Genomic DNA, 49,799 nt, shown 5'->3' on the forward strand with positions numbered 1-49,799 from the left:
GAGCCCACACTGTACGTAATTGGCGTGAATTCCTCCTTGTTTAAGGGCGTAAAAAAAGTGCGTTGCAAGCGATGGGATTCTACTTTTTGTGATTATTAGGCGTACAAAAAAGCCCACGCTAGGTGGGCTCCATTATTCAAAGTATCGTGATGTTGGTTCAGGGATTAACTGGTCAGTAGTTTCTGAAGTTTATCTCTTAGCACCTCAATATGGGTTCTTTCTGGCGTCTGTTCTTTACAGTGTTCCAGTATGAATTCGATTGAGCTCAGTACCGTTCGCCAGCGAGGGGTTTTCGGTAGGGTTTCTACGCGTAGGTATTTGTCTAGCGTTCGAGTTTGCAGCGTACTGCGGTCTAAGTAGACGCGCCACAAGCCACTCTTCTCGGCGAAAGCGAACTTGGTTTCACCAGTCACCGATTCCCAGTAGATGATGGCATTAGTCATCGCATCGACCAGTACCTCGCGCATTAACTCTTGCTTGTTTTTACCTTCACCGGTTGCCTTGTCAGCAAGACGAGTAAATTCTCCGCCAAGCTCCTTCAACTGTTGCAACTTATCTTTGTCGCCTTCAAAGGCATAACTAGAGAGAGCTTCAACCGCCGTTTCAAGGTTATTGATTCGGTTTGAGTTAACACCACCACCTACATTGAAGATATACATGGTGTCGAGCCCTGAGCCTTCAGGCAGCTTAAGGATGTCACTTGGTATGCGCTGACGTGTATCGTCTATATAGATATCAATATCACCGCAGTAGTGGGCTTGTTCTACCTTAAGGTATTTAGGCGCAATGATCTCGTCGACCATTGAGCGTTTAAGTTGTTCTTGTCCGCGTCTGAATAGCTTCGCCGCAGCTTCGTTAGCAAAGCGAATACGTTGGTCGTCACGAATACAGATGATGGCTTCAGGTGCCGATTCTAGTTGCTCTAATAAGCGGCCTTGAGTTTCTAACAAGTTAGCCTCAACCATCGCTCTATGTTTGAGCTCGAGTTGCAGTTGGTCGTTTTCAAGGCGTCTCTGTTCAGCTTTGCTTGCTGATAGATGTGCTGTAATTCGAGCCGCTAGTTCTTGTTTGTTGAACGGTTTAGACAAGTAGTCATTGGCGCCAGCTTCGAAACCTCGAACACGGTCTTCTGCTTGGTTGAGTGCCGTTAGCATGATGATTGGCAACTGAGCATGATCGTATTGCTTACGCAGTGCTTCACAAACCTGATAGCCGCTCATTCCTGGCATCATGATGTCGAGTAGAAGCAGCTCTGGCTTCTCTTTCTCAATCAGTTCAATGGTTTCAGGGCCATCACATGCAGTACGTACTCGATAACCTTCTAACTTCAAGAAGCTGTCTAATACTCGCAGGTTAACCGGCTCATCATCGGCGATAACCAATAACGGGCCATCTGGGTTTTCACTGATAACACTATTTTCTTGTTGGCTGTTATCAATTAAATCAGGCGCTTGGAAGTGCGAGTAGTGACCTGATTCGTTGTAACTGTCTAACTCATCTTGAGTAGCTAGGGGCAGGGTAAAGCTAAACGTAGTGCCGAGCATTGGTTGGCTACTAACGTACAGTGAACCGCCCATTAGCTCGATCAACTGACGACTGATCGATAATCCAAGCCCTGCACCTTGGCGGTAGTTACTCGCATCTTGGCCTGCTTGAATCAATGGCTCAAAGATGTGCTCAAGGTACTCGGCCGGTATACCTTGGCCAGTATCGACAACTTGTACACGAATGTTGTCATCGATAACGCTGGCAGAGATAACAATTTTACCTTCTGAGGTGTACTTGATGGCATTGCCGACCAAGTTATACATCACTTGCTCAAGTCGTTGAGGATCCGATGAAACCAGACCTAAATCACTTGGGACTTGGTTAATAATACGGATTGGCTTATTGCCCAATAGGTGATGAGACAACTCTAGGACCAAGCTGGTGGCTGCCGACAAATCAACGGCTGATTTCTTAATATCTAAGCTGCCATAGCGCATCTTGTGATAATCAAGCAGATCATCAACCAAGGTCGCCAATCTCTGACCGCTATTGATGATGATATCTAACTGATACTTCTGGTTTGCTGGAATAGGGCCGTTCGCTCCAGATATCAACGCTTCAGCGATACCCACCATGCCATGCAGTGGTGTTCTCAATTCATGTGAAGTAGTCGCTAAGAACTCATCTTTGAGTTTATTGGCCAGTTGTAACTCTTCGTTTTGCTTTTGAATGGTCTTAAGGTTGTCCTCAAGCTCATCGTTTTGGCTTTTGATGAGCTGCATTTTTTCACGAATAGATCGCTGCATTCTTTCGAAGCTCACCGCGAGTCGGCCTATCTCATCTTTGCGCTCGGTATTGATCATGGTTTCATCGAGATCACCCGCCGATACTTTTTCGGCAGCCCACGTCAGTTTAAGCAGTGGGGATGTGATGAAGTTAGACAGATAGTGCGATGCAACGACTACCAGAATGATCGCCGTTAGCATCACGATCACGAAGATCTTTTCTAACTGATGAATACGGGCAAACGCCTCTTTCTCTGGCAGCTCTACGACAAGAGCCCATGTTGCGTATTTCAGCTCAATTGGCGTATATGCCGCGATGATCGCTTGATCTAGGGTGTTGTCGAAGGTGCCAACCGCTGTTTCGCCAGCCAATGCTTTATCGACAACATCTAGGCTCAAGTTGATAGATTCTTGTGAATGAGCAAGGCTACGCGGCAGGTGATCATCACCTACAAGCAGCGTTTGAATATTCGAACTCTTGTTGAGATCCGCAATCAACTTAGTAATGCCGTTGATTGGTAGCCTAAACATCGCGTAACTGTGTAGGTAGCCTTGTTGAACGATAGGTGCGCCTAGCCATGCGGTCTGTTTGCCATTCTCGTCTTTAAAGTCAGAAACGATAACCGGCGTGTAATCTTCGTTAGATTTGCGTCGGTCGGTTACGTCTTTGGCTAGTCGTTGAAAGGTAATACCTAGGTTGGAGTCCTTGTATTTTCCTGTCAGCAGATTGGTGCCGTAATCGTCATTTTTAAAGACGGAATAAGCGACGTTACCGTTGATATCAACTAAGAGAATATCGTCAAAATCAGAGCGTTTAAGCAGTTCTAGGTAAGCATTATGGTAGCGCTTGTGGAGCAGGCGATAACGCTCGCTGCCAATAAAGCTGCTGGATTCAGGGAGGATCGACGTTTTGATTTGATCGCCAGAGCCTTGAATATAGCGCTGCTGTGCATTACTGCGTGCCTCGTCAATATCTAACCCCAATCGTTGAAATGCATTGATCAAACCATAAAATCGCCCGCCACTGGCATTGGCCAATTCTGAGCGAACAAAGCCCATCACTTGGGATTCTTGAGCTTGTAGGTAATCGACAATTTGCTGCTGCTTAGTATCACGAACCGAAACAAGGTGTGAGGTGCTTTGTTCCTGGAGATCCTGACTGTGCGATTGGAGGAAAAATATCGCGATAAGTGTCACAGGGGTAATACTGAGGACAAGAAATGCCAGCATTAGGGTATTTTGAAGGCGCTTAAACTTCTGCTTACGATAGAATCTAAACATAAATTGGGTACTACTTTCCTTTGATGTACTGCTAAAAGGGGCGAAAACAAGTACAGAGAATAGAATTAACGGGTTCCAATTTAACGAAATTAACGAGTTTTTTTACTTTGACAAGTAAGTGGTATTTAAAGCGTGTGCAAAAGCTCATTTTTATAGAGTTTTGACAAAAATATGAACAGACAGCGCAGATAATGACCCTGCGCTGTACTAGAGAGGTTATTTGTTTGCGTGATAGATCGCGAATTTAGTGGTCTTATTTAGAGTCGCGCATTTTCCAAACGCTTGTTCAATAATTGGAATGTATTTTAAGAAACTATTCGCAACAATAATCATCTCACCAGAACGCTTCAAATGCTTAGGAGCCTGAGAAAGTAAGGTCTCAGTCGCGCTGTAGCTAGTGTCTAAACCTGAATGGAATGGTGGGTTACTGATGATGAACTGATAGTCTTCTGCAGTATCAGAATAGACATCGGATGCGAAGACTTTACCCGTTAAACCATTCGCTTCTAGCGTTGCTTGGCTTGATGCCACGGCAAATGCACTGATGTCGCACATTTCTAGCTCGATATCTGGGTTACGAGATGCCATCACCGCGCCCAATACGCCTGCACCACAGCCAAAATCCAGTACCTTGCCTTTTAGTTTTGGCAGAGTATCCAACAGAAGTTGGCTACCGACATCGAATTGACCGTGACTGAAGACGCCAGGAAGGCTTTTTACCGTAAGTGATTGCTCACCAATGTTAACCGTGTAGGTCTTAAACCAGTCTTGCAGGTTGAACGCTTGTGGTTGCTCGAAGCATTGACCCCAGTAGAAAGAGCAACGACGCGCTGAATCGTATTTAACAACTTTGCCGTAAGGAGCAAACATCTTCTCGATGCTTTTCACGCCTGAACGGTTTTCACCAACCACGACGATCTCGGTATCTTTGCCTAGCTTGGCAAATAGCATCGCCAACAAAAATTCCGCTTCCGCTTTGGCTTTTGGCCAGTACAACATCACTAAGTCGGCTTTGGTCTCTTCGGTAAACTCCGCACCATAAAAACGTTGGATGGTGTTGTAGCCTTCTAATTGACGGTAGTAGCTGTAATTAGAAGTAAACACAGAGACAGATTCACAATGCTTCGCTAACTCAACAGGGAACAAGTCTTCTGCCTCACCGGCAACTAAAACATGTTTGCCTTCAAAGTAGGCGAGTTGGCGTTGAGCAATCTGGCTTGGTGCAATATAAGCTGACATAGGACACTCTGTTGAATCGTTAGCAAAAAATGAGGGCGGATTTTCGCATAATCCGCCCAAAGCTTGAAGTGTTTAATACGGGTTCGCCAATCAAGTTGACGTCAAGTTCGTTAACTCTTGTCTTGCTGGTTTAAAAAGTCCTTAAACTCTTCATCGTAGATGTTGAATAGGACAATGGTAATCGCAAAAATCAATGGTCCGTAGATAAGACCAATTAGGCCAAACAGTTGAATACCACCCAATAGTGAGAAGAAGATCATCAGGGTATTCATGCCTGCACTGCCTTGCATTAGCAGCGGACGCAGAAGGTTATCAATTGAACCAACAATCGCTACACAGTAAACCGTTAGGAAAATCGCCCACGTGGTATCACCAGTTAGGAACAAGTAGGTTGCTGCTGGAATCCAGATTAATGCGGTACCCACAACTGGGATGAAAGAGGCAAAGCCCATCATAGTACCCCAGAATAGACCTGGGAAACCGGCAATCCACATACCTAAACCGCCGGCAAAACCTTGCGCGATTGCGGTTAAGAATGAGCCCATTACTGCTGATTTAGATACTTGTTCTATCTCTGTTAGAAGTTTGTCTTCTTGGCTACGAGACAGCGGCAGAATATGACGAACCACACTGATGATTTTGTCGTGATCTCTTAATAAGAAGAACAAAACGAACAGCATCAAGAAGAAATCCATCAAGAAATTGGTCGCGTCACCTAAGATTTTGGCACTGATACCAACTAGCTTAGAACCAAAGCTTGTCGCAAACTCACCGACTTTTTGTGCGATGGCTTGGGGCTCAATATTGTCGAAAGGCAGGTAGTTATTCACAAATGACAGCGCTTTGACCACTAACGGATGAGCAAACAGAGTCTGAATGCCGCCGTGTGTTACCCATTGGTAGGTGTTCTGAGAGAACAGAGAACCTTGCTGAACAATTGCTGCGAATACTGCCAATAAAGGGATAACAATAATGAAGGTCAGTATGATACAAGACAGCAGAGAGACGATGTTTTCTTTATTCGGGAGCTTTTTTTCAAGCCACTCATGGATTGGGAACATCAATAGTGAAATGATAAAGGCCATCACGATAGAGTTAACGTATGGCTCGATAAGCAAGTAACAAGCATAAGCCGCCGCGAGTAGGGCAATGATGATCACCCAGTGGCTGGAATTGATTTTGAGTTTTTCTGACACGGTAATGGTCTCTATATTTGCGTTCTGAGTTTATAATGGCTGCAAAACAGAGAGTTAGCAATGAGGAGTTTTGATAATGGGATGCTGTAATAAAGATAAGAAATGCCAAGACGAAGAACAGCAAACAAAAAAAGAGATCCCTTGGTTCAGAATGTTCCTCGGTACCTTGATGTTGTTGGTTTTTCTTTTCTGGGAACGTTAATCGCTTTTGGTTCAGCTTTAGCCTTAGTCGACGGCTAAATAAGCTGTCATATTTTTTGGCTGGTGAGCGCGATATATAAAAAGGGCTGCATTTAATGCAGCCCTAAATTCAATCGGTTAGCGACTTATAAAGTGCTTTCGATTATTTGCTTTCAGCAGCAATGATCGCAAGAGAGCGGTCGGCAGCTTCTAGTGTTGCATCAAGTTCTTTTGAACCATGAGCAAGAGAAGTAAAGCTTGCTTCGAATGCTGAAGGTGCAAGGTAAACACCGTGATCTAACATTAGGTGGAAGAAGCGCTTGAAGCGTTCTACATCACACTTAGTTACATCTTCGTAGCACGTCACAGTTTCTTGATCTGTGAAGAAGAAACCAAACATACCGCCAACTTGATGAACTAGCATCGGGATGCCGTGCTTGTCAGCAAGTTGCTTGAAGCCTTTTGCCAACTGCTTAGTTTTTGAAGCTAGACGCTTTTCGTTGCCTTCTTCTCGTAGAAGGTTCAAACATGCGTAGCCAGCAGCCATTGCAACAGGGTTACCTGAAAGCGTACCCGCTTGGTAAACAGGGCCAGTTGGTGCGATGTATTGCATCACGTCTTTACGACCACCGAAAGCACCGACAGGCATGCCGCCGCCAATCACTTTACCAAGACACGTTAGGTCTGGCTTGATGTTGTAGTAAGCCTGAGCACAACCTTCAGCAACGCGGAAACCTGTCATTACTTCATCAAAGATTAGCAATGCACCTTCTTGATCACAGATTTCACGTAGACCTTCGTGGAAGCCTTCTACAGGAGGGATACAGTTCATGTTACCCGCTACTGGCTCAACGATGATACAAGCGATCTCGCCTTTGTTTGCTGCGAAGATTTCACGTACTGAATCTAGATTGTTGAAGGTTGCTGTTAGCGTTAGTTTCGCAAAATCAGCCGGTACGCCTGGAGAGCTTGGTTGACCTAAAGTCAGTGCGCCAGAACCAGCTTTTACAAGTAGGCTGTCTGCGTGGCCGTGGTAGCAGCCTTCAAACTTAAGAATTTTGTCACGACCAGTGAAGCCACGAGCTAGACGAATCGCGCTCATTGTTGCTTCTGTACCTGAGCTCACCATACGTAGCTGTTCCATTGATGGAACCATCTCAGATACCAGTTCAGCCATTTTGATTTCAGTTTCGGTTGGAGCACCGAAGCTAAGGCCGCGTTGAGCTGCTGCAATAACTGCGTCACGAATAACCGCGTGGTTGTGACCAAGGATCATTGGACCCCAAGAGCCAACGTAATCGATATACGCTTTACCATCAGCATCAAAAATAAGTGGGCCATCAGCGCGTTCAACGAAGATTGGAGAACCACCTACGCCATTGAATGCACGAACTGGAGAGTTTACGCCACCAGGAATGGTTTGCTGTGCTTTTTCGTACAGCTCTGCTGATTTGGTCATTGATATATCCTCTTTTGACTGTCGGACCAATTGGCACGCATTGTACCTATCCCTAATCCAACTAGGAATGCTTTCGCCCAGATAATCACCCGAATCTGGTTGTTTTGTGTGGTTACACGTTTTAATTGTTAGATATTGGCGAGTTTACAGCAGTAAAAGGACCGATCCTGTGGTGAATACTTGAACGTTTCAGTCAGGTATTAGATAATCACCGGAATATAAGAAAATACTCAACAACTATGGTCTCGAATTAGATTTGTATCATGTTGTTTTTGACACAGGTAAGAGAGGTTGTCGTGAGCGAAGTAAATATCCCATTGTCTTTTTCTGATGCAGCAGCTACCCGCGTACAAACGCTAATTGCTGAAGAAGAAAACCCAGAACTAAAACTGCGTGTATACATTACAGGTGGTGGTTGTAGCGGTTTCCAATACGGCTTCACATTTGATGAAAAAGTAAATGATGGCGACACTACAATTGTAAACAGCGGTGTAACGCTGGTTGTTGATCCAATGAGCCTACAATACCTAATGGGCGGCATGGTTGATTACACTGAAGGCCTAGAAGGCGCACGCTTCTTTGTGAACAACCCGAACGCTACAACAACATGTGGTTGTGGCGCATCATTCAGCGTATAGCATGAGTTGAAAATAGCTTGAGCTCAAAGCTGTATTAGATACATTTCAAACGCCGAACTTATGTTCGGCGTTTTTGTTTTTACTTAGTAACTTATTACTTTTCAAAGCATTCCTCTCATTTTTAGTACACGGCATATTTTTTAAACTGTCGATAGCGTCCAACTTCGTTGAGGATTGGTCTGTTAAGGTTACCTTTGTGCATAAGGAAGTTGCACATCACGCTATTAAGCCAACTAGCGCGCCTGAATGACATCGGACAAAAGGATTTGTTATGCCCACTCTATTTTCTCACTCACCACTTTTTCAGAAATTGAAGCAGCCGTGGCTGGTTTCTCTGACTCTAGTCGTGTTGTTGTCGATCTGGCTTGGTTTAGGCGTAGGGCAAGCAGAAGAGTCACCTGAAAAAAAGGCAACAGAAATTCCGCTGGCTAAGGTTTCCTTTCAAACCTTCACCTCATCACCGACCTTTAAAACGATTGATCTCTATGGAAGAACGGCGCCCGATAGGCATGCTCGTCTAGGTGCAGAAGTCGCGGGTAAGATTGTCAGATTGAATGTTGTTAAGGGGGGGATGGTTAAAGCAGGACAAGCCATTGCCCAGATAGATAAGGGTGATTTAGAGATTCAACTAGAGCGAGCATCTGCGTTATATCGCTTGAAGCAGAAAGAGTTCAAAGCGGCGCAGTCACTGAAGAAAAGAGGACTGCAAGGTGAAATCGCCTACACCACAGCTGAGGCTTCATTAACAGAAGCAAAAGCCATGATGCGCAATGCGGAATTGGCTTTAAAGAATACTGTGATTACTTCGCCTTTTTCGGGTGTGGTTCAAGATTTGATGGTGGAGCTCGGTGATTTCGTTAGTGTTGGCGATCCTGTTGCTGGCGTGATTGACCTCGATCCTTTGGTTATTGAGGCGGATGTCAGTGAGCGTCATATCCAACATTTGCTAGTCAATCAATCTGCTTTGGTTCGTTTGTTAGGGCGAGAAGAAGCGGAAGGCCGTTTACGCTATGTTTCTCGTATCTCTTCTGTTGCTACTAATACCTTCCCAATCGAGATAGAAATCGATAACTCTAAAGGCCTATTACCAGCAGGTGTCAGTGCCGAAGTTAAACTCAACCTAGAAACAAGAGATGCAATAAAGATAACACCGGCGATGCTAGCATTGGATGAGGCGGGTAACCTAGGGGTCAAAACCTTGGTTTCAGTCGATGACTCACCAACGGTGAAGTTTGTAGGCATTCAGCTAGTAAAGGCCGAACAAGATGGAGTGTGGCTCACGGGGCTAGGTCAACGCGTCGATATCATCACAGTAGGCCAAGGGTTTGTGCGTGATGGTGATTCGGTGATTGCTGTTGAGCAAGTCGCTGAACTCTCTAACGTAACCGCAGAGTAGGAGATAACCGATGTATTCAATTATTGATGCAGCCTTGTCTCGTGCTCGAACAATGCTCTCCCTTTTAGCGTTAATCCTTGTAGCCGGTGTCGTCACCTATATCACGATACCTAAGGAATCGAGCCCAGACATTACCATCCCAATTATCTATGTTTCGGTCGGGCACCAAGGGATCTCGCCAACGGATGCAGAACGTTTATTGGTTCGACCTATTGAGCAAGAGCTGAGGTCGATTGAAGGCGTAAAAGAGATGACAGCAACCGCAGCAGAAGGGCATGCCTCTGTTGTGTTGGAGTTTAATGTTGGCGTCGATCTCACCAAAGCAATGGCCGATGTGCGTGACGCGGTTGATCTGGCTAAACCAAAACTACCAGAAGACAGTGACGAACCGACCGTAAATGAGGTGACGCTGGCTTCTGAGCAACCTGTTTTGTCTGTTGTGCTATTCGGTACCGTTCCTGAGCGCACCATAGTGCAAATTGCCCGAGAGCTTGGAGACAAATTAGAAAGCTATCGCCAAATCCTTGAAGTCGATATTGCGGGCGATCGCGCTGACATCGTCGAGATCATTGTCGATCCGTTATTGATGGAGAGCTACAGCTTAGATCAAGCGGATATCTATAATCTGATCGCTCTGAACAATCGAGTGGTGGCCGCAGGTTTTGTTGATACTGGCTACGGACGTTTTTCTGTCAAAGTCCCTTCGGTATTTAACTCCTTAAAAGACGTGCTTGAGTTGCCTATTAAAGTGGATGGCAAGCAGGTGGTCACTTTTGGCGATGTCGCTACGGTTCGTCGAGCGTTTCGAGATCCTGAAAGTTTTGCTCGTTTAGATGGCAAATCTGCGGTGGTGTTGGATATCAAGAAGCGTGCAGGTGAGAACATCATCGAAACCGTTGAGCTAGTCAAAGCGGTAATGGCTGGTGCTCAGCAGCAAGCGGAATGGCCAAATAACCTGTTGGTCAAATACACCTGGGATGAATCTAAAGATGTGAAGATCATGCTTAATGATCTGCAAAACAATATCTTATCCGCCATTATTCTGGTGGTGATCGTTATCATCGCGATTCTTGGTGTGCGTACCGCTTTGTTAGTGGGTATTTCCATTCCAGGCTCATTCCTAACCGGGTTATTGGTTCTTTCGGTGTTTGGCTTAACCGTCAACATCGTAGTGCTGTTCTCTCTGATTATGGCGGTGGGGATGCTAGTAGACGGTGCGATTGTGGTGACCGAATTTGCAGACAGGCGAATGCAAGAGGGTGAAGGGCGCAAAGCCGCTTACCGAGATGCAGCGAAACGGATGGCGTGGCCGATAACCGCATCGACTGCCACAACCTTAGCCGCATTTGCTCCGTTACTGTTTTGGCCTGATGTGACGGGCGAATTTATGAAGTTCTTACCACTAACTCTGATCGCGACTTTAACTGCATCATTGATCATGGCGTTGTTGTTTGTGCCCGTGCTGGGCGGTTTGATTGGCAAACCTCAATACGTATCGTCTAAAAGCCAAGCTCGAATGGTCGCACTGCATAATGGTGACTTTTCACAGGCTACTGGTTTAACCAAGGCTTACTACCACACGCTTTCTTTAGCGATTAAACACCCCTTTAAGATTTTGTTCAGTGCGGCACTGCTCGCGGTTGCAGTTGGTTTTACTTATTCAAAAGCGGGTCTAGGTGCAGAGTTCTTCCCAGAAGTTGATCCGCCATTCTTTAATGTCAAAGTTCGCTCGCATGGGGATCTGTCTATCCAAGAAAAGGATGACATCATGCGTGATATTGAACTGATGATGCTCAATCATGATGAGTTCGATACCGTTTACACGCGTACTGGTGGTGACGACCAGATTGGTTTGATCTCAATTACGCCTGTTGACTGGCAATATCGACGCAGCGTTAAGGCGATTATTGATGAGTTGAAGGTACAAACCGATCAATACGCTGGTGTTGAGATTGAATATAAGTTCCCTGATGCTGGGCCTCCGGTTGAAAATGACTTAGTGATTGAGCTGTCGGCAAGAACTCCAGAGCAGCTCAATCAGGCTGCAAAAATTGTGAGAGGTTGGGCTGATGGAAATAAAGCACTGACCAATATCAGCGATACTGCGAGTAAAGATGGCATCGATTGGAAGGTGGATATTCGCCGCGACGATGCTGCGCGCTTTGCAGCTGATGCGACCTTAGTGGGTAATACCGTTCAATTCGTGACTAATGGTCTCAAGATTGGTGATTATCTGCCCGATGACTCTTCAGAAGAGGTCGATATCTTGGTGCGCTACCCTAATGATAAGCGTGATATCGGGCGCTTCGACCAGCTTAGGGTGAAAACGCCAGCAGGTTTAGTACCTATTACTAATTTCGCTCAGATCGTTCCCGACCATAAGCAAGACACCATTAAACGCCTTGATGGCAAGCGTGTGGTGAACATCATGGCGGATATGGAAGAAGGGTATAACCTTGCTCTCGAACTACCAAAGATCGAACAAGCATTGAGTGAGCTAGGGCTGCCGAGTAGCGTGGAATTTCGCATCCGTGGTCAAAACGAAGAACAAGAAAACTCGTCAGCCTTTTTACAAAGTGCTTTCTTGGTTGCTTTGGCGGTAATGGCTTTGATTCTGATTACTCAGTTCAATAGCTTCTATCAAGCGTTTTTGATTCTGAGTGCTGTATTGTTTTCGACCGTTGGCGTGTTCGTTGGCTTACTGATCTTCCAACGTCCGTTTGGCATTGTGATGTCGGGAATTGGGGTAATAGCGCTCGCCGGCATAGTCGTGAACAACAACATCGTGTTGATTGATACTTATAATCAGCTCATCAAAAGAGGCTTGGACAAGCGAGATGCGATTCTAAGAACCGGTGTTCAGCGTTTAAGGCCAGTAATGCTCACGACGGTTACGACTATCTTAGGTTTAATGCCGATGGTGTTAGAGATGAACATCGACCTGATTAATCAAAAGATAGAGTTTGGCGCGCCAAGTACACAATGGTGGTCACAGCTTGCGACCGCTATTGCTGGTGGTTTGGCGTTTGCCACGGTGCTGACTTTAGTATTAACCCCTTGTTTGTTAATGCTTGGACGGAACAACAAACCTGAAAAACAGTAGCTAGTTGTGGTATGTGAGCATAAAAAAGAGCGCCTTGATGGGCGCTCTTTGCATTTTTCTATTTTGCAGTGAAGCTACAAACGCCTAGTTAGTCGCTAGTAACTGACCGTATCGCTCAAGGTTTCTTAATCGAATCTCTGAGTTGGCAATAAAGGTTGCTTTTGCTTTACCAGTTAACGACTTGGATTGAGGCAATTTCACGGTACGCGCATTTTTATGTACGCCATTAACCAAGAATTCATAATGTAAGTGCGGGCCAGTCACACGGCCTGTACCGCCCAAAGTACCAATGGTTTGGCCTTGTTTTACGCGCTGACCGGTTTTCACCATACGTCGCTTCATGTGCAGGTACTTGGTGATGTAGGTGTTGCTGTGGCGGATGAACACGTAGTTACCATTGAATTGGTTGTAACCTGACTTCTGAACAATACCGTCACCGGCTGCCCAGATAGGCGTGCCAACAGGGGCTGCGTAGTCAGTACCGCGGTGAGCTCGAATCTTACCGGTTACTGGGTGTCTCCTGGTAGGGTTAAAGTTCGATGTTACGCGACGAAAATCAATTGGTGAGCGCAAGAACGCCTTCTTCATCGCACGACCATTTTCATCGAAGTAGTTGCCGCTTTTATCATCCAATACCGCGGTAAATGAATCGCCTTGGTTTTTGAACACGGCTGCCATGATCTTACCGCGACCAACTACTTCACCTTCAACCACTTTCTCTTGGTATAAGATTTTGAAGCTGTCGTTCTTACGAATATCTAACGCAAAGTCGATATCCCAACCGAAGATGCCGGCCAGTTCCATAATTTGGTTTGCGGTTAAACCTGCGCTGACGCCAGCGTTCCAGAAGTTAGAGGTGATGTTGGCTTCGGCATAATTGTATTGGTATACCACTTCTTTTTTGTCGAAACTTGATGAGAAAGAATCGCCAGATTTAGTGATCTTGAAGCTTTCAAACGCACTAAGTTGTCGTTTTAACTGAATAAGGTCGTTGTTTTCATCAAAGCCGAACTGCAAGACATCACCAGGTCTTAGGTTAGACAGCTGCTTCTTAATATCATTATTGGTATTGAGTAGCGTGATCAGCAGACGGTATGAGAGGCCAATACGTTCAAATAAAACAGAGGTGCTTTCGCCAGAGCGAACGGTGTATTTCTCCCAATTGAGCACTGCCGTCGGTGGAGCGTCACTTGAGCTAATAAGTGCAGAGGCATTGATAGTCAGTGGGTAATGTTTTCCCACAACTAAAGCGCCCGAATCGTCACGCAAACTGTTGACGTCGGGGAGTAAGAAAATCGCGACGAAAATTATGGCACTAAAAAATGCGATAAAAGCCCGGTGCAAAATAGGAAGGCGTGCAAAAATAGACAACATGTTCCGGTTCGTTCTGTAAATATTATGAAAATCGACGACGGAATAGTGTAACTGGTTTCAAAATACATCGCTATTCAAGTAAGATGTCTAATTAATGTATTTTTGCCAAATCTGTGGGAGTGAACAAGAATGGCGAGTATTGAAGCTGCACTAGCCGAGATCAAACGTGGCGTAGAAGAACTGATTCCAGAAGACGAACTGATTGCAAAACTAAAAGAAGGTCGTCCTTTACGCATTAAGCTGGGTGCCGATCCAACAGCTCCAGATATCCACCTAGGCCATACGGTTATCTTTAACAAGCTTCGTGCTTTCCAAGAGCTTGGTCATGAAGTGACATTCCTTATCGGTGATTTCACTGCAATGGTTGGTGACCCATCAGGTAAAAACTCAACACGTCCACCGCTAAGCCGCGAAGACGTATTGAAGAATGCTGAAACTTACAAAGAGCAAGTATTCAAGATTCTAGATCCTGCGAAGACGCAAATTCGTTTCAACTCTGAATGGCTATCTGAGCTTGGCGCTGAAGGCATGATTCGTCTTGCTTCTAACCAAACTGTTGCTCGTATGCTTGAGCGTGATGACTTCAAAAAGCGTTACGCTGGTGGTCAACCGATCGCAATCCACGAATTCATGTACCCACTTCTACAAGGTCACGACTCTGTTGCACTAGAGAGCGACGTTGAGCTTGGCGGTACTGACCAGAAGTTTAACCTTCTAATGGGTCGTGAACTGCAAAAAGCAGCAGGTCAAAAACCACAAGCGGTACTAATGATGCCACTACTTGTTGGTCTAGACGGTGTTAAGAAGATGTCTAAGTCTGCGCATAACTACATCGGTATTAGCGAAGCACCAAGCGAGATGTTTGGTAAGATCATGTCTATCTCTGACGATCTAATGTGGAGCTACTACGAGCTGCTATCTTTCCGTCCTCTTGAAGAAGTTGCGGAACTGAAAGCTGGCGTTGATGCAGGTAAGAACCCGCGTGACGTTAAAGTGCTTCTTGCTAAAGAGATCATCGCTCGTTTCCACAGTGAAGCAGATGCTGAAGCCGCTGAGCAAGAGTTCGTTAACCGTTTTGCTAAGAACCAAGTTCCTGATGAAATGCCGGAGTTTGAATTCGAAGCAGGCCTGCCAATTGCGAACGTTCTAAAAGAAGCGGGTCTTGTAAACTCGACTTCTGATGCGATGCGTATGATCAAGCAAGGCGCTGCTAAGCTTGAAGGCGAGAAGATTGAAGACAGCAAATTCGTGCCTGAAGCAGGTACTGCCGTTTACCAAGTAGGTAAGCGTAAGTTTGCTCGTATTACTATTAAGTAATAATGCACATCAATAATTGAACCAAAGGCATCCACGGATGCCTTTTTTATTGACTTAAAATTGACGAAACTTTGAAACGCCTATTGCTACACTATGCGCGCTGTCAAATTGACAGTAATTCTGGAGATTTTTATGAACAATACCGACCATCCTCCTAGTTTGAATGGAGAAGAATAACCTGTCTCGGTATTGATCTATTGTCCTGCCGTTCAGGTAGGGTATCTTTGTTTTCCCCCGCATTCTTTTCCACACACTAGATTCTAACAAGTAGACACATCAGTAGCTTTCAGCTCTTGGTGCGCTTAGCTGTACGCTCTTGGTGTATTAGCTATAGGCTATTTGTTTTGATGGTCGTTACCTTTGCCAATCGGGAGATTCGCCATGACGGTAATGAACAACACTTTTTTATCTATTGAAGCTCTGTACTCAGAGCAAGACATCCAAGCTGTATCGAATGCATTTCAACAGTACGGACGTGAACAACAAATTAATCTTTTGAATCGAATGCCGCTCGAAGATGCGGTGCTAGTGCTGGGGCAATGCTCTTTGAGTACGATTCAGACTTTACTTAGTGAGCTAGAAGAGCAGGGCTTGGAGAAGCGCTCTCGACATCTAGCTCACCAACTAGGGCTGATCTACTCTGAGGTAGAACCTCAACAGGGTTACCTTTCGACTGGCGTCATGAGCCACGTCAGGCAGCGTATCGGTTGGATTATTTCGTTAGCACTATTGGGAATCGTCTCAGGGCTTATCATTGCTCAGTATGAAGACATTCTCAGTCAGTTGGTACTTTTGGCAATCTACATGCCGGTAATTGCTGCTGCTGGTGGTAACACCGGAACACAAGCAGCGACTTTGGTGATCCGAGCCTTAGCCACAGGTGAGTTGAAAAAACGCCAATGGGCTAACGTTCTATGGAAAGAGTTTAGAGTTGCTATTTGTTTAGCTTTAGCGATTGCTGTAGTGATGATTGGACGTATTTTGCTCTTTAGTGAAAACCAAGCGACAGGTGGTTATGATATCAACATGATTGCGTTAGCTATTGCGGTAGCGCTGTTTATTCAGGTGACCATATCAACCGTGCTGGGTGGCGGATTGCCGATAGTTGCTAGGCTATTTAAGCTTGATCCAGCGGTGTTAGTGAGCCCAGTGCTTGCTTCCATAGTTGATATCTCAGGAATGTGGATCTACTTCACTGTGGTTAACTCATTCCTCGGTATCGCTTAGCTCCTATAAAAATAGGCACCTATAAAAATAGCTAAATACATCTGAGAAACAAAAATGGCGCTGCAGATTGAAGGTCTTCAGCGCCATTTTTATTGTTTGAGTAGAAGTTTACACAGAGCTAAGCATTACTTAGATTTGCTTTGTGTTTGACTGAACTCGACCACATCTTTGTAGAAAGCACGCTCAAACTGGGTGATAGGTGCTTCCACTGGTTTGCCTGGATCTTGTTCTTCAGGGAAGTAATCACGGACAAATTGTACAAACAGAGAGTTTGGTTTTCCCGCTTTATCTAATCCGTATCCCGCCATGTTGTAACTGCCGTATAGAGAACCACTCTTGGCGATAATGTTGCCTTGAATCGGTGCTTTTCTCATGCTCTGACGGTATTTGAGCGTTCCATCAGTGCCAGATGTAGGCATAGCCTCAATCAGGCTGAGCTGTTGATCGTTTTCCCAGATATAACGAAGCACTTGAGCCATGGTCTGTGACCTCATTCGGTTATTTCTGGATAACCCTGAACCATCGACGAGCTGCGCTTTACTGAGGTCAATATTAGCCTTGGTCAGCAGTATCTGTTTTATTGCTTCAGTGCCGTTATTGAAGCTGCCCGGTTGAACATAAAATGTTGCTCCTAGCGTTTTAGTTAGATTATCTGCGATAAGGTTATCTGACTTCTTGAGCATGATATCGAGCAGTTCAGGAAGCTTTTCTGAGTTGTGACTAGCGACTAACGTGGTTTTGTCTGCTTGCGCTTTTTTACCAATAATCACATCACCTTTTACTTCTATTTTCAGTTCTTTGAGAAGCGATGTAACGACTTGATAGGTGTAAAGTTCCGGATTTTGAATCGCGAACTTGAGTGGCAGTGGCTTTTTACGCTCAACCAAGCAACCAGAGAGCTTGTAAGCGTTATCTGGTGTCGTGATGAGCTCCAAGTCACATTGTGTTGCCTTCTGCCCAGAGCGAGTTACCGTGGCAGCGGTGGTCGTCACGTCTATCGGATAGTGAGCGGGAATATAAACGCGTGTCGCACCATTATCTTTTGTATAAATAGAGGCTTGTGCGCAGTTGCTGTCTAAGGTCATTGCACTAGAAGGCGCGCTGTAACAAACCCCTAGAATGTCCCAAGGCCAACCCACCGCTCGCTGATAGCCCGTAAAAGTCGAGTTATCTAGGTATAAGTTGCCTTTGATGGCTCTGGACTGAGACTTAGCGTATTGAGCCAAAAGGCTTTTAAGCTGTTCTCGTTGCAGCGTTGGGTCGCCACTAAATGAAATGATTGAGTCATTACCAGAACGAACAATGCTGGTCGTGTAGTGAAAGTCATCCCCTAACTCCAACTTAGCCGCCAAAGCTGTCACCAGCTTCAAAGTACTGGCGGGTGGATAGAAGCCATCACTATTGGAATTCAGTTTGTTTGAATCGCCTTTCAGGGATTCCAAAATTACACTGGTGCTACTGCCATCAGGCAGTTTATCTAGAGGGGGGTAAGCGAAAGCGTTAACTGAGAAAGCGCTAATGGAAAAACTACATACCAGTAGTGTGGATAGAAGGCGCATAGAAGATTTCTTGGATGGCTGATGTTTTTAGTATACAGATATAAAAAACGCCCGCTAGATAGCGGGCGTTTTGATTCTCAATTAACTAATTAATCAATTAGATAATCAGAATTAGAAGTCGTAACGTAGACCTAGAGCGATTTCGTCTTCAGCTTGAGCAGAAGTTGCTTTGCCGTTAGAAGCTAGGTTTGTTGTACCGATCGTATCATTTTCAGAGATTAGGTTGAAATTGTACGAGATGTAAGTACGGAAGTTAGGCTTGAAGTAGTAAGTTGCATCGATTGCAACGTTATCTGCAGAAGTTTCACCGTCAGTTTCTGCATTGTTGTACGTTAGCGTGAATGCAGTTTTATCTAGTGTGTATGCTGCTGCGAATTCGTAACCTGTGTAGTCTACAGAATCGTTCTTGATTACACCTGTAGTCTGTTTTTCGCCATCAGTGAATACACCAGCGAAGTAGAAATCGCTCATGCGGTAAGATGCAGAAAGCATGTATTCGTTAGATTGATCTTGGTCTGCGTAACCAGCACCTAGCTTAACGCCAGAATCGCCGATTGCGTAGATAGCAGATAGAGAGTAGCCATCTTTACCGTTGTCGCTGAACTCATCGTTAGCGTCAACATCACGGTCAGCGAAGCGGTAGCTTGCTTTTAAGCCTAGGTCTTGGAATTGACCTTTGTAAGAAAGCATGTTGTCTGAACGGTCAGCTACTGCGATTTTGTCTGCCGCTGAGTTACCGTGGTAAGACATGATATCGGTAAAGTCAGTGATAACGCCTAGCGCACCGTCGTTTTTACCGTATGTAACTTCACCGAATGTACCGCCAATACCAGCGTATGTGTAACGGTTTGTGATGCTGTCGCTGTTGCTGTCTGTAGCACCACCGTTTTCAGCAGTTGTGAATTCGCCTTCGTAGAAACCAACGCCGTATAGGCCGTCTTGGATTTCAACTTTACCTAGGAAGTTAAGACGTACACGTGTTTTGTCTTCAGCTTTGCCATCTTTTAGAGATAGACGAGCTTCAGCACGACCACCGATCTCTAGAGAAGTGCCGTTTGAGCTGTATACAGAAGTACCGGCAATATCACCAGCTTGTTTACCGTCGGCTGCCACTGCGTTAGTAGCAAGAGCTGCAGCAGATACAGCAAGCGCGATCATAGTCTTGTTCATGTTATTATTTCCTAATTACTGTCCATAGAAGTTTTATTAAGGATTTGAACCCTTTTGTGTATTGCCTGTATTAATCAGGCTTCATAATCATGATTAGAACAGAAGTCTGAAAATGCCAGTGCAATCCATGGGTTACTTTTTACCTCTAAAGTTCCATGGTCAGTTAGTAAAATGATATAAAACTAAAAAATGAACACTGTTTTATTATATCTTTTTTGTTTAAGTGGTTGTTTTTGAGTGTATTTTATAAAAGTGTGATCTGTGTTTATTTTGTTTGTTTTTTGTTTTTTTAGGTATTTAGCTCTCCACTTATTGATGGGGAGGTTATTATTCATTTTTGTGATGTCTGTAATTTAGACCTAGATAAAGCTTTTATAACGCAAAGTGGAATAAAGGTGATTTAGCCATAAAGTTTGTTTACACTAAGCCAAATCGTTTTGTTTCTATCACCCAATAAATACGTTGGGTGTATTTATGTTGGCCAAAGAAAGCTTTGGCATAGAGGTAAAAAATGGAAAAGGTTCCAATGACAGTACGTGGCGCTCAGCAGCTACGTGACGAATTAGATCGCCTACTTAAGCTACGCCCTGTTATCTCAGCAGCTATTGGTGAAGCACGTGAACTAGGTGACCTGAAAGAGAATGCTGAATACCACGCCGCTCGTGAAGAGCAGGGTATTTGTGAAGCTCAGATCCGTGATATTGAATATAAGCTATCACTGGCTCAGATCATCGATGTAACGCAAATGGATAATACGGGCAAGATTATCTTTGGTACGACAGTGACACTGATTGATGTGGATACCGATGATGAGTTCCGCTACCAAATCGTTTCAGAAGACGAAGCAGACATCAAAACGGGTCGCATTTCTGTGAAATCGCCAATTGCTCGCGGTCTTATCGGTAAAATGGAAGGCGACGAAGTCATGATCTCTACCCCTGGTGGTGACAAAGACTTCGAAATCGACAAAGTAGAATATATCTAATTGAATTTTCTTTGTTTCTGATAAGTAAAAAGGTCGCTAAATGCGACCTTTTTCGTTTCTCACGCTACACTAAGAGATAAGCGCTGTGGCTTCCTATTAGTGAAGTTAGCTTATATCAAACTCGCTTATTTACGTGGAATCTCGATTTTACGTGCTTCTGACTGGCGGAACAGTACTAGAACTTTACCGATAGTCTGTACTTTCTCAGCTTTAGTTTCACGTACAATTGCATCGATAATCAGTTGCTTAGTCTCACGGTCTTCTGATGCAACTTTAATCTTGATCAGTTCGTGGTGGTCTAGAGCTAATTCGATTTCCGCTAGAACAGCTTCAGTAAGTCCATTTGCGCCCATTAGCACAACAGGTTTTAAACTGTGAGCTAGGCCCTTTAGATGCTGCTTTTGTTTGGTACTTAGGTTCATTACGCGGCCAATTTTCTTTACTATTAGGGTTGAAAAAACCTATTTTAACGCCATCTAAAGCTGAAGACTATAATTTATTCAGCAATTAGTACTTTCCTCCAATTTAGGTATCCAATGAGCAAACAGAAACACTCGGCCAGTTCAGGCCGTTGGTTGAAGGAACACTTCGACGACAAGTACGCAAATGAAGCAAGAAAGAAAGGCTATCGTTCACGTGCTTATTTCAAAATGGAAGAGATTCAAACGAAAGATAAATTGCTGTCTCCTGGGATGACCATTGTGGATTTGGGTGCAGCACCTGGCGGTTGGTCTCAATATGCTGCTAAGATTGTTGGAGACAACGGACAAATCATTGCGTGTGACTTGTTACCAATGGATCCGATTGCTGGTGTTAGCTTTTTACAAGGCGATTTCCGCGAAGAAGCTGTGCTAGATGCCTTGTTGGAACGTATACAACCAAACATGGTTGATGTCGTGATGTCAGATATGGCACCTAATATAGCAGGCAACAATTCTGTGGATCAGCCAAGAGCTATGTATTTAGTTGAATTAGCTTTGGATATGTGTCGACAAGTTCTAGCTACCAATGGTAGTTTTGTTGTAAAAGTATTCCAAGGCGAAGGGTTTGACCAATACGTTAAGGACGTCCGCGAGATGTTTAAAACAGTAAAAGTTAGAAAACCCGACTCTTCTCGAGCTCGATCTCGTGAAGTGTTTATCGTAGCCACTGGTTACAAAGGTTAACGATTCTCTTCCAAGAGTGAGAGTTAACAACATGGCTACAGGTTACAAACTGTAGTACCCTACCTTTAATTACAATTAGTTATCGAGAGGCTTACACCTTGAGTGACATGGCAAAAAATTTAATTCTGTGGCTTGTTATCGCGGTAGTGTTGATGTCGGTATTCCAGAGCTTCGGCCCTGGGGAAAGTAACGGCAGAGCAGTAGATTACACCACGTTTGTACAGGAAGTTGGCCAAGGCCAGATTCAAGACGCACAGTTCAATAACAGCGAAATCACTTTCACACGTCGTGGTGGTGGTTCTAAGTATGTAACTTACATGCCTGTTTATGATCAAAAGCTACTTGATGACTTAATTAATCAAAACGTAAAAGTTCAGGGTACACCACCTGAAGAGCAGAGTCTGCTTGGCACTATCTTCATCTCATGGTTCCCAATGATCTTACTGATTGGTGTATGGATTTTCTTCATGCGTCAAATGCAAGGCGGCGGCGGCGGTAAAGGCGCGATGTCTTTCGGTAAGAGTAAAGCTCGAATGATGAGCGAAGAACAAATCAAAACCATGTTTGCTGATGTTGCTGGTTGTGACGAAGCAAAAGAAGACGTGAAAGAGCTTGTGGACTACCTTCGTGACCCAAGCCGCTTCCAAAAGCTAGGTGGTAAGATCCCGACAGGTATCCTGTTGGTTGGTCCTCCTGGTACGGGTAAAACATTGCTTGCAAAAGCGATTGCCGGTGAAGCGAAAGTACCGTTCTTTACTATCTCTGGTTCTGACTTCGTTGAAATGTTTGTTGGTGTTGGTGCATCTCGTGTGCGTGACATGTTCGAACAAGCGAAGAAAGCGGCACCTTGTATCATCTTTATCGATGAAATTGATGCTGTAGGTCGTCAACGTGGCGCTGGTGTTGGTGGTGGTCACGATGAACGTGAACAAACACTGAACCAAATGTTGGTTGAGATGGATGGTTTCGAAGGTAACGAAGGTATTATCGTTATCGCTGCGACTAACCGTCCAGACGTACTAGACCCTGCATTACTTCGTCCTGGTCGTTTTGACCGTCAAGTTGTGGTTGGTCTACCGGATGTACGTGGTCGTGAACAGATTCTTAAAGTACACATGCGTAAAGTGCCACTATCAGGTGATGTTGAACCGTCGCTGATCGCTCGTGGTACTCCAGGCTTCTCTGGTGCAGATCTTGCGAACCTTGTGAACGAAGCGGCGCTATTTGCTGCTCGTGGTAACAAGCGCAATGTATCTATGGTTGAGTTTGAACTTGCGAAAGACAAAATTATGATGGGTGCAGAGCGCCGTTCAATGGTTATGTCTGAAGAAGTGAAAGAGTCAACGGCTTACCACGAAGCGGGTCACGCAATTGTTGGTCGTTTGGTACCTGAACACGATCCAGTGTACAAGGTGTCAATCATTCCACGTGGTCGTGCGCTTGGTGTAACCATGTACTTGCCAGAGCAAGATCGTGTGAGCATGTCTCGCCAACATCTAGAGTCTATGATTTCTAGCCTGTACGGTGGTCGTCTTGCTGAAGAACTTATTTACGGTAAAGACAAAGTGTCAACTGGTGCGTCTAACGATATCGAACGTGCAACTGATATTGCTCGTAAGATGGTTACGCAGTGGGGCTTCTCTGAGAAATTGGGTCCTCTTCTTTACGCAGAAGAAGAAGGTGAAGTTTTCCTAGGTCGCGGCATGAGCCAAGCTAAGCACGTTTCTGATGACACGACTAAGCTTATCGATGAAGAGATTCGTATCCTTATCGACCGTAACTACGATAGAGCTAAGAAGATTCTTGAAGATAACATGGATATCATGCATTCGATGAAAGACGCTCTAATGAAGTTCGAAACGATCGATGCAGGTCAAATTGATGACTTGATGGAGCGTAAGCAAGAGATTCGTGATCCAGCTGGTTGGGGTGATCAGGTAAAAGCTGAACCTACAAAGGAAGAAGCAAAACCTGAAGCTAAGGCAGAAGAAGCTAAAGCGGAACCAAAAGCTGAAGAGTCGAAAGTTGAAGAAGTTAAATCTGAAACAGATGATGCTCAAAACAAAGATTCTTAATCGCTAAGTTATAAATTAAAACCCTGAGTACGCTCAGGGTTTTTCTGTTTCTAGCCCTAGATGTTTTTACCTTTAAGACCCACCTTCCATGATATTAAAAGCACATAATAAAACGCTCGTTTTAGACCGCCCACATGTGATGGGTATCCTCAATGTTACGCCTGACTCTTTCTCTGATGGCGGAAAATTCAATTCATTAGATAATGCTTTACTGCAAGCAGAGCGAATGATTCAAGCTGGTGTTAGCATTATTGACATTGGTGGTGAATCAACTCGCCCGGGAGCGCCTGACGTTCCTTTAGAAGAAGAGCTCGCTCGCGTTATTCCTGCCATTAAAGCAATTCGCGCTAAGTTTGATGTGTGGATCTCCATTGATACCAGTAAAGCTGAAGTGATGCGCCAAGCCGTTGAAGCGGGGGCTGATTTGATCAATGATGTGCGCGCACTGCAAGAGCCCGGAGCTTTAGAAGCGGCCGCCGATGCTAATGTGCCCGTTTGCCTGATGCACATGAAAGGTCAGCCAAGAACCATGCAAGCTAACCCTAATTACGATGATGTCCTAATGGATGTTGAAGCGTTCTTAAAAGAAAGGGTGGAGGCTTGTGAGGCTGTTGGTATATCAAAAGATCAGCTGATTCTGGATCCTGGTTTTGGTTTTGGTAAAACCATTGAGCATAATTACCACCTATTAGCGCACCTTGAAAAGTTTCATTCGTTAGGCTTACCTGTTTTAGCGGGGATGTCGAGAAAATCGATGATCTTTAAATTGCTAGACAAGGTTCCGGCCGACTGCATGGTCGCAAGCGTCACTTGCGCGACGATTGCCGCGATGAAAGGCGCACAAATTATTCGCGTTCATGATGTCGAGGAGACACTGGAAGCGATGAAAATAATCGAAGTGATGAACAACAATCACTAAATATAATTAAGGAAAATCACTATGTCTGATAAAAGACGTTATTTCGGCACAGATGGTGTGCGTGGCAAAGTAGGCCAGTACCCGATTACACCTGATTTTGTTCTGAAGCTTGGCTGGGCTGCGGGTCGTGTTCTTGCGAAGCAAGGCACAAAGAAAGTCATCATTGGTAAAGATACTCGTATCTCTGGTTACATGCTTGAGTCAGCGCTAGAAGCTGGCCTTGCTGCTGCTGGTCTTCAGGCTACGTTTACTGGCCCAATGCCAACACCTGCTGTGGCTTACCTAACTCAAACCTTCCGCGCTGAAGCAGGGATCGTTATCTCTGCATCACACAACCCATACTACGATAACGGTATCAAGTTCTTCTCTTCTGAGGGAACAAAACTGCCGGACGATATCGAGTTGGCAATTGAAGCTGAATTGGATAAAGACATCGAATGTGTTGATTCATTTGAGCTTGGTAAAGCAGTACGTTTGAACGATGCGGCTGGCCGTTACATCGAGTTCTGTAAGAGCACATTCCCAAATCAGATGACGCTTGCAGGAATGAAAATTGTTGTCGATTGTGCACATGGTGCGACTTACCACATAGCTCCTGCCGTATTTAAAGAGCTGGGTGCTGAAGTTATTGCGATTGGTGTTGAGCCAAACGGTACTAATATCAACCACGAAGTCGGTGCGACAGATGTACGTGCTCTGCAAGCAAAAGTGGTTGAAGAAAAAGCGGCATTAGGCCTTGGCTTTGATGGTGATGGTGACCGTATCATCATGGTTGACGAGCTAGGTAACAAAGTTGATGGCGATCAAATCGCTTACATCATTGCTCGTGATGCACTGCGTCGCGGTGAGTTGAAAGGTGGCGTTGTTGGTACACTAATGACCAACCTTGGTATGGAAAATGGCCTTAAGCAGTTAGGTATTCCGTTTGTTCGTGCTGCTGTTGGTGACCGTTACGTAATGGAACAGCTTCTTGCTAAAGGCTGGAAGATCGGCGCTGAAAATTCGGGGCATGTTATCCTACTAGATAAAGTGACGACGGGTGATGCTATCGTTGCTGCTCTGCAAGTGTTGGCTTCAGTTGTTGATAGTGAAATGACGCTGAATGAGCTGTCTCAGGGCATGACGTTATACCCTCAAGTTCTAGAAAACGTTCGTTTCAGCGGAGATTCAAACCCATTGGAAGCTGAAGCGGTAAAAGCAGCGGTTGTTGAAGTAGAAGCTGAGCTTGGCGAGAAAGGTCGTGTGCTATTACGCAAGTCTGGTACCGAGCCACTACTGCGTGTCATGGTTGAAGGCGAAGATGCAGAGCTTGTTCAAGCATCAGCGCTTAAGATTGCAGATGCAGTAAAAGCAAACTGCTAATTTAACCTTTTACTTAGCTGGCGCAGCGAATAGCGCCTGTGATTAGAAGTGGTTGACTTATATCACGGTCAAAAGATATAACGGTCAAAAGAGACGTAAATGAGTTTTGTGTCGCTTTTGACCTTTTTTTGACCATTCACTTGGTAAAGGCTTATTTTTTAGCAAATTCTCCTTGTCAGCCATCGTCGCATTCGCTAGTATTGCTCGGCCTTCAGTTAGGAGGTCGCTAGCCTTGTTCTTAAAAATAGTTTTTTGAACGGCGCTGGCTCAACAATTAGGAACATAGGTGGAAAAATGTTTACAGTTCTACTTGTGATTTACCTGTTGGCAGCGCTTGGTGTAATTGGCCTAGTGTTGATTCAACAAGGTAAAGGCGCAGATATGGGAGCCTCTTTCGGTGCTGGCGCTTCAAACACTGTGTTTGGTGCTGGTGGCTCAGGAAATTTCCTTACCCGAATGACTGCAATTTTTGCAACTACATTTTTTATCCTTAGCTTAGTGCTTGGTAATATGTCTACACATAAAACTGAGTCACAATGGATTGACCCGACCCAAGGTCAGGTGATTCAACAAGCTGATGATGCAGTGAGTGAAGTTCCGGCGCAAGGCGACGAAATTCCACAATAATCTGTAAAGATTTGATGCCGAGATGGTGAAATTGGTAGACACGCTAGCATGAGGTGCTAGTGCCTTAGGGTGTGAGGGTTCGAGTCCCTCTCTCGGCACCATGTTTACAAACTTGTAAAACATCTTGTTGGGCGTATAATGCTCGCAAGTCGGACGCGGGATGGAGCAGTTTGGTAGCTCGTCGGGCTCATAACCCGAAGGTCGTCGGTTCAAATCCGGCTCCCGCAACCAATTTCAATGCTATTATATAGCTTGTATTGGTAGCAAGTTTGCACAGTGTGAACCTCACTGTGAGTTAGGTGCGATATCGAATGTGATGGCACTTAACATATAAGGGTCCAGCAACAAAAACCCCGGCTTATACGGGGTTTTTTGTTATCTAAGCATTTGTAAATGTATTTAGATAATGTTTGCTTGGAATTTAAATTGGGCTTTGAGCCCTTTTTTTGTTTCTGGAGTGGTTAAATGACTGGTTTAGAAAGACAACTTACTGAAATGCTTGACGCTCCAGTAGCAGCATCAGGTTATGAGTTAGTTGGATTAGAATTTATTCGTGCTGGTGAGCACTCAACGCTACGTATTTACATCGATTCACCAAACGGTATCAATGTAGATGATTGCGCTGAAGTTAGCCACCAAGTAAGTGCCGTAATGGACGTTGAAGATCCAATTTCAGTGGCTTATAACCTTGAAGTGTCTTCACCAGGTTTAGAGAGACCACTGTTCAAAGCAGAGCATTACCAACAATTTATTGGTCACGAGGTAAGCATCGTTTTGAAAATGGCTGTCGGCAACCGTCGTAAATGGAAAGGTGATATCCAATCTATCGAAGGCGAGACAGTGAAAGTATTGGTTGAAGGACAAGAAGAAGAATTCGTCCTGAGCAATATTGCGAAAGCTAACCTGATCCCTAAATTTTAGTTCTCCTAGAGAGAAGAGCTTAAGAGGCTAGATTAATGAACAAAGAAATTTTGGCGGTAGTAGAAGCTGTTTCAAATGAGAAAGCAGTTCCTCGTGAGCGTATTTTTGAAGCGCTTGAAATCGCGCTTGCAACGGCAACAAAAAAGAAAAGCGAACTAGAAATTGAAGTTCGTGTTGAAATTGACCGTAAAACGGGTGATTTCGAAACTTTCCGTCGTTGGGAAGCTGTTGAGGAAGTTGAATTCCCAACAAAAGAAATCTCTATTGAAGCTGCAAAGTACGATGACCCAGAGATCGAACTTGGCGGTTTCATTGAAGATGATATCGAATCAGTAACGTTTGACCGTATTACGACTCAAACGGCTAAGCAAGTTATCGTACAGAAAGTACGTGAAGCTGAACGCGCTCAAATCGTTGAGCAGTTCATCGATAACGAAGGCGAGCTAGTAACTGGCGCAGTTAAGAAAGTTAACCGTGACACTATTATTCTAGACCTAGGTAACAACGCTGAAGCGGTAATCCTTCGTGATGACCAACTTCCTCGTGAAAACTTCCGTCCAGGTGACCGTGTTCGTGGTCTTCTTTACGCAGTTAAACCAGAAGCTCGTGGTTTCCAGCTTTTCGTTACTCGTTCGAAGCCAGAAATGCTAGCTGAACTATTCCGTGTTGAAGTGCCTGAGATTGGTGAAGAGCTAATTGAACTTAAAGGTGCTGCACGTGATGCCGGTTCTCGTGCTAAAATCGCTGTGAAAACAAACGACAAACGTATTGACCCAGTTGGTGCGTGTGTTGGTATGCGTGGCGCACGTGTACAAGCTGTTTCTAACGATCTTGGTGGTGAGCGTATTGATATCGTTCTTTGGGATGATAACCCGGCTCAATTCGTAATCAACGCAATGGCTCCTGCTGATGTTGCTTCAATCATCGTTGATGAAGACGCACACTCTATGGATATCGCTGTTGAAGCGGATAACCTAGCACAAGCGATTGGCCGTAGCGGTCAAAACGTACGTCTAGCGTCTCAACTTACTGGTTGGGAACTGAACGTAATGACTGTTGCTGATCTTGAGAAGAAGCACCAAGAAGAAGCAGTTGCTTCTATTGAAAACTTCATGAAGCACCTAGACATTGAAGAAGACTTTGCTCAAATGCTTGTTGAAGAAGGCTTCTCTACGCTTGAAGAAGTAGCATACGTTCCTGTGAACGAGCTTCTTGAAGTAGACGGTCTAGACGAAGGTATCGTTGAAGAACTACGTAACCGCGCAAAAGACGCACTGACTACTCTAGCGCTAGCGAAAGAAGAAACTTTCGACGGTGTTGAGCCTGCTGAAGACTTACTTGCACTTGAAGGTCTTGAGCGTGAAATGGCTTACAAGCTAGCAGCAAAAGGCGTTGCGACACTGGAAGACCTAGCTGACCAAGGCGTTGATGAACTAGAAGGCATCGAAGACCTAACTGCAGAGCGTGCAGGCGAGCTAATTATGGCTGCGCGTAACATCTGTTGGTTCGGCGACGAAGAATAATTCAGCAAGGAGAGAAAGCGGTATGACACAATTAACAGTTAAAGCACTGAGTGAAGAGATTGGTACGCCAGTTGACCGCTTAATTGAACAACTTGCTGATGCAGGCATGAAGAAAGCAGGGTCGGATCAAGTGACTGATTCAGAGAAGCAAACATTGCTAACGCACCTTAAAAAGGAGCACGGCGATACTTCAGGCGAAACAGAACCGACTCGTTTAACTCTTCAACGCAAGACCCGCAGCACGCTAAGTGTTGCCGCTGGAGGCGGTAAGAGTAAGGATGTTCAAGTAGAGGTACGTAAAAAGCGTACTTACGTGAAGCGCAGCACTATTGAAGATGAAGCGAAACGTGAAGCTGAGGAAGTAGCTAATCGTGAAGCGGAAGAGAAAGCACAACGCGATGCTGAAGAGCAAGCGAAACGTGATGCTGCAGAGAAAGCACAGCGCGAAGCTGAAGAAAAAGTAACACGTGAAGCGGATGCAAAACGTGAAGCTGAAGAGAAGGCTCAACGCGCACAAGCTGAAAAGGCTAAAAAAGACATGAATTCAAAAAATGCAGACGCTAACGCACAAGCGAAAAAAGAAGCGGATGAACTTAAAGCTCGTCAAGAGCTAGAAGCAACTCGTAAAGCAGAAGCTGAAGCAGCTAAGCTTGTTGAAGAAGCTCGTAAGTTAGCAGAAGAGAACCAAGAACGTTGGTCTGAAGAAGAGAAGAAGAAGAAAGAGCAAGAGAAATCTGCGGATTACCATGTGACTACTTCTACTTACGCTCGTGAAGCTGAAGATGCAGCAGATAAGAAAGATGAGAAAGCACCTCGTCGTCGCAAGAAGAAAGCAGCTCCTGCTAACCAACCTGCAAACAACCGTGGTGGTCGTAACCAACGTGGTCGTGGCGGTAAAGGTAAGCTTGCTAAACCAACTTCAATGCAGCAAGGCTTCGATAAGTCAGCAACTGTTGCTAAATCTGACGTTGCTATCGGCGAAACTATCGTTGTTTCTGAACTGGCTAGCAAAATGTCAGTTAAAGCAACTGAAGTTATCAAAGTAATGATGAAGATGGGCGCTATGGCGACTATCAACCAAGTGATCGACCAAGAAACAGCACAACTTGTTGCTGAAGAAATGGGTCACAAGGTAATCCTACGTAAAGAAAACGAACTTGAAGAAGCAGTACTAGCTGACCGTGATAGCGATGCTATCGCTGAAGGTCGTGCTCCTGTTGTTACTATCATGGGTCACGTTGACCACGGTAAAACTTCAACACTTGACTACATTCGTAAAGCACACGTTGCTTCTGGGGAAGCTGGCGGTATCACGCAGCACATTGGTGCTTACCACGTAGATACTGACAACGGCATGATCACTTTCCTTGATACTCCTGGACACGCGGCGTTTACCGCTATGCGTGCTCGTGGTGCTCAAGCGACAGATATCGTTGTACTTGTAGTTGCAGCAGACGATGGCGTAATGCCACAAACAATCGAAGCAATCCAGCACGCGAAAGCGGCAGGCGTTCCTCTGATTGTTGCTGTGAACAAGATCGATAAAGAGGGTGCAAACCCAGACAACGTTAAGAATGAGCTAGCTCAATACGACGTTATCCCTGAAGAATGGGGCGGTGAGAACATCTTCGTTCACATCTCTGCAAAACAGGGTACAAACATCGATGGTCTTCTAGAAGCAATCCTTCTTCAGTCTGAAGTTCTTGAACTTACAGCGGTTAAAGAAGGTATGGCGTCTGGTGTTGTTGTTGAATCTCGCCTTGATAAAGGTCGCGGTCCAGTTGCAACAGTATTAGTACAGTCTGGTACTCTAAACAAAGGCGATATCGTTCTTTGTGGTCAAGAGTACGGCCGTGTTCGTGCAATGCGTGATGAAAACGGTAAAGACATCGAAACTGCAGGTCCATCTATTCCTGTAGAAATTCTAGGTCTTTCTGGTGTTCCTTCGTCAGGCGATGAAGCGACTGTTGTACGTGATGAGCGTAAAGCACGTGAAGTTGCGAACTACCGTCAAGGTAAATTCCGTGATGTTAAACTAGCTCGCCAACAAAAAGCGAAACTAGAGAACATGTTCGCGAACATGACGGCTGGCGAAGTTGCTGAGCTTAACGTGGTACTTAAAGCTGACGTTCAAGGTTCTGTAGAAGCGATTGCTGACTCTCTACTGAAACTGTCAACTGACGAAGTGAAAGTGAACATCGTAGGTTCTGGTGTTGGTGGTATTACTGAAACTGATGCAACGCTTGCTGCAGCTTCTAACGCTATCATCCTTGGTTTCAACGTTCGTGCTGACGCAACTGCGCGTAACACGGTTCAGAACGAAAACCTAGATCTACGTTACTACTCAATCATTTACCAACTGATTGACGAAGTTAAACAGGCGATGGGCGGTATGCTTGCTCCTGAATTCCGTCAAGAGATCATTGGTCTTGCACAAGTTCGTGACGTATTTAAGTCGCCTAAACTTGGTGCAATCGCTGGTTGTATCGTGACTGAAGGTACGATTAAGCGTAGCAACCCAATCCGTGTACTTCGTGAAAACGTTGTTATCTACGAAGGTGAACTAGAGTCACTTCGTCGCTTTAAAGATGACGTTCAAGAAGTTAAGAACGGTTACGAGTGTGGTGTCGGCGTTAAGAACTACAACGACGTTCGCGTTGGTGACCAGATCGAAGTATTCGAAATCGTTGAGGTTAAACGTACTCTAGACTAATCAGTCTGTACGACTCGACATATTGACTAAGGTTACTAACATTACTAGTAAAGGTAATAAGTAATCGGTTGTTGAATACACCATGGGGGGCTGGTTATTACCAAGCCCCCCATCTTTCTAAGTGAGAAAAGAAAATGTCAAAAGAATTTAGCCGCACACAACGTGTGTCTCAGCAGCTTCAAAAAGAGCTTGCGCTTATCCTACAACGTGAAGTTCGTGACTCACGTATTGGTATGGTAACTATCTCAGACGTAGAAGTGTCTCGTGACCTTGCTTACGCAAAAGTGTTCGTGACTTTCCTATGTGTTGGTGAGCAAACACCGGAATCATGCCTTAAAGCTCTTAAAGAGCATGAAGTGCCAGTTCGTATGGCTCTTGGTAAGCGTATTCGCCACCGTCTAACGCCTGAAGTTCGTTTTACTTACGACAACACACTAGTAGAAGGCATGCGTATGTCTAACCTAGTAAGTGAAGTTCTGAACGACGACAAGCGTAAGCAAGAAGAAGCTGGCCGCACTGACGAAACTCAGTCTAAGGGCGAAGAGTAATGGCTCGCCGTCGTAAAGGTCGCCCTATCAACGGGGTAATTCTATTAGATAAGCCGACTGGTATTTCGTCTAATGATGCACTGCAAAAAGTAAAGCGTATTTACTTTGCAGAGAAGGCAGGGCACACCGGTGCTCTGGATCCTCTTGCGACTGGCATGCTGCCAATTTGTCTTGGTGAAGCGACGAAGTTCTCTCAGTTTCTTCTAGATTCTGATAAGCGCTACGTTGTTATCGCTAAGCTTGGTGAGCGTACCAATACCTCTGACTCTGATGGTGAAGTGGTAGAGACACGTGATGTTAACGTGACTCAAGAACAGCTTGAGCGTTGCATTGCGAGCTTCAAGGGTGAAACCGATCAGATACCATCAATGTTTTCGGCATTGAAGTATCAAGGTAAGCCTTTGTACGAATACGCACGTGCAGGTATTGAGGTTCCTCGTGAGTCTCGTAAGATCACTGTGTACTCTATTGAACTGCTTCGCTTTGAAGGTGATGAAGTTGAAATGGAAGTGCATTGTTCGAAAGGCACATACATCCGCACAATTACCGACGATCTTGGTGAGATGCTAGGTTGTGGTGCTCACGTGACCATGCTTCGTCGTACAGGTGTCGCGAAGTACCCATACGAGCGTATGGTGACTTTGGAGCAGTTAAACGAGATCTTAGAGCAAGCACAGGCGCAAGAAATTGCACCGAAAGAGCTGCTTGATCCACTGCTGATGCCAATGGACACTGCCGTTGAAGACTTACCAGAAGTAAACCTGAACGCGGAACTGACTGACCTAGTTCAGCACGGTATGCCAGTTCAGGTTGCTGGTGCGCCAACTGAAGGCACGGTTCGTATGACAAGTGGCGAAGAGAAGCTGTTTGTCGGCGTAGCTCAGATTGCTGAAGATGGCCGAGTTGCACCGAAGCGTTTGGTTGTTTTCAGAGATGAAGAGCCACAAGCTTAGCGCTTATATCGAGTCAGATCTTAGCGGTTTGCCTTGAAATGCGAGCAAATAAGACAGAAAGCGAACGCCTAATTTAGGTGGTTCGCTTTTTTTGTTTTTAATGGGTTCGATTGTTATTGCACCAACTGACAAACTTCCCTATAATCCTCGGCTCGCGTAGCGGCTGAATCAGAGATTGGCTGCTACAAATATAAACTTACTCTTATCAGGAGAGAATTATGTCTCTGAATGCAGAAACTAAAGCAGCAATCGTTGCAGAATACGCACAATCTGAAGGCGACACAGGTTCACCAGAAGTACAAGTAGCACTACTTACTGCTTCTATCAACCACCTACAAGGTCACTTCAAAGCGCACAAACACGATCACCACAGCCGTCGTGGTCTACTACGTATGGTTTCTAGCCGTCGTAAGCTTCTTGATTACTTGAAAGGCAAAAACCTTGCTCGTTACCAAGACCTAATCAAGCGTCTAGGCCTACGTCGCTAATAGCGATGTCTGCAAAGACAGTTTGAAGAAAAGGAGCATTTATGCTCCTTTTTTTGTGCCTGTAAGAAAATGCTAGGCTGGATGCTCAGAATATCATCTGGCTTTTTCTGATAGGAAATATATCTCCTAATAAAAATAGTTTATACTACGCCCGCCTATAGCGTTTTCAGCGTTTGGCAATCAACCTCTCAAGAGATTACAGTCACAGATGTCGGCCAATAGGTCGCGACTATTCAAAGGCGGATTTGGTCTTAATTCGGCGTATGAACACATACAAAGAGTCACCATCCTAAGTCCCTTTTCACTAGTCGCGATTGGTAATGTCTTGAGTCATTATTCACTTAATCTAAAGTCTGACTTTAGAGCTAAGGATATACAATGTTTGAAAAACCAGTTGTAAAATCGTTCCAGTACGGTAACCACACCGTTACTCTAGAAACGGGCGTAATTGCACGTCAAGCTACTGCTGCTGTAATGGCGACTATGGACGATACTTCAGTATTCGTTTCTGTTGTTGCTAAGAAAGAAGCAGTTGCAGGTCAAGACTTCTTCCCACTAACAGTAAACTACCAAGAGCGTACATACGCTGCGGGTAAAATCCCTGGTGGTTTCTTCAAGCGTGAAGGTCGTCCATCTGAAGGCGAAACACTAACAGCTCGTCTGATTGACCGTCCAATTCGTCCACTTTTCCCAAGTGCGTTTAAAAACGAAGTTCAAGTTATCGCTACGGTTGTTTCTATCAACCCTGACGTAAACCCAGACATGATCACTATGATCGCAACATCTGCTGCGCTTGCTATCTCTGGTGCTCCATTCAATGGTCCTATCGGTGCTGCACGTGTTGGTCACATCGACGGCGAACTTGTTCTTAACCCATCAAATACTGAGCTTGAAAACTCTAAACTAGACCTAGTTGTGTCTGGTACAGAAGGCGCAGTACTTATGGTTGAATCTGAAGCAGATAACCTATCTGAAGAAGAAATGCTTTCAGCTGTTGTTTACGGTCACGACCAACAACAAGTTGTAATCAAAGCAATCAACGAGTTTGCTGCTGAAGTTGCAACTCCATCTTGGAACTGGGAAGCACCAGCAGTTAACACTGAGCTTAAAGCTCAAGTTGCTGAACTTGCTGAAACTCGTCTATCTGACGCGTACCAGATCACTGAGAAAATGGCTCGTTACGAGCAAGTTGGCGTAATCAAGAACGACGTTGTTGAAGCTCTAATTGCACAAGACGAAAACCTAGATGAGCGCGAAATCCGCGGCATGCTTGGTTCTCTAGAGAAAAACGTAGTACGTAGCCGCATCATCGCTGGCAACCCACGTATCGATGGCCGTGAAAAAGACATGGTTCGTGCGCTAGACGTACGTACTGGTGTTCTTCCACGTACACACGGTTCTTCTCTATTCACTCGTGGTGAAACTCAAGCACTTGTTACTGCAACGCTTGGCACACAACGTGATGCTCAAATCATCGACAGCCTGATGGGTGAGAAGAAAGACAACTTCCTTCTACACTACAACTTCCCTCCATACTGTGTAGGTGAAACTGGTTTCGTTGGTTCTCCTAAGCGTCGTGAAATTGGTCACGGTAAGCTTGCTAAACGTGGTATCCAAGCAGTAATGCCTTCTGTTGAAGAATTCCCATACACAGTTCGTGTTGTATCGGAAATCACAGAATCTAACGGTTCTTCTTCAATGGCTTCTGTATGTGGTACATCTCTAGCTCTTATGGATGCTGGTGTTCCAATCAAAGCTTCTGTTGCGGGTATCGCAATGGGTCTTGTTAAAGAAGGCGACGATTTCGTTGTTCTTTCTGACATCCTTGGCGACGAAGATCACCTAGGTGACATGGACTTTAAAGTAGCAGGTACTAACGCTGGTATCACTGCACTTCAAATGGACATCAAGATCGAAGGTATCACTAAAGAGATCATGCAAATTGCACTTAACCAAGCGCAAGGTGCACGTAAGCACATCCTTTCTGTAATGGATGAAGCTATCTCTGGTGCTCGTGAAGATATCTCTGAATTCGCTCCACGTATCCACACAATGAAAATCAGCTCTGATAAGATCAAAGATGTTATCGGTAAAGGCGGCGCAGTTATCCGTGCTCTTTGTGAAGAAACGGGTACTACAATCGAAATCGAAGACGATGGCACAATCAAGATTGCTGCTACTGAAGGCGCAGCTGCTAAAGAAGCTATCCGTCGTATCGAAGAGATCACAGCTGAAGTTGAAGTTGGCCGCATTTACCAAGGTAAAGTTGCTCGTCTAGCTGACTTCGGTGCATTCGTTACTATCCTTCCAGGTAAAGATGGTCTAGTACACATCTCTCAAATCGCTGACAAGCGCGTTGAGAAAGTGTCTGACTACCTAACTGAAGGTCAAGAAGTTCCTGTTAAGGTTCTTGAAATTGACCGTCAAGGCCGTGTACGTCTAAGCATGAAAGAAGCAGTTGAAACGCCAGCTGAAGGCGAAGCACCTGCTGCTGAGTAATTCTCAGTGTGTCGATGGTGATATCGCTTTTTAGTGATTTCTAACCTATCGTCAACAAAGCATGTTATAAAGGGGAGCATATCGCTCCCCTTTTTTATTGCGGTCATAACAGGAGTAATTATTTGTGAAATGGTTTCAAACCGCGAGTATGTGTTTACTGCTTGTACTAACAGGTTGTGCGACAACATCAGATAACACCTCAAGTTGGGTTTATCCACCGATGGCTGTGCCACTGCAACCAAGCGTTCAGCAAGAAGTTCAAATTGCACGTCTTAGTCAGTTATTACAGCGCCCAGATTTGAACGATGAAGTTCGAGCTAAGATGCTGTTTGAACGTGGTAACTACTACGACAGTGTTGGCCTGCGTGATCTCGCGCGTCTCGACTTCAACCAATCTCTTTCATTGAACCCTGCTCAACCTGATATCTTCAATCTTTTGGGTGTTTACTTTACGCAGGTAGGGGAGTTTGATGCGGCTTATGAATCTTTTGATTCTACGTTAGAGCTTGATCCTGCAAACTCTTACGCAGAAAGGAACCGCTCTATCGCGCTTTACTATGGCGAGCGTTACGACTTAGCCAATGAAGAGATGATGAAGCACTATGCCGACGATCCTAGCGATCCGTTTCGCGCTCTGTGGTTGTACATCATTCAGCATGAGCTGACGCCAGAGCAGGCTAAGCTTGATTTGCAAAAACGTTACGAGAGCCGTGATGAGCAGTGGGGTTGGGTATTAGTCGCGATTATGCTTGATGACATTACTGAAGAGCAGGCTTTCAAGGCGATCTTAACCGGTACTCGTGACAACACGTTACTTGCGCAGCGTCTAACAGAGACGTACTTCTACCTTGCTAAGCGTTACCATATGAATGGTGATTACGCGAATGCTATCTCTTTGTACAAGTTAGCGGTTTCTTTTAACGTGTATGAATACGTAGAACATCGTTACTCTTTCTTAGAGTTAAGCCGTATCTTCACCACACTTAAAGCTGAGCACTTAGCGCAAGTTAAGCTGGCTGAGGCCGAAGAAGAAGCCAACGCTAAGTAAGCAACACATTTTGATTCCGAAAAGCCGCTGTCTGTCAGCGGTTTTTTTATGCTCCTTTTTTATGATCTTCATCTCGTTTTGATTGCTTTTTATTTAAACAACACTAAAATAGTTAGCCTTGCTAACTAAATGCTATTCTTTGATTAGGTGAGTATGCTGAACCAGAATTTAGAAAAGATTGAGCGCTTCGCCTCTAAGATATGGCGCACTCAGGTAAATGAAGATCCTATTTGCCAATTGAGCTTCAATGAATATGACTATTTGAAGGTCATTCAAGCCTCTCCTGAACCGATCCGATTGACAGATCTGGCGATTGAAATGCAAGTAACCAAGCCTTCAGCAACTACTATGGTTCAAAGGTTAGAGAGAAAAGGTCTCGTTGAGCGTAAAGCTTCGCTCGAAGATGCGAGGTCTAAGTTGGTCGTACTGACCAGCAAAGCGGAAGTCGGCTTGGAAGAAGAAAGTAAGATCTATCAGGTCATGGCACAGATACTGGAAAGCCGTTTGTCTGAGCAAGAATCTCAGCAGTTAAACCTATTATTAAATAAAGCTTTAAAGTAAATAATTTAGATATTTAGTTAGCCTTGTTAACTAATTTTTCGAGTCATATCTTGTTGATATGCGACTCACAAATGAAAGTAGAGTAAGAAATGAGTAACTCAATTAGTCGTCAATTTTGGCGATACACAATCCCTACCGTGGCGGCCATGTTGGTTAATGGCCTGTACCAAGTGGTGGATGGCATCTTCATTGGCCGCTATGTGGGGGCTGATGGACTTGCAGGTATCAATGTTGCGTGGCCTGTGATTGGTTCGATTCTTGGTATTGGTATGTTGGTGGGTGTGGGCACAGGTGCGCTTGTCTCGATTCGCCAAGGTGAAAAAGATACTCAAGGCGCTAAGCAGATCTTAGCAACGGGCTTAACCTTGTTGTTAGCGATAACGCCTATTGTCTCTGCATTGCTGTTCTTGTTTGCTGATAACTTCTTGCTTTGGCAGGGCGCTGAAGGGCGAGTGTATGAACTTGGTCTGCAGTACTTACACATTCTGATTGGTGCTAGTGTCTTCACGCTAGGTTCGATCGCGATGCCGTTTCTACTGCGTAACGATGACAGTCCGAACTTAGCGACGATACTGATGATCGTTGGTGCGGTGATTAATATCGTGCTCGATTACCTGTTTATCGCTCTCTATGGCTGGGAGTTGATGGGTGCAGCATTAGCAACAGCGATTGCCCAGTTTGTAGTAACGGCTCTCGGCTTGGCTTACTTCTTCTCGCGTCGAGCAAACCTACGTTTACGTTGGAATGAGTTGAGATTGAAGCTGGATGTGATTCCACAAATCTTCGCCATTGGTACATCAAGCTTCTTTATGTACGCTTATGGTTCGATGATGGTGGCGTTGCACAATGCGTTGTTCTCTCAATATGGCGACCAGTTGATGATCGGTGCTTACGCGATTTTGGGCTACATCGTGACGGTTTATTATCTCACGGCTGAAGGTATCGCCAACGGCATGCAACCATTGGTGAGCTACAACCATGGTGCGCGTAACCAAGCAAACATCCGCAAGCTACTTAAGATTGCGATGATGAGTTCGGTATTGATTGGTGTGGCGTTCGTGCTGCTTCTCAATGCGTTCCCACGTGAGTTTGTATCAGTATTTAACTCAGACGAACCTCAGTTGGTTGAGTACACCGTGTTGGGTATTCGCCTTCACATGTTTGCACTGGCGCTGGATGGCTTCTTGGTAGTCGCAGCTGCTTACTATCAAGCGGTGAACAAGGGCAGCAAGGCGATGTTTGTGACTATAGGTAATATGCTTATCCAACTACCGTTCTTGTACATTATGCCTAAGTTGTATGGTGTGCCGGGGATCTGGATTGCGTACCCACTGTCTAACATCGCACTAAGTGTGGTGGTGATGGTAATGCTCTACAAAGACTTAAAGAAGCTCGATGCCTCACCGATGGAAACAGCGACGGCATAGGCCGTGTTTCTTAAGTCGCATTAAAAAGGTCTAGCGAACGCTAGACCTTTTTTGTATCTGTTGCTGGTTAGTCCAATGCGAGGAACTAGATGTTCTTAACGTCTAAACCTGCAAGCTGATGCCAGTAACCATTACATTGGCGGCTTTCAATCTTCATCGGTTTTTGACCTTGCTCGTTCGCTCTGAAGTTATTGATTTCAGAGAAGGTATCGATGCCGAGTGGGCTTAAACGAACCACATCAACCAAGTCGTGCATATTTGGCAAATCGTTGACTAGGTTGTAGCAGTAGCCTGATTGCGTCTGAATACCGTTAAGGTTGAAGACTGATTGGCCTTCTTGGCTTTCTACTTGTAGCCCTGTTGGGTACTTGATACAGCAGGTTTCGCAATCGTCTTTAGCTTTGTTTTCAGCGCGAGCGGTAAAGCAGCGTGCTGAGTAAGCAAGCGGCAGGTAGCCGTGGCTAAACACTTCAACTTCGAACTTGTTACGAATATTTAGCTCTTCGCACTGGGTCATTACGTTGCTTAGCCATTCGCGAGAAAGCTCAACCGGCATACACCAACGCGTCATGCCTTGTTTCAAGAATAGGTTCAGGGTGCGTGCGTTGTAGGTGTTTACTGCCGGGCCAACCACGAAAGGTACTTTGCTTTCGCTGGCCAGTTGAATTGCAGACACATCATTGGCTTCGATCGCAAAGTCACCGTTATCGATGTACTTCTTCATGATGTTGACTTCGCTTGGTGCTTCTAGCAATGCCATGGTGGAAAGTACGACTTGCTTACCTGAAGCAGACAGCTCTTTAGCAATGTCCATCCAGTGTTTCGCTTTCATCTCACGACGCTTTGAACACACCGCTTCACCTAGGTAGATGATATCGGCAGAGCTTGATTTCGCTTGCTCATAGAAGCTTTCAACGTCTTGTTTTGGCCAAAAATAAAGTAGAGGGCCTAATGCGTATTTCATTGAGTTCTCCATTTGGCTCTATTGCCATTTACGGTGATAAGCGCCAAGCGTGGTTTGTGTACCTTCCGATACATTCGCCAGTGTCGCATTCCAAGCTTGTTCCACTTGGTATTGTTCTGGGTTCGCTAAGTAGCGATCGATAGCTGCACGCCACGTACGAGTGACTTGTTCAACATAAGCCGGGCTGCGTTGGCGACCTTCAATCTTCACTGAGGCAACGTTCGCCGCGAAAAGCTCAGGCAACATGGATAGCGTGTTGAGGCTGGTTGGCTCTTCAAGTGCGTGATAGCGCTTACGTTCACCATCGATATCTGCTTCAAAGCGGCCTTTACACAGCGTTGGGTAACCTGCGTTTTCACCTGCTTCATATTTATCGATAAGGATTTCGTTCAAGCGAGATTCGAGGCCAGTTTCTGTTTCTTGCCAGCGAACGTATTTCGCCGGAGAACAAGCACCAACAGTATTTGGTGATTCGCCTGTCATGTATGAAGAGAGGTAGCAACGGCCTTCTGCCATGATGCACAAGCTACCAAAAGCGAATACTTCAAGGTCAACGTCAGAAGTGATGTTACGAGAAAGCTGTTTGACCTGATGAATCGACAACACACGCGGTAGTACGACACGCTTAACGTTGAAGTTTTTATGGTAGAAGTCGATAGCCGCCGCATTGGTCGCAGATGCTTGCACTGATAGGTGCAGTTCTAGATCTGGATACTTATTTGCTGCGTACTCAAGCACCGCGATGTCTGCGATGATCAGCGCATCAACACCCAGAGCAGCGGCGTTGTCTACGGCATTAGTCCAACGGTCGAAGCCATTTGGGTGAGCAAACGTATTTAGGGCAACATGAATTTTCTTGTTGTGGTCATGCACATACTGCACAGCACGATCGAGCTTTTTACCCGCAAAGTTTAGGCCTGCAAAGTGTCGGGCATTGGTATCGTCTTTGAATCCGATATAGACAGCATCCGCACCACAATCAATAGCGGTTTTCAAAGCAGGTAAGTTACCCGCTGGGCATAAGAGTTCCATTTGCTCACTACCAGTAGAATTAAGTTGAAGCGAGCATTTTATGAAGAATTGTGAATGACGGAATTGATGTAAGGCAGGTTTAGATGGATAAATCTGCTTTTACTCCGTTTGAGGTACTGACGAGTGACCGTTTTACATGTTGGCTTGGTTTAAATATGAGGTACTTGATTAGTTCTTATGACGGCGGTTTTGGGCAAACAACTCTTCGACATCTTGTTTTGGTTGCGGACGGTAGAAGTGGAAGCCTTGAATCGAACTACAGTTGAGGTTCGATAATAGAGTCGCTTGCTCACTGGTTTCGACACCTTCAGCAACCACGGTCAAATCGAGAGATTTACCTAGGTTGATGATGTTTTCAATTACGGTGATTTGCTTTGGTAGGGTATCGATATCAGAGATGAAAGCACGGTCTATCTTAAGCTCATCAATTGGGAAGCGAGCAAGGTAAGACAGTGAAGAGTAACCTGTACCAAAATCATCAATGGAGAGAGCAAAGCCAAGTTTCTTGATGGCGTTAAGCATTTGGAGTGTGTGTTCACTATCACTCATCACCGCACTTTCCGTTAGCTCGAACGTAATCGCACTTGGATCAAGCTCGGTCGAACGCAGTAGCTTTTCCATGTAATCAATCAGTTTCGGGTTACCAAACTGTTCTGGTGAAAGGTTGATAGCCACTCGACCTGGAAGGATACCTTGCATCTTCCAGCGTTTAACCGTAGCAAACACTTCACGCATTACCACTCGGCCAAGTTGTTCAATAAGCCCTGCTCGTTCCGCCACAGGAATGAACGCGGCCGGACTGATATAACCTTCGACAGGATGCTTCCAACGTACCAGAGCTTCAGCGCCGTTGATGGTGAAATCACGGGCATTCACTTTCGGTTGATACCAAACCTCAAGTCCATTTTGTTGCAGTGCTTTTTGGAGCTCTATCTCAAGCCACAGTCGCATACGCGCTTCTTTATTCATCTGTTCGTTGAACTTGATCAGACGATTACGACCACGATCTTTCGCTTCATACATTGCTGTGTCTGCATTTTGCAGCAAGATACGAGCATCAGTACCATCTTGAGGAAAGCTCACACTACCAATAGAGCAGGCTAAGCGCTTGCTAAAGTGGTGAAGATCGAAGGGTTGATTGATCAGGGAAATGATCTTTTCAGCGAGCATTTCAGGTGTTCGCTGATGTTCAGGTTCTGGAAGGATAATACCAAACTCATCCCCGCCTAAATGTCCAATCACGGCCTTACGAGGCAGTAAGCGTTTAAGACGCGAAGCGACCTCTTTAATCACCTTGTCACCGATGTGATGACCAAGTGAGTCATTGATATTTTTAAAGTTATCAATGTCTAAGTAGAGCATCACCACCGGCGTATCGTTGTGAATGAACTGCTCAAGACGCTTAGTAAACCCAACTCGATTGTAGAGTTTGGTCAGTGCATCTATGTAGGCATCTTCACTGTTTGCTGGTGTGTATTGTTTTGCGGTTTCTTGTGCGTCTTGAATAAGCACCAGCTGAGTGTTGCTTCCAAGAACGGTGGTGGAGTCGATGTTGAGCTGGACCTTACGTTCAAAGCCGCATCGCGCACCCGTTAAGCAAACCAAACCAGACTCAGAAATAATAGAGCTGAGGTTATTATTGAAGACTGTTTTGGTTTGTTCATCGATAAATAGGCGTCCCAGCTGTTCGCCAATTAACTCTGTGGTTGAGTTAAAGCCAAGCAGGCGCGCTGCCGCTGGGTTGGATGACAAGATATAGTCACTTTCAACGAGCAGTAATCCGTCAGGGAGTAGTTGAGATAGTTTGTGGAATTTGGCTTCGGATTCTTCTAAAGAACGGACAAGTACTTGGTTTTCTGATGTGTCGAAGGCGTGAAAGACGATGTAGTCGGTTTTGTTGCCATTGGTAAGCGGAGATAGGCTGAAATGAAGGCTGGTATCGAGGTCTGTTTCGTTGAGGGTGACTTCGGCCTCAATCGTTTCGCCACTGAATGCACGCTCATAGTAAGGCTTGAGATGTTGGTAGAACTGTTCGCCCAATGTTTGGCGATCATTCATGCCTGCAAGCTCTGGTTGACTCAAACCAGCAATATCGCAGTAACGCTCATTCACCATAAAATAGTTATGTTGAGCATCAAGTACTGCAAAAAAGAACGGACTATTTGCAGTTAGCTGGGTAAACCAATGTTGTAGTTGTTGGGGAGGCATCAAAGTACTACCAATTCTCCAAGAGCTTGAATATTCACTATCGATAAATATTTATTACTTTTTGTGTGGCTATCGATATTTACCTGTGAGTGCAGCGATCCGCTGTAATTCTCATTACCTGAGTTACTATAACTGTGATTTTCAGGATATTAAAGGTCGAGTATCAAACAGAAGTTAATTTGATACATAACAGTAACTGAGATCTCAACATCATCTATGATGCATTCCATATTATTGACAAAGTTACGGATAAGTCACGTGATAAACAAGATTCGCACTCAACTAGTTCAAAATGCCGCATCAATTTTGCGATCTCCAGTCCAGTTATTGCCTAAAACAGTACAAAAAAGAGCCTTATTGGAGGCGCTTAAGAATGTATTCAAGGAAGCTTTAGAGGACGGTGACTTTGAGTTTTTAGAAGACAAATGGCTGAAAGTCTCAATAAAAGACATGGGGTTAAGTTGGTGTATTAGCTACAAAAATGAGCAACTGGTTGTAGCTGATAAAGAGGTGGTTGAAGATGTAAGCTTTAGCGGCAATCTTAACGATCTTGTGTTGATTGCGGGACGTAAAGAAGACCCAGATACGCTTTTCTTCCAACGTCGACTGTCTATTGAAGGTGATACAGAGCTCGGTTTAGAGGTCAAAAACTTGATGGATAGCGTAGATTTGGACTTATTGCCGACTCCTATGAAAACTTTGTTAAATCAATTAGCTGATTTTGTGCAGAAGGGAGTACAATCCCCAGATACACAAAGTGAGGTAATGAATGCTTATTCGAACTGAAGCACCGGCAGATATACTTGTCATTGATCGTCTATTGAAATCTGTTTTTGAAACGGATGCAGAAGCTAATTTGGTTATGAGCTTGCGTGAGAATAGTCATTTAACGCTATCGCTGGTGGCTTGCTCTGACGAAGGCGAGGTGGTTGGTCACCTGATGTTTAGCCCAATTACCCTTAAAGGTGACGATCACAACTGGCAGGGGCTTGCACCACTTGCTGTGAAAGAAGAGTTCCGCAACCAAGGCATTGCTAAATCACTGGTTGAAGATGCTTTCTCTACTTTGGTTGATTTTGGTTACCCAGCCTGTGTCGTGCTTGGTGATCCTGCCTATTACGGTCGCTTTGGTTTCAAGGCTGCGAGTGAATTTGGTTTGAGCTGCACTTGGGATGTACCTGAAGGAGCTTTCCAAGCTATCGAGTTAGTTGAAGGTGCGCTTGCAGGACATGCTGGTGAGATTGCTTACAGCCCAGAGTTCAACGACTTATAAGCTGATTTATCACGCAATAAGATACAAACTGACTTAGTCTAAATAAAGGAGCTTGATGCTCCTTTATTTTTTGTTAGTATCAGCCCAGTTCTAATAAGCTTCGGCTCCAATAAACTTAAGGTTACTACCGCTAGATATGTCACAAACACACGCGCAATACCTACAAGAGATGGGCATTAGCCAATGGGAACTAAGTCACCCAGAGCGTTTAGCAGGTTATGAATCTGAATTGACTCCGCTCTCGAGCGATTGCAAGTTACTGTTGGTTTCGCCTGAAAAACCTCAGGAAGATCTCGCCGTGATGTTTGAGCGAGTACTCAAAAGTATCAAGCTCGACTTATCTCAGGCTTTACACCTTCAACCGCAACACTTGTCTACTGTGGATTTAGGTTCGGTTGAGTGGATATGGTTTGCTGGTTGTGAGTCGGCTCAAGAGCTGAAGGCTAAAACACTTCAATCGCCATTACTGTCTGACATTAACGGTAACAACCAACACCGCCGCGACTTATGGCAACAAATTTGTGCTTATGACTAATCAATTTTTACCGACTTCACAACAACACCTAGGCGCCATTTGGAAGATAGAGCAGGCCGCGCATTCTCACCCTTGGTCTGAAAATATGATCCGAGATCTTGATAGCCGAGGCGCTTGTCATCATGTCCTTGAAGTTGATGGACAAGTGGTGGGCTATTTCTTCGCTCAAAATATTGTTGGTGAAGTGACGCTGCTTAATATTGCGGTAGACCCAAGCAAGCAAGGCAAAGGTTATGGTAAGGCACTAACTGAACATTTCCTTGATATATGTGAACAAGCTGATGCTGAAAGCGCTTGGCTGGAAGTTCGCGAAAGTAATGTGAACGCGTTTAATCTTTACGAAAAGGCAGGCTTCAACGAAGTTGATCGCCGTCGTAATTACTATCCAACTAAACAAGGCAACGAAGATGCCATCATTATGAGCTATCTTTTTATGTCTTTTAGCTAGTCATGTTACGTCTTTTCGCTAACTAGATAGCTAATCACAAAATTAGCCAAAAAATAGGGTGTAAACTGACCCTTTAGAAAGTGATACGCTTTCTGTATAATCCGCACACAGAATTCAAGGGCAAGTATTATCTACTTGCCCTTTTTACGCTTTAGATCAGCAAAGGGCGACTATGTCTTTCCAACAAGAAGTGAGCAAACGTAGAACGTTTGCGATTATCTCTCACCCGGATGCGGGTAAAACCACGATTACTGAAAAAGTTCTTTTATTCGGAAACGCGATTCAAAAAGCGGGTACCGTAAAAGGCCGTGGCTCTAACCAGCACGCTAAATCTGACTGGATGGAGATGGAAAAAGAACGTGGTATCTCGGTAACTACGTCGGTAATGCAATTCCCATACAATGATTGCCTAGTAAACCTACTCGATACTCCAGGACACGAAGATTTCTCGGAAGATACGTACCGTACGCTAACAGCGGTTGATTCTTGTTTGATGGTTATCGATGCTGCTAAAGGTGTCGAAGACCGTACTCGTAAGCTGATGGAAGTAACACGTCTTCGTGATACTCCAATCGTAACGTTTATGAACAAACTTGACCGTGACGTTCGTGACCCAATGGAAGTGCTTGATGAAGTAGAGAGCGAGCTAGGTATGGCTTGTGCTCCAATCTCATGGCCAATTGGTTGCGGTAAAGAGTTTAAAGGTGTTTACCACATTCACCGTGATGAAACGATCTTGTATGAATCTGGCCACGGCCACGAGATCCAAGAAGTTCGTATCATCAAAGGTCTAGATAACCCTGAGCTAGATGAAGCAGTAGGTGCTGATCTTGCGGAAAGCGTACGTGAAGAGCTAGAGCTTGTTATCGGTGCTTGTCCTGAGTTTGACCATGAATTATTCCTAGCGGGTGAACTAACGCCGGTTTACTTCGGTACTGCATTGGGTAACTTTGGTGTTGACCACATGCTTGATGGTCTAACGAAGTGGGCTCCTGCACCTCAAACGCGCCAAGCGAATGAGCGTGATGTAGAAGCGACAGAAGAGAAATTCTCTGGTTTCGTGTTTAAGATCCAAGCAAACATGGATCCAAAACACCGTGACCGTATCGCATTCATGCGTATCGTATCAGGTACTTACGACCAAGGCATGAAGATGAACCATGTTCGTACTGGTAAGAACGTAAGTATTTCGGATGCGGTGACCTTCATGGCGGGCGACCGTGCGCGTGCTGAAAAAGCATACGCTGGTGACATTATTGGTCTGCATAACCATGGCACAATCCAGATTGGCGATACCTTTACTCAAGGTGAGAGCCTTAAGTTCGCTGGTATTCCTAACTTCGCACCTGAGCTATTCCGTCGTATTCGCCTACGCGATCCACTTAAGCAGAAGCAACTTCTAAAAGGATTAGTTCAGCTTTCAGAAGAGGGCGCAGTACAAGTATTCCGTCCTATGCAGAACAACGACCTGATCGTTGGTGCGGTTGGTGTCCTTCAGTTCGACGTGGTTGTAGCGCGCTTGAAAGCGGAATACAACGTAGAAGCTATCTACGAAGGTGTTAACGTTGCAACAGCTCGCTGGGTTGAATGTGATGACGCTAAGAAACTAGAAGAATTCAAACGTAAGAACCAATCTAACCTTGCGCTAGATGGCGGTGACAACCTGTCTTACATCGCACCAACTATGGTGAACTTGAACTTAGCTTCTGAACGTTTCCCTGAAGTTCAATTCCGAGCGACGCGCGAGCACTAATAGCGACAGTTCTACATAACATTGTTGGATAATATTAAAGCCGAATTGCTTCTAGCATTCGGCTTTTTTGTTACACTAAGAGTACACCGTTTTGATGGAGTAAAGCGTGTTTGATCTCAATTTAGTAAAGCCATTCCTCTCTGTATATCAACAAAGATCGATAACCAAAGCGGCTGAATCGTTAGAGCTAACTCAACCTGCGGTTAGTGCTGCAATCAAGAGGTTTGAAGCGGTGGTAGGCTATGCGTTGTTCGTAAGAGTAGGGCGTTCAATAGAACCAACGTCAATGGCTCACAAATTGGCAGGTCAATTATCTGATGCTTTAGAGCTGATGGAAGGTGCAGTATCAAGAAAGCGTGATTTTACGGTTTATATGCCTGCGAATCTGCTCCACAAAATGCCCATGCTCAATGGTGTTCAGTTAGTTGAATCCCCAATTTCTGTAGAGAATGTTGTCGAGGATATCCGACTCAATCGAGTAGATTTAGTGGTCGATACTGGTTTACCTAAACAGTCAAGTTTAGCGTCTGAATTTGCAACTACTGATAGACTGCTTCTTATGAGTGATCCTGAAAACAGTCAATTTGGTGAGAAGATTTCGATGGATGAGTTTCTTGAAGCACGGCATGTAACCTTGAAGTTACTTCGACAAGATACTCAAATAGTCGACTTTCTTTCCGAAAAGAGCTTCACACGTGATGTGGCAATTGAAGTTCGAAACATCACTAACTTGATATTGGCGGTAAAAGGGACTGACTACATTGCTGCGGTTCCGGTTAGCATGATCCAATTAGCAAAAACCATTGGCTTACGGATTCATGAGCCTCCATTTTCAATGCGTCCTGTGGAGTTTGAGTTTTTCTATCACAAGAAGTATCAAACTAATGGGCAACACCAAGAGCTACGAGATGAGCTTAAACAGTTATTAAATAGCTAGAAATCGAAGGCTAAACCGAATTCCACATAGTTTTTGTTTTCAGGGTATATGGTGTAGGTAACGGACGGTTTTACGTACTTCAAGTTAAAGAATACAGCTACTTCGTGATAATGAATGTTGGTCCTAGTTTCATTTCTGATATGTCTAGATCTCGTAGTAGTATCATCTTTAATATAAAAGTCTTGGGTATCTTTTTTGAATCCGATTTCTTGGTTGAATTTGTAAAGAAAGTCAGCATATTGAATCGGGCTCCACAGAGCGCCTGCACTATAATCGAATGTGTCAGAGGCTCTATATTCCATGCATAAGTTTGGAAGACAAGCATCGAAATCTCTGTCCATATAGTTGTAGTTGATATCGCCAAGCAGTGTCCAATTTTCATGAATCAACTTAGCAACAAAAATGCCTGTTGTGATCTCATGTTCGCTGACTTTTACGGTGTTTTCAGTGTAGTACGTGTCCCCTTGCCAGAATGAATATCCCAACCCTGCTTGCCAATAGTCTTGAGTATCAACCTCTCCAAAAACACGCAATTTATCATTGATTTGATAGTTTATATCAAGTGTGGCGACTGTCTTATCATTGTCTGGGCTTTGAGATAAGCTGACGGAAAAGATATCTGTAAAACGCTCAATAGATTCAATAAGGGTGTCATTTGCAGACGAGTAAAAAGGGAAAGTCAAAGCAAGTATTAATAGAAGGCGTTTCATATTCAAATTCCGAATCGCTTTCCTTAGCTAGTGAGTAAAAACACCCGATAATAGCGTTCACTATTATCGGGTGAGCGGGTTCAACTCAGGTTGAATTTTAGCCGCGTAAACGTTGTTGAATAGCGGATTTAGCTTTCTGTAGTTTAGTTGGGTCGATAGATTGAAGCTTGCTACGGTCGATGTTTGAACCATCAAACACATGATCGTGATTCTTTGTTTGAATACGTACACCGTCATCTATTTTTGAAACAGTCGCAACCCATTGACCGTTGCCTTTGACTAAAGAGAATTGGTCAGAAGTAACATCGCCTTCCACACGAAGTAGTGTTTTTTCAAAGTCACCGTTGCCAATAAATACGAGCTCGCCATCTTTGCGTTGGACAGTACCTACCCACTCACTGGTGTTTTCGTCGATAATGTGGATTTCGCCGTTAATGATCTTAACTGTCAGGTCACGCTCTTCCATTTCAGGACGGTCTTCACCGAAATCTGGAGACCAACGAGGTGTATCATCAAAGTCCATATCTGGGTGCTCTGGAGAGGCTGGGAGAGTAGGTCGTGGGCTATCAATTACAATAGTTCCCTTGCCACTAGTTATCTCAAAACCACTATCCACACGCTCAACAGTTGCTAACCATTCGCCATTACCTTTAACGATGGCTGCACTGCCGTTAGCTTCTAGGTCACCTTCAACTTTTACTAGAGTTTTTTC

The 49,799-nt window shown here is 44.8% G+C and carries 40 protein-coding genes and 2 tRNA genes; 29 read left to right on the top strand and 13 right to left on the bottom strand.

Translation table 11 applies throughout. From position 1 onward, the window contains the following. Nucleotides 1-164: 164 nt before the first annotated feature. The 4 genes from AB4307_RS01945 to hemL form a co-directional block, all read right to left on the bottom strand. Nucleotides 165-3,554, bottom strand: a complete 3,390-nt coding sequence (locus AB4307_RS01945) for a response regulator (RefSeq protein ID WP_372130938.1) — start codon at nucleotides 3,552-3,554, stop codon at nucleotides 165-167. A gap of 216 nt (nucleotides 3,555-3,770) precedes the next feature. Then, on the bottom strand, nucleotides 3,771-4,793 hold the full coding sequence (gene rsmC, locus AB4307_RS01950; RefSeq protein WP_017066801.1) for a 16S rRNA (guanine(1207)-N(2))-methyltransferase RsmC: 1,023 nt from the start codon (nucleotides 4,791-4,793) through the stop codon (nucleotides 3,771-3,773). A gap of 110 nt (nucleotides 4,794-4,903) precedes the next feature. Continuing rightward, nucleotides 4,904-5,989 carry an AI-2E family transporter gene (locus AB4307_RS01955; protein ID WP_017059406.1) on the bottom strand — a complete coding sequence of 362 codons (1,086 nt, stop codon included), beginning with the start codon at nucleotides 5,987-5,989 and terminating at the stop codon, nucleotides 4,904-4,906. Between the two features lie 343 nt (nucleotides 5,990-6,332). Further along, nucleotides 6,333-7,628: a glutamate-1-semialdehyde 2,1-aminomutase gene (gene hemL / locus AB4307_RS01960; RefSeq protein WP_010436060.1), complete on the bottom strand. Its 1,296-nt coding sequence runs from the start codon at nucleotides 7,626-7,628 to the stop codon at nucleotides 6,333-6,335. A 296-nt stretch (nucleotides 7,629-7,924) separates the two neighbouring features. Here hemL and erpA point away from each other — a divergent pair, with 296 nt between their 5' ends. From erpA to AB4307_RS01975, 3 genes are all read left to right on the top strand, one after another. After that, nucleotides 7,925-8,266, top strand: a complete 342-nt coding sequence (gene erpA / locus AB4307_RS01965) for an iron-sulfur cluster insertion protein ErpA (protein ID WP_004734539.1) — start codon at nucleotides 7,925-7,927, stop codon at nucleotides 8,264-8,266. 271 nt (nucleotides 8,267-8,537) lie between these two features. Further along, nucleotides 8,538-9,662 (top strand): efflux RND transporter periplasmic adaptor subunit, encoded by a 1,125-nt coding sequence (locus AB4307_RS01970; protein ID WP_372130940.1) that lies wholly within the window; start codon nucleotides 8,538-8,540, stop codon nucleotides 9,660-9,662. Nucleotides 9,663-9,672: 10 nt separating this feature from the next. Beyond that, entirely contained in the window at nucleotides 9,673-12,765 is a 3,093-nt protein-coding gene (locus tag AB4307_RS01975) for an efflux RND transporter permease subunit (protein WP_017063268.1), read from the top strand. A gap of 84 nt (nucleotides 12,766-12,849) precedes the next feature. Here AB4307_RS01975 and shyC read toward each other — a convergent pair whose 3' ends face one another. After that, nucleotides 12,850-14,139 carry a peptidoglycan DD-endopeptidase ShyC gene (shyC, locus tag AB4307_RS01980; RefSeq protein ID WP_065584911.1) on the bottom strand — a complete coding sequence of 430 codons (1,290 nt, stop codon included), beginning with the start codon at nucleotides 14,137-14,139 and terminating at the stop codon, nucleotides 12,850-12,852. A gap of 129 nt (nucleotides 14,140-14,268) precedes the next feature. On the opposite strand from shyC, the gene tyrS reads away from it, so the two are divergent. Further along, nucleotides 14,269-15,456, top strand: a complete 1,188-nt coding sequence (gene tyrS, locus AB4307_RS01985; RefSeq protein ID WP_017059402.1) for a tyrosine--tRNA ligase — start codon at nucleotides 14,269-14,271, stop codon at nucleotides 15,454-15,456. Between the two features lie 381 nt (nucleotides 15,457-15,837). Next, the gene (locus AB4307_RS01990) at nucleotides 15,838-16,683 is read left to right on the top strand and encodes a magnesium transporter (protein WP_372130942.1); all 846 of its coding nucleotides are present in this window, start codon (nucleotides 15,838-15,840) and stop codon (nucleotides 16,681-16,683) included. Between the two features lie 125 nt (nucleotides 16,684-16,808). Here the strand turns inward: AB4307_RS01990 and dacB are convergent, their stop codons facing one another. Together dacB and AB4307_RS02000 are read right to left on the bottom strand one after the other, a co-directional pair. Then, nucleotides 16,809-18,242 (bottom strand): serine-type D-Ala-D-Ala carboxypeptidase, encoded by a 1,434-nt coding sequence (gene dacB, locus AB4307_RS01995; protein WP_372130944.1) that lies wholly within the window; start codon nucleotides 18,240-18,242, stop codon nucleotides 16,809-16,811. Between the two features lie 111 nt (nucleotides 18,243-18,353). Continuing rightward, entirely contained in the window at nucleotides 18,354-19,412 is a 1,059-nt protein-coding gene (locus AB4307_RS02000) for a porin (RefSeq protein WP_372130946.1), read from the bottom strand. A gap of 511 nt (nucleotides 19,413-19,923) precedes the next feature. On the opposite strand from AB4307_RS02000, the gene greA reads away from it, so the two are divergent. After that, on the top strand, nucleotides 19,924-20,397 hold the full coding sequence (gene greA, locus AB4307_RS02005) for a transcription elongation factor GreA (protein WP_017059397.1): 474 nt from the start codon (nucleotides 19,924-19,926) through the stop codon (nucleotides 20,395-20,397). Between the two features lie 125 nt (nucleotides 20,398-20,522). Here greA and yhbY read toward each other — a convergent pair whose 3' ends face one another. Continuing rightward, the gene (gene yhbY, locus AB4307_RS02010) at nucleotides 20,523-20,819 is read right to left on the bottom strand and encodes a ribosome assembly RNA-binding protein YhbY (protein ID WP_004738252.1); all 297 of its coding nucleotides are present in this window, start codon (nucleotides 20,817-20,819) and stop codon (nucleotides 20,523-20,525) included. 114 nt (nucleotides 20,820-20,933) lie between these two features. Between yhbY and rlmE the strand changes: the two genes are divergently transcribed. The 17 genes from rlmE (at nucleotide 20,934) to AB4307_RS02095 (ending at nucleotide 39,227) form a co-directional block, all read left to right on the top strand. Continuing rightward, nucleotides 20,934-21,563: a 23S rRNA (uridine(2552)-2'-O)-methyltransferase RlmE gene (rlmE, locus tag AB4307_RS02015; RefSeq protein ID WP_017059396.1), complete on the top strand. Its 630-nt coding sequence runs from the start codon at nucleotides 20,934-20,936 to the stop codon at nucleotides 21,561-21,563. A gap of 107 nt (nucleotides 21,564-21,670) precedes the next feature. Beyond that, nucleotides 21,671-23,638, top strand: coding sequence for an ATP-dependent zinc metalloprotease FtsH (gene ftsH, locus AB4307_RS02020; protein WP_017068905.1), 1,968 nt, complete (start codon nucleotides 21,671-21,673; stop codon nucleotides 23,636-23,638). An 88-nt stretch (nucleotides 23,639-23,726) separates the two neighbouring features. Beyond that, nucleotides 23,727-24,557, top strand: coding sequence for a dihydropteroate synthase (gene folP / locus AB4307_RS02025; RefSeq protein ID WP_102393175.1), 831 nt, complete (start codon nucleotides 23,727-23,729; stop codon nucleotides 24,555-24,557). A 21-nt stretch (nucleotides 24,558-24,578) separates the two neighbouring features. After that, nucleotides 24,579-25,919, top strand: a complete 1,341-nt coding sequence (gene glmM / locus AB4307_RS02030; protein ID WP_017072092.1) for a phosphoglucosamine mutase — start codon at nucleotides 24,579-24,581, stop codon at nucleotides 25,917-25,919. Nucleotides 25,920-26,213: 294 nt separating this feature from the next. After that, entirely contained in the window at nucleotides 26,214-26,546 is a 333-nt protein-coding gene (secG, locus tag AB4307_RS02035; RefSeq protein ID WP_017059392.1) for a preprotein translocase subunit SecG, read from the top strand. A 16-nt stretch (nucleotides 26,547-26,562) separates the two neighbouring features. Then, nucleotides 26,563-26,647 (top strand) — tRNA-Leu (locus AB4307_RS02040). 53 nt (nucleotides 26,648-26,700) lie between these two features. Continuing rightward, nucleotides 26,701-26,777, top strand: a tRNA-Met gene (locus AB4307_RS02045). A gap of 234 nt (nucleotides 26,778-27,011) precedes the next feature. Continuing rightward, the gene (gene rimP, locus AB4307_RS02050) at nucleotides 27,012-27,467 is read left to right on the top strand and encodes a ribosome maturation factor RimP (protein WP_004738265.1); all 456 of its coding nucleotides are present in this window, start codon (nucleotides 27,012-27,014) and stop codon (nucleotides 27,465-27,467) included. A 35-nt stretch (nucleotides 27,468-27,502) separates the two neighbouring features. Beyond that, entirely contained in the window at nucleotides 27,503-28,990 is a 1,488-nt protein-coding gene (gene nusA, locus AB4307_RS02055) for a transcription termination factor NusA (protein ID WP_017059230.1), read from the top strand. Nucleotides 28,991-29,012: 22 nt separating this feature from the next. Further along, nucleotides 29,013-31,703, top strand: coding sequence for a translation initiation factor IF-2 (gene infB, locus AB4307_RS02060; protein WP_017059231.1), 2,691 nt, complete (start codon nucleotides 29,013-29,015; stop codon nucleotides 31,701-31,703). 134 nt (nucleotides 31,704-31,837) lie between these two features. Next, entirely contained in the window at nucleotides 31,838-32,251 is a 414-nt protein-coding gene (gene rbfA, locus AB4307_RS02065; RefSeq protein ID WP_017065964.1) for a 30S ribosome-binding factor RbfA, read from the top strand. After that, a complete protein-coding gene (truB, locus tag AB4307_RS02070) occupies nucleotides 32,251-33,204 on the top strand; it encodes a tRNA pseudouridine(55) synthase TruB (RefSeq protein WP_017059233.1) in 954 nt (317 codons plus the stop codon). The genes rbfA and truB overlap by 1 nt, the downstream gene beginning before the upstream one ends. Before the next feature lie 218 nt (nucleotides 33,205-33,422). Next, a complete protein-coding gene (gene rpsO, locus AB4307_RS02075) occupies nucleotides 33,423-33,692 on the top strand; it encodes a 30S ribosomal protein S15 (RefSeq protein ID WP_010436144.1) in 270 nt (89 codons plus the stop codon). Between the two features lie 378 nt (nucleotides 33,693-34,070). After that, nucleotides 34,071-36,191, top strand: a complete 2,121-nt coding sequence (gene pnp, locus AB4307_RS02080) for a polyribonucleotide nucleotidyltransferase (RefSeq protein WP_017059234.1) — start codon at nucleotides 34,071-34,073, stop codon at nucleotides 36,189-36,191. Nucleotides 36,192-36,315: 124 nt separating this feature from the next. Continuing rightward, nucleotides 36,316-37,239 carry a lipoprotein NlpI gene (gene nlpI, locus AB4307_RS02085; RefSeq protein ID WP_017059235.1) on the top strand — a complete coding sequence of 308 codons (924 nt, stop codon included), beginning with the start codon at nucleotides 36,316-36,318 and terminating at the stop codon, nucleotides 37,237-37,239. 153 nt (nucleotides 37,240-37,392) lie between these two features. Further along, nucleotides 37,393-37,800: a MarR family winged helix-turn-helix transcriptional regulator gene (locus AB4307_RS02090; protein ID WP_017056675.1), complete on the top strand. Its 408-nt coding sequence runs from the start codon at nucleotides 37,393-37,395 to the stop codon at nucleotides 37,798-37,800. 89 nt (nucleotides 37,801-37,889) lie between these two features. Then, the gene (locus tag AB4307_RS02095; protein ID WP_017065966.1) at nucleotides 37,890-39,227 is read left to right on the top strand and encodes an MATE family efflux transporter; all 1,338 of its coding nucleotides are present in this window, start codon (nucleotides 37,890-37,892) and stop codon (nucleotides 39,225-39,227) included. Nucleotides 39,228-39,312: 85 nt separating this feature from the next. Here AB4307_RS02095 and AB4307_RS02100 read toward each other — a convergent pair whose 3' ends face one another. From AB4307_RS02100 to AB4307_RS02115, 3 genes are all read right to left on the bottom strand, one after another. Next, nucleotides 39,313-40,191, bottom strand: a complete 879-nt coding sequence (locus AB4307_RS02100) for a U32 family peptidase (RefSeq protein ID WP_017059237.1) — start codon at nucleotides 40,189-40,191, stop codon at nucleotides 39,313-39,315. Nucleotides 40,192-40,209: 18 nt separating this feature from the next. After that, nucleotides 40,210-41,223, bottom strand: coding sequence for a ubiquinone anaerobic biosynthesis protein UbiU (gene ubiU / locus AB4307_RS02105; RefSeq protein ID WP_017059238.1), 1,014 nt, complete (start codon nucleotides 41,221-41,223; stop codon nucleotides 40,210-40,212). A 168-nt stretch (nucleotides 41,224-41,391) separates the two neighbouring features. Then, a complete protein-coding gene (locus AB4307_RS02115) occupies nucleotides 41,392-43,431 on the bottom strand; it encodes a sensor domain-containing protein (protein WP_017072096.1) in 2,040 nt (679 codons plus the stop codon). A 258-nt stretch (nucleotides 43,432-43,689) separates the two neighbouring features. Here AB4307_RS02115 and ubiT point away from each other — a divergent pair, with 258 nt between their 5' ends. The 6 genes from ubiT to AB4307_RS02145 all read left to right on the top strand — a co-directional run bounded on the left by ubiT (nucleotide 43,690) and on the right by AB4307_RS02145 (nucleotide 48,377). Beyond that, complete coding sequence (ubiT, locus tag AB4307_RS02120) at nucleotides 43,690-44,217, top strand: ubiquinone anaerobic biosynthesis accessory factor UbiT (protein ID WP_029235120.1); 528 nt, start codon at nucleotides 43,690-43,692, stop codon at nucleotides 44,215-44,217. Beyond that, nucleotides 44,201-44,704: a GNAT family N-acetyltransferase gene (locus AB4307_RS02125; RefSeq protein WP_372128949.1), complete on the top strand. Its 504-nt coding sequence runs from the start codon at nucleotides 44,201-44,203 to the stop codon at nucleotides 44,702-44,704. Before ubiT ends, AB4307_RS02125 begins: the two co-directional genes overlap by 17 nt. A gap of 136 nt (nucleotides 44,705-44,840) precedes the next feature. Then, nucleotides 44,841-45,239 (top strand): DNA polymerase III subunit psi, encoded by a 399-nt coding sequence (locus AB4307_RS02130; protein ID WP_372128947.1) that lies wholly within the window; start codon nucleotides 44,841-44,843, stop codon nucleotides 45,237-45,239. After that, the gene (gene rimI, locus AB4307_RS02135) at nucleotides 45,232-45,687 is read left to right on the top strand and encodes a ribosomal protein S18-alanine N-acetyltransferase (RefSeq protein ID WP_372128945.1); all 456 of its coding nucleotides are present in this window, start codon (nucleotides 45,232-45,234) and stop codon (nucleotides 45,685-45,687) included. The genes AB4307_RS02130 and rimI overlap by 8 nt, the downstream gene beginning before the upstream one ends. 172 nt (nucleotides 45,688-45,859) lie before the next feature. Continuing rightward, on the top strand, nucleotides 45,860-47,440 hold the full coding sequence (gene prfC / locus AB4307_RS02140; protein WP_017063282.1) for a peptide chain release factor 3: 1,581 nt from the start codon (nucleotides 45,860-45,862) through the stop codon (nucleotides 47,438-47,440). Nucleotides 47,441-47,546: 106 nt separating this feature from the next. Beyond that, nucleotides 47,547-48,377 (top strand): LysR family transcriptional regulator, encoded by an 831-nt coding sequence (locus AB4307_RS02145; RefSeq protein ID WP_229647646.1) that lies wholly within the window; start codon nucleotides 47,547-47,549, stop codon nucleotides 48,375-48,377. Here the strand turns inward: AB4307_RS02145 and AB4307_RS02150 are convergent. Beyond that, on the bottom strand, nucleotides 48,374-49,087 hold the full coding sequence (locus tag AB4307_RS02150; protein WP_372130949.1) for a hypothetical protein: 714 nt from the start codon (nucleotides 49,085-49,087) through the stop codon (nucleotides 48,374-48,376). The two genes, AB4307_RS02145 and AB4307_RS02150, sit on opposite strands and share 4 nt — an antisense overlap. Nucleotides 49,088-49,184: 97 nt before the next feature. After that, the coding region (locus AB4307_RS02155; RefSeq protein WP_372130951.1) for a hypothetical protein at nucleotides 49,185-49,799 on the bottom strand (615 nt) is incomplete at its 5' end.

Source organism: Vibrio sp. 10N.261.52.C2, assembly GCF_041471425.1.
Taxonomy (GTDB): Bacteria; Pseudomonadota; Gammaproteobacteria; order Enterobacterales; family Vibrionaceae; genus Vibrio; species Vibrio crassostreae_C.

Bases quoted from the DNA above. Each gene is read 5' to 3' on its own strand.
- truB (WP_017059233.1), top strand. From the start codon at position 32,251: ATGGCTCGCCGTCGTAAAGGTCGCCCTATCAACGGGGTAATTCTATTA.
- prfC (WP_017063282.1), top strand. From the start codon at position 45,860: ATGTCTTTCCAACAAGAAGTGAGCAAACGTAGAACGTTTGCGATTATC.
- AB4307_RS02115 (WP_017072096.1), bottom strand. From the start codon at position 43,431: ATGCCTCCCCAACAACTACAACATTGGTTTACCCAGCTAACTGCAAAT.
- greA (WP_017059397.1), top strand. From the start codon at position 19,924: ATGGAAAAGGTTCCAATGACAGTACGTGGCGCTCAGCAGCTACGTGAC.
- AB4307_RS01990 (WP_372130942.1), top strand. From the start codon at position 15,838: ATGACGGTAATGAACAACACTTTTTTATCTATTGAAGCTCTGTACTCA.
- infB (WP_017059231.1), top strand. From the start codon at position 29,013: ATGACACAATTAACAGTTAAAGCACTGAGTGAAGAGATTGGTACGCCA.
- AB4307_RS02090 (WP_017056675.1), top strand. From the start codon at position 37,393: ATGCTGAACCAGAATTTAGAAAAGATTGAGCGCTTCGCCTCTAAGATA.
- tyrS (WP_017059402.1), top strand. From the start codon at position 14,269: ATGGCGAGTATTGAAGCTGCACTAGCCGAGATCAAACGTGGCGTAGAA.
- nusA (WP_017059230.1), top strand. From the start codon at position 27,503: ATGAACAAAGAAATTTTGGCGGTAGTAGAAGCTGTTTCAAATGAGAAA.
- AB4307_RS02130 (WP_372128947.1), top strand. From the start codon at position 44,841: ATGTCACAAACACACGCGCAATACCTACAAGAGATGGGCATTAGCCAA.
- rsmC (WP_017066801.1), bottom strand. From the start codon at position 4,793: ATGTCAGCTTATATTGCACCAAGCCAGATTGCTCAACGCCAACTCGCC.
- AB4307_RS02095 (WP_017065966.1), top strand. From the start codon at position 37,890: ATGAGTAACTCAATTAGTCGTCAATTTTGGCGATACACAATCCCTACC.
- AB4307_RS01975 (WP_017063268.1), top strand. From the start codon at position 9,673: ATGTATTCAATTATTGATGCAGCCTTGTCTCGTGCTCGAACAATGCTC.
- rbfA (WP_017065964.1), top strand. From the start codon at position 31,838: ATGTCAAAAGAATTTAGCCGCACACAACGTGTGTCTCAGCAGCTTCAA.
- pnp (WP_017059234.1), top strand. From the start codon at position 34,071: ATGTTTGAAAAACCAGTTGTAAAATCGTTCCAGTACGGTAACCACACC.
- AB4307_RS01970 (WP_372130940.1), top strand. From the start codon at position 8,538: ATGCCCACTCTATTTTCTCACTCACCACTTTTTCAGAAATTGAAGCAG.
- ubiU (WP_017059238.1), bottom strand. From the start codon at position 41,223: ATGGAACTCTTATGCCCAGCGGGTAACTTACCTGCTTTGAAAACCGCT.
- rimI (WP_372128945.1), top strand. From the start codon at position 45,232: ATGACTAATCAATTTTTACCGACTTCACAACAACACCTAGGCGCCATT.
- folP (WP_102393175.1), top strand. From the start codon at position 23,727: ATGATATTAAAAGCACATAATAAAACGCTCGTTTTAGACCGCCCACAT.
- AB4307_RS02100 (WP_017059237.1), bottom strand. From the start codon at position 40,191: ATGAAATACGCATTAGGCCCTCTACTTTATTTTTGGCCAAAACAAGAC.
- rlmE (WP_017059396.1), top strand. From the start codon at position 20,934: ATGAGCAAACAGAAACACTCGGCCAGTTCAGGCCGTTGGTTGAAGGAA.
- AB4307_RS02125 (WP_372128949.1), top strand. From the start codon at position 44,201: ATGCTTATTCGAACTGAAGCACCGGCAGATATACTTGTCATTGATCGT.
- glmM (WP_017072092.1), top strand. From the start codon at position 24,579: ATGTCTGATAAAAGACGTTATTTCGGCACAGATGGTGTGCGTGGCAAA.
- dacB (WP_372130944.1), bottom strand. From the start codon at position 18,242: ATGCGCCTTCTATCCACACTACTGGTATGTAGTTTTTCCATTAGCGCT.
- shyC (WP_065584911.1), bottom strand. From the start codon at position 14,139: ATGTTGTCTATTTTTGCACGCCTTCCTATTTTGCACCGGGCTTTTATC.
- rimP (WP_004738265.1), top strand. From the start codon at position 27,012: ATGACTGGTTTAGAAAGACAACTTACTGAAATGCTTGACGCTCCAGTA.
- rpsO (WP_010436144.1), top strand. From the start codon at position 33,423: ATGTCTCTGAATGCAGAAACTAAAGCAGCAATCGTTGCAGAATACGCA.
- AB4307_RS02150 (WP_372130949.1), bottom strand. From the start codon at position 49,087: ATGAAACGCCTTCTATTAATACTTGCTTTGACTTTCCCTTTTTACTCG.
- yhbY (WP_004738252.1), bottom strand. From the start codon at position 20,819: ATGAACCTAAGTACCAAACAAAAGCAGCATCTAAAGGGCCTAGCTCAC.
- secG (WP_017059392.1), top strand. From the start codon at position 26,214: ATGTTTACAGTTCTACTTGTGATTTACCTGTTGGCAGCGCTTGGTGTA.
- AB4307_RS02000 (WP_372130946.1), bottom strand. From the start codon at position 19,412: ATGAACAAGACTATGATCGCGCTTGCTGTATCTGCTGCAGCTCTTGCT.
- hemL (WP_010436060.1), bottom strand. From the start codon at position 7,628: ATGACCAAATCAGCAGAGCTGTACGAAAAAGCACAGCAAACCATTCCT.
- AB4307_RS01945 (WP_372130938.1), bottom strand. From the start codon at position 3,554: ATGTTTAGATTCTATCGTAAGCAGAAGTTTAAGCGCCTTCAAAATACC.
- ftsH (WP_017068905.1), top strand. From the start codon at position 21,671: ATGGCAAAAAATTTAATTCTGTGGCTTGTTATCGCGGTAGTGTTGATG.